Source organism: Ruegeria arenilitoris (genome assembly GCF_013030265.1).
Classification (GTDB): Bacteria; Pseudomonadota; Alphaproteobacteria; order Rhodobacterales; family Rhodobacteraceae; genus Ruegeria; species Ruegeria arenilitoris_E.
On the sequence record NZ_WPZQ01000004.1, the window covers coordinates 340,934 to 397,193 of the forward strand.

Annotated in this window: 52 protein-coding genes and 2 tRNA genes (1 of these 54 only partly in view); 25 read left to right on the forward strand and 29 right to left on the reverse strand. The window is 54.7% G+C overall.

Going from position 1 to position 56,260, the window contains the following annotated elements:
• Positions 1-188: 188 nt before the first annotated feature.
• The 3 genes from GOX61_RS09325 to GOX61_RS09335 all read right to left on the reverse strand — a co-directional run bounded on the left by GOX61_RS09325 (position 189) and on the right by GOX61_RS09335 (position 1,816).
• Positions 189-551 (reverse strand): SUF system Fe-S cluster assembly protein, encoded by a 363-nt coding sequence (locus tag GOX61_RS09325; protein WP_155141983.1) that lies wholly within the window; start codon positions 549-551, stop codon positions 189-191.
• A gap of 96 nt (positions 552-647) precedes the next feature.
• Entirely contained in the window at positions 648-926 is a 279-nt protein-coding gene (locus GOX61_RS09330) for an NfeD family protein (RefSeq protein ID WP_155141981.1), read from the reverse strand.
• Complete coding sequence (locus tag GOX61_RS09335; protein WP_155141979.1) at positions 926-1,816, reverse strand: SPFH domain-containing protein; 891 nt, start codon at positions 1,814-1,816, stop codon at positions 926-928. The genes GOX61_RS09330 and GOX61_RS09335 overlap by 1 nt, the downstream gene beginning before the upstream one ends.
• 175 nt (positions 1,817-1,991) lie before the next feature.
• On the opposite strand from GOX61_RS09335, the gene GOX61_RS09340 reads away from it, so the two are divergent.
• From GOX61_RS09340 to lon, 3 genes are all read left to right on the forward strand, one after another.
• Positions 1,992-2,903: a nucleoside hydrolase gene (locus GOX61_RS09340; RefSeq protein ID WP_170333097.1), complete on the forward strand. Its 912-nt coding sequence runs from the start codon at positions 1,992-1,994 to the stop codon at positions 2,901-2,903.
• Positions 2,904-2,966: 63 nt separating this feature from the next.
• Positions 2,967-4,097: a tRNA guanosine(34) transglycosylase Tgt gene (tgt, locus tag GOX61_RS09345; protein WP_170333099.1), complete on the forward strand. Its 1,131-nt coding sequence runs from the start codon at positions 2,967-2,969 to the stop codon at positions 4,095-4,097.
• Positions 4,098-4,310: 213 nt separating this feature from the next.
• Positions 4,311-6,719: an endopeptidase La gene (gene lon / locus GOX61_RS09350; RefSeq protein WP_170333100.1), complete on the forward strand. Its 2,409-nt coding sequence runs from the start codon at positions 4,311-4,313 to the stop codon at positions 6,717-6,719.
• Positions 6,720-6,774: 55 nt separating this feature from the next.
• On the opposite strand, the gene GOX61_RS09355 is transcribed toward lon, so the two are convergent.
• The 3 genes from GOX61_RS09355 to GOX61_RS09365 all read right to left on the reverse strand — a co-directional run bounded on the left by GOX61_RS09355 (position 6,775) and on the right by GOX61_RS09365 (position 9,119).
• Positions 6,775-8,361, reverse strand: coding sequence for an APC family permease (locus GOX61_RS09355; RefSeq protein WP_170333102.1), 1,587 nt, complete (start codon positions 8,359-8,361; stop codon positions 6,775-6,777).
• 124 nt (positions 8,362-8,485) lie between these two features.
• Positions 8,486-8,560, reverse strand: a tRNA-Val gene (locus tag GOX61_RS09360).
• Positions 8,561-8,615: 55 nt separating this feature from the next.
• Positions 8,616-9,119 carry a hypothetical protein gene (locus tag GOX61_RS09365; RefSeq protein WP_254436807.1) on the reverse strand — a complete coding sequence of 168 codons (504 nt, stop codon included), beginning with the start codon at positions 9,117-9,119 and terminating at the stop codon, positions 8,616-8,618.
• A gap of 40 nt (positions 9,120-9,159) precedes the next feature.
• Here GOX61_RS09365 and GOX61_RS09370 point away from each other — a divergent pair, with 40 nt between their 5' ends.
• The 4 genes from GOX61_RS09370 to GOX61_RS09385 all read left to right on the forward strand — a co-directional run bounded on the left by GOX61_RS09370 (position 9,160) and on the right by GOX61_RS09385 (position 14,973).
• Positions 9,160-9,342, forward strand: a complete 183-nt coding sequence (locus tag GOX61_RS09370; RefSeq protein WP_170333103.1) for a hypothetical protein — start codon at positions 9,160-9,162, stop codon at positions 9,340-9,342.
• A 253-nt stretch (positions 9,343-9,595) separates the two neighbouring features.
• Complete coding sequence (locus GOX61_RS09375; RefSeq protein ID WP_170333104.1) at positions 9,596-13,225, forward strand: vitamin B12-dependent ribonucleotide reductase; 3,630 nt, start codon at positions 9,596-9,598, stop codon at positions 13,223-13,225.
• Positions 13,226-13,248: 23 nt separating this feature from the next.
• Complete coding sequence (locus GOX61_RS09380; protein WP_170333106.1) at positions 13,249-14,175, forward strand: hypothetical protein; 927 nt, start codon at positions 13,249-13,251, stop codon at positions 14,173-14,175.
• A gap of 552 nt (positions 14,176-14,727) precedes the next feature.
• On the forward strand, positions 14,728-14,973 hold the full coding sequence (locus tag GOX61_RS09385) for a hypothetical protein (RefSeq protein WP_170333108.1): 246 nt from the start codon (positions 14,728-14,730) through the stop codon (positions 14,971-14,973).
• 54 nt (positions 14,974-15,027) lie between these two features.
• Here GOX61_RS09385 and GOX61_RS09390 read toward each other — a convergent pair whose 3' ends face one another.
• The gene (locus tag GOX61_RS09390; protein ID WP_170333109.1) at positions 15,028-16,572 is read right to left on the reverse strand and encodes a trimethylamine methyltransferase family protein; all 1,545 of its coding nucleotides are present in this window, start codon (positions 16,570-16,572) and stop codon (positions 15,028-15,030) included.
• 439 nt (positions 16,573-17,011) lie between these two features.
• Between GOX61_RS09390 and GOX61_RS09395 the strand changes: the two genes are divergently transcribed.
• Entirely contained in the window at positions 17,012-17,527 is a 516-nt protein-coding gene (locus GOX61_RS09395; protein ID WP_155141962.1) for an outer membrane protein, read from the forward strand.
• A gap of 6 nt (positions 17,528-17,533) precedes the next feature.
• On the opposite strand, the gene GOX61_RS09400 is transcribed toward GOX61_RS09395, so the two are convergent.
• Together GOX61_RS09400 and GOX61_RS09405 are read right to left on the reverse strand one after the other, a co-directional pair.
• Positions 17,534-18,721 carry a pyridoxal phosphate-dependent aminotransferase gene (locus GOX61_RS09400; RefSeq protein WP_170333111.1) on the reverse strand — a complete coding sequence of 396 codons (1,188 nt, stop codon included), beginning with the start codon at positions 18,719-18,721 and terminating at the stop codon, positions 17,534-17,536.
• A 59-nt stretch (positions 18,722-18,780) separates the two neighbouring features.
• Positions 18,781-19,125, reverse strand: coding sequence for an MmcQ/YjbR family DNA-binding protein (locus tag GOX61_RS09405; protein WP_170333114.1), 345 nt, complete (start codon positions 19,123-19,125; stop codon positions 18,781-18,783).
• 216 nt (positions 19,126-19,341) lie between these two features.
• Between GOX61_RS09405 and cysS the strand changes: the two genes are divergently transcribed.
• From cysS to GOX61_RS09420, 3 genes are all read left to right on the forward strand, one after another.
• Positions 19,342-20,745, forward strand: coding sequence for a cysteine--tRNA ligase (gene cysS, locus GOX61_RS09410; protein WP_170333115.1), 1,404 nt, complete (start codon positions 19,342-19,344; stop codon positions 20,743-20,745).
• Between the two features lie 71 nt (positions 20,746-20,816).
• On the forward strand, positions 20,817-22,451 hold the full coding sequence (gene cimA / locus GOX61_RS09415; RefSeq protein WP_170333117.1) for a citramalate synthase: 1,635 nt from the start codon (positions 20,817-20,819) through the stop codon (positions 22,449-22,451).
• A 2-nt stretch (positions 22,452-22,453) separates the two neighbouring features.
• The gene (locus GOX61_RS09420; protein ID WP_170333119.1) at positions 22,454-23,230 is read left to right on the forward strand and encodes a squalene/phytoene synthase family protein; all 777 of its coding nucleotides are present in this window, start codon (positions 22,454-22,456) and stop codon (positions 23,228-23,230) included.
• Here the strand turns inward: GOX61_RS09420 and GOX61_RS09425 are convergent, their stop codons facing one another.
• Entirely contained in the window at positions 23,231-23,821 is a 591-nt protein-coding gene (locus tag GOX61_RS09425) for a YceI family protein (protein ID WP_170333120.1), read from the reverse strand.
• A 93-nt stretch (positions 23,822-23,914) separates the two neighbouring features.
• On the opposite strand from GOX61_RS09425, the gene GOX61_RS09430 reads away from it, so the two are divergent.
• Entirely contained in the window at positions 23,915-24,331 is a 417-nt protein-coding gene (locus tag GOX61_RS09430; RefSeq protein ID WP_170333122.1) for a MarR family winged helix-turn-helix transcriptional regulator, read from the forward strand.
• On the opposite strand, the gene GOX61_RS09435 is transcribed toward GOX61_RS09430, so the two are convergent.
• The gene (locus GOX61_RS09435) at positions 24,328-25,548 is read right to left on the reverse strand and encodes an MFS transporter (protein WP_170333124.1); all 1,221 of its coding nucleotides are present in this window, start codon (positions 25,546-25,548) and stop codon (positions 24,328-24,330) included. The two genes, GOX61_RS09430 and GOX61_RS09435, sit on opposite strands and share 4 nt — an antisense overlap.
• Positions 25,549-25,644: 96 nt before the next feature.
• Between GOX61_RS09435 and GOX61_RS09440 the strand changes: the two genes are divergently transcribed.
• The 3 genes from GOX61_RS09440 to GOX61_RS09450 are packed head-to-tail and all read left to right on the forward strand — an operon-like array spanning position 25,645 to position 27,430.
• Complete coding sequence (locus tag GOX61_RS09440) at positions 25,645-26,277, forward strand: DNA-3-methyladenine glycosylase family protein (protein WP_170333126.1); 633 nt, start codon at positions 25,645-25,647, stop codon at positions 26,275-26,277.
• Positions 26,274-26,939, forward strand: coding sequence for an alpha/beta hydrolase (locus GOX61_RS09445; protein ID WP_170333127.1), 666 nt, complete (start codon positions 26,274-26,276; stop codon positions 26,937-26,939). Before GOX61_RS09440 ends, GOX61_RS09445 begins: the two co-directional genes overlap by 4 nt.
• Positions 26,940-26,941: 2 nt before the next feature.
• Positions 26,942-27,430: a GNAT family N-acetyltransferase gene (locus tag GOX61_RS09450; RefSeq protein ID WP_170333129.1), complete on the forward strand. Its 489-nt coding sequence runs from the start codon at positions 26,942-26,944 to the stop codon at positions 27,428-27,430.
• On the opposite strand, the gene GOX61_RS09455 is transcribed toward GOX61_RS09450, so the two are convergent.
• Both GOX61_RS09455 and GOX61_RS09460 read right to left on the reverse strand, forming a co-directional pair.
• Positions 27,427-27,852 (reverse strand): VOC family protein, encoded by a 426-nt coding sequence (locus GOX61_RS09455; protein ID WP_170333131.1) that lies wholly within the window; start codon positions 27,850-27,852, stop codon positions 27,427-27,429. The two genes, GOX61_RS09450 and GOX61_RS09455, sit on opposite strands and share 4 nt — an antisense overlap.
• Positions 27,853-27,883: 31 nt before the next feature.
• Positions 27,884-28,489 carry a pseudouridine synthase gene (locus GOX61_RS09460; protein ID WP_155141938.1) on the reverse strand — a complete coding sequence of 202 codons (606 nt, stop codon included), beginning with the start codon at positions 28,487-28,489 and terminating at the stop codon, positions 27,884-27,886.
• Between the two features lie 212 nt (positions 28,490-28,701).
• Between GOX61_RS09460 and GOX61_RS09465 the strand changes: the two genes are divergently transcribed.
• Complete coding sequence (locus GOX61_RS09465) at positions 28,702-29,289, forward strand: HNH endonuclease (RefSeq protein WP_155141950.1); 588 nt, start codon at positions 28,702-28,704, stop codon at positions 29,287-29,289.
• 3 nt (positions 29,290-29,292) lie between these two features.
• On the opposite strand, the gene GOX61_RS09470 is transcribed toward GOX61_RS09465, so the two are convergent.
• Both GOX61_RS09470 and GOX61_RS09475 read right to left on the reverse strand, forming a co-directional pair.
• On the reverse strand, positions 29,293-29,757 hold the full coding sequence (locus tag GOX61_RS09470) for a disulfide bond formation protein B (protein ID WP_170333133.1): 465 nt from the start codon (positions 29,755-29,757) through the stop codon (positions 29,293-29,295).
• The gene (locus GOX61_RS09475) at positions 29,754-30,332 is read right to left on the reverse strand and encodes a YqaA family protein (RefSeq protein WP_155141934.1); all 579 of its coding nucleotides are present in this window, start codon (positions 30,330-30,332) and stop codon (positions 29,754-29,756) included. The genes GOX61_RS09470 and GOX61_RS09475 overlap by 4 nt, the downstream gene beginning before the upstream one ends.
• Before the next feature lie 145 nt (positions 30,333-30,477).
• Here GOX61_RS09475 and GOX61_RS09480 point away from each other — a divergent pair.
• The 4 genes from GOX61_RS09480 to GOX61_RS09495 all read left to right on the forward strand — a co-directional run bounded on the left by GOX61_RS09480 (position 30,478) and on the right by GOX61_RS09495 (position 35,048).
• Positions 30,478-30,563, forward strand: a tRNA-Leu gene (locus tag GOX61_RS09480).
• 368 nt (positions 30,564-30,931) lie between these two features.
• On the forward strand, positions 30,932-31,900 hold the full coding sequence (locus tag GOX61_RS09485) for a TAXI family TRAP transporter solute-binding subunit (RefSeq protein ID WP_170333135.1): 969 nt from the start codon (positions 30,932-30,934) through the stop codon (positions 31,898-31,900).
• 110 nt (positions 31,901-32,010) lie between these two features.
• The gene (locus tag GOX61_RS09490) at positions 32,011-34,620 is read left to right on the forward strand and encodes a TRAP transporter permease (RefSeq protein WP_170333137.1); all 2,610 of its coding nucleotides are present in this window, start codon (positions 32,011-32,013) and stop codon (positions 34,618-34,620) included.
• Positions 34,617-35,048: a universal stress protein gene (locus GOX61_RS09495; protein ID WP_155141929.1), complete on the forward strand. Its 432-nt coding sequence runs from the start codon at positions 34,617-34,619 to the stop codon at positions 35,046-35,048. The genes GOX61_RS09490 and GOX61_RS09495 overlap by 4 nt, the downstream gene beginning before the upstream one ends.
• A gap of 17 nt (positions 35,049-35,065) precedes the next feature.
• Here GOX61_RS09495 and GOX61_RS09500 read toward each other — a convergent pair whose 3' ends face one another.
• From GOX61_RS09500 to GOX61_RS09515, 4 genes are all read right to left on the reverse strand, one after another.
• Positions 35,066-35,881 carry a sugar phosphate isomerase/epimerase family protein gene (locus GOX61_RS09500; RefSeq protein WP_170333140.1) on the reverse strand — a complete coding sequence of 272 codons (816 nt, stop codon included), beginning with the start codon at positions 35,879-35,881 and terminating at the stop codon, positions 35,066-35,068.
• A gap of 64 nt (positions 35,882-35,945) precedes the next feature.
• Positions 35,946-36,983, reverse strand: coding sequence for a lipocalin-like domain-containing protein (locus GOX61_RS09505; protein ID WP_170333142.1), 1,038 nt, complete (start codon positions 36,981-36,983; stop codon positions 35,946-35,948).
• Positions 36,973-39,387: an ABC transporter permease gene (locus GOX61_RS09510; protein ID WP_170333144.1), complete on the reverse strand. Its 2,415-nt coding sequence runs from the start codon at positions 39,385-39,387 to the stop codon at positions 36,973-36,975. The genes GOX61_RS09505 and GOX61_RS09510 overlap by 11 nt, the downstream gene beginning before the upstream one ends.
• The gene (locus GOX61_RS09515; RefSeq protein ID WP_170333145.1) at positions 39,384-40,031 is read right to left on the reverse strand and encodes an ABC transporter ATP-binding protein; all 648 of its coding nucleotides are present in this window, start codon (positions 40,029-40,031) and stop codon (positions 39,384-39,386) included. The genes GOX61_RS09510 and GOX61_RS09515 overlap by 4 nt, the downstream gene beginning before the upstream one ends.
• 175 nt (positions 40,032-40,206) lie before the next feature.
• Here GOX61_RS09515 and GOX61_RS09520 point away from each other — a divergent pair, with 175 nt between their 5' ends.
• Positions 40,207-40,641, forward strand: a complete 435-nt coding sequence (locus tag GOX61_RS09520) for a potassium channel family protein (protein WP_155141919.1) — start codon at positions 40,207-40,209, stop codon at positions 40,639-40,641.
• On the opposite strand, the gene cls is transcribed toward GOX61_RS09520, so the two are convergent.
• The 3 genes from cls to GOX61_RS09535 all read right to left on the reverse strand — a co-directional run bounded on the left by cls (position 40,642) and on the right by GOX61_RS09535 (position 44,731).
• A complete protein-coding gene (gene cls / locus GOX61_RS09525; protein WP_170333147.1) occupies positions 40,642-42,054 on the reverse strand; it encodes a cardiolipin synthase in 1,413 nt (470 codons plus the stop codon).
• Between the two features lie 22 nt (positions 42,055-42,076).
• A complete protein-coding gene (locus tag GOX61_RS09530; RefSeq protein WP_170333149.1) occupies positions 42,077-43,042 on the reverse strand; it encodes an HAD family hydrolase in 966 nt (321 codons plus the stop codon).
• 78 nt (positions 43,043-43,120) lie between these two features.
• Positions 43,121-44,731, reverse strand: coding sequence for an arylsulfatase (locus tag GOX61_RS09535; protein WP_217353808.1), 1,611 nt, complete (start codon positions 44,729-44,731; stop codon positions 43,121-43,123).
• Positions 44,732-44,927: 196 nt separating this feature from the next.
• On the opposite strand from GOX61_RS09535, the gene GOX61_RS09540 reads away from it, so the two are divergent.
• Positions 44,928-45,608 carry a Crp/Fnr family transcriptional regulator gene (locus GOX61_RS09540; RefSeq protein ID WP_170333151.1) on the forward strand — a complete coding sequence of 227 codons (681 nt, stop codon included), beginning with the start codon at positions 44,928-44,930 and terminating at the stop codon, positions 45,606-45,608.
• Positions 45,609-45,610: 2 nt separating this feature from the next.
• On the opposite strand, the gene GOX61_RS09545 is transcribed toward GOX61_RS09540, so the two are convergent.
• From GOX61_RS09545 to GOX61_RS09575, 7 genes are all read right to left on the reverse strand, one after another.
• Positions 45,611-46,852 carry a BatD family protein gene (locus GOX61_RS09545; protein ID WP_170333153.1) on the reverse strand — a complete coding sequence of 414 codons (1,242 nt, stop codon included), beginning with the start codon at positions 46,850-46,852 and terminating at the stop codon, positions 45,611-45,613.
• On the reverse strand, positions 46,849-48,354 hold the full coding sequence (locus GOX61_RS09550; protein WP_170333155.1) for a VWA domain-containing protein: 1,506 nt from the start codon (positions 48,352-48,354) through the stop codon (positions 46,849-46,851). The genes GOX61_RS09545 and GOX61_RS09550 overlap by 4 nt, the downstream gene beginning before the upstream one ends.
• A complete protein-coding gene (locus GOX61_RS09555; RefSeq protein WP_170333157.1) occupies positions 48,354-49,334 on the reverse strand; it encodes a vWA domain-containing protein in 981 nt (326 codons plus the stop codon). The genes GOX61_RS09550 and GOX61_RS09555 overlap by 1 nt, the downstream gene beginning before the upstream one ends.
• Positions 49,334-49,807 (reverse strand): DUF4381 domain-containing protein, encoded by a 474-nt coding sequence (locus GOX61_RS09560; RefSeq protein WP_170333159.1) that lies wholly within the window; start codon positions 49,805-49,807, stop codon positions 49,334-49,336. The genes GOX61_RS09555 and GOX61_RS09560 overlap by 1 nt, the downstream gene beginning before the upstream one ends.
• Positions 49,804-50,751, reverse strand: coding sequence for a DUF58 domain-containing protein (locus tag GOX61_RS09565; protein WP_170333161.1), 948 nt, complete (start codon positions 50,749-50,751; stop codon positions 49,804-49,806). The genes GOX61_RS09560 and GOX61_RS09565 overlap by 4 nt, the downstream gene beginning before the upstream one ends.
• 20 nt (positions 50,752-50,771) lie before the next feature.
• The gene (locus GOX61_RS09570) at positions 50,772-51,749 is read right to left on the reverse strand and encodes an AAA family ATPase (protein WP_170333163.1); all 978 of its coding nucleotides are present in this window, start codon (positions 51,747-51,749) and stop codon (positions 50,772-50,774) included.
• A gap of 174 nt (positions 51,750-51,923) precedes the next feature.
• The gene (locus GOX61_RS09575; protein ID WP_155141897.1) at positions 51,924-53,012 is read right to left on the reverse strand and encodes an AI-2E family transporter; all 1,089 of its coding nucleotides are present in this window, start codon (positions 53,010-53,012) and stop codon (positions 51,924-51,926) included.
• A gap of 193 nt (positions 53,013-53,205) precedes the next feature.
• Here GOX61_RS09575 and GOX61_RS09580 point away from each other — a divergent pair, with 193 nt between their 5' ends.
• The 3 genes from GOX61_RS09580 to GOX61_RS09590 form a co-directional block, all read left to right on the forward strand.
• Positions 53,206-54,063 carry a YihY/virulence factor BrkB family protein gene (locus GOX61_RS09580; protein WP_254436808.1) on the forward strand — a complete coding sequence of 286 codons (858 nt, stop codon included), beginning with the start codon at positions 53,206-53,208 and terminating at the stop codon, positions 54,061-54,063.
• Complete coding sequence (locus tag GOX61_RS09585) at positions 54,060-56,000, forward strand: multiheme c-type cytochrome (protein WP_170333167.1); 1,941 nt, start codon at positions 54,060-54,062, stop codon at positions 55,998-56,000. Before GOX61_RS09580 ends, GOX61_RS09585 begins: the two co-directional genes overlap by 4 nt.
• A 97-nt stretch (positions 56,001-56,097) precedes the next feature.
• A protein-coding gene (locus GOX61_RS09590; RefSeq protein WP_155141891.1) for a hypothetical protein crosses the window boundary here: on the forward strand, positions 56,098-56,260 show its 5' portion. It continues 41 nt past the right edge of the window; the window shows 163 of its 204 coding nt (coding positions 1-163); the start codon lies at positions 56,098-56,100; its stop codon lies off the right edge, out of view.

A 56,260-nucleotide genomic window follows, 5' to 3' on the forward strand; every position in this document is an offset into this window, starting at 1 on the left:
ACCAAATAAACTCTGCTTACGTATCAACGACATGTGCGTCAGGACCGATTGCCCGTCGCGGACGAGATACTTGCTCAGGCGGTGCAGTTAAGTTGTCCGATTTCTATGTGACAGAAATCCCAAGAAACGGTAACGCACAGATTACCGTTTTATGACAAGGGCCTGTTTTTTGTGGATAAATGCGTATCCTACATGAAGCCAAGCTCGAGGCGGGCTTCGTCCGACATCATTTCCATTCCCCAGGGTGGTTCCCAGGTCAGTTCAACGTCGACTTCCTTTACACCTGCTACTGGCTCGATCGCCTCGACGATCCAACCGGGCATGTCGCCCGCAACCGGACAACCCGGAGCGGTTAGCGTCATGATGACTTTGACGGCATTATCTTCGGCAATATCAATCGTATAGATCAAACCCAGATCATAGATGTTTACCGGAATTTCCGGGTCAAACACTGTTCTGCAAGCCTCGACCACTGGATCATACAGTGGGTGTTCCACGGATGAAGGCGCAATCAGCGGCGTACCTTCAAGATGTTCACTTGGGTGGGTCATTGAAGCCTCGGGTCTGTTACCTGAGAATTTATATAGGGAAAGCCTTAGGCAGCGTCCAGAGGGGCAATGGCGCCCGAAACCGGGCGCCAAAGCAATTTAGTCGTTAATGTCGTGGTTGAAGGTTTTCACCTGTCCATGCGGTAGGGCGAACATGCGGCGCAATACCAACCACGCGACCAGCGACAGCACTGCGAAGATCAACAGCAAAATCGGGAGCGATGGTGTAACCCCAGGGATGATCAGCAGTATCCCTGTGATGGCCGCCCCGATTGCAAAGCCCAAAAAGATGAACCCGGGCAGAATGACCTCAAGAATACCGACTGCGAGAGCTCCGGCCAACCAGAGCCACCAGGTTAGCCAGAAGGGATCAGCCATCATTTGCCTCCTTTCAGCATTTTGAAGGCGTCACCAAACGCTTCAAGTGCATTCGCAGGAACAACGATGGTTTGTTTGCCGGTGCCGTTACCCAATGCGTTCAGCGATTCAACCTGTTTCAATGCTACCTGATATTGCGCAGCCTCGATGCCATTATCCTGAATGGCCTTGGCCACAACACCGGTTGCATAAGCTTCGGCTTCGGCCTGAATACGGCGGGCCTTGGCGGTTTGTTCGGCCGCATAAAGCTCGGCATCGGCATGAAGCTCGACTGCGCGTTTCTGACCTTCTGCTTCGGTAACCTGCGCACGACGGGCACGTTCTGCATTCAGCTGCTGTAGCATTGCGTCACGAGTTGCCTGGTCCAGGTTCACGTCCAGAATCTCGGCACGGGTGACTTCGATCCCCCAGTCATCGACTGCGGTTTCCACGCTTTCTTGAATGCGGGTAATCAACTGCGCACGGTTCGACTGAACTTCGTCGAGGTCCATCTTACCAATTTCGGCACGTACAATACCTGCCACGGTGGTCGCGATAGCGCCGTCTACGTCACGAATGCGGTAAACTGTCTTTTCCGGCTCAAGAATGCGGTAGAAGACCGATGTATCGATCTGTACCAGAACGTTGTCCTTGGTGATTGCGTCCTGTGTAGCATTCGGCAACTGGCGTTCCAGAATGGATATCTTGTGACGCGCAACATCCAGAAATGGAACAATAAAGTTAATGCCCGGGCCAAGCACCGAATGCAGTCGCCCGAACCGTTCGACCACATATTTTTCGGATTGCGGAACGATTTTGATGCCTTTCAGGACGACAATGATGATCAGCACTGCCGCCAGAAGGTAAATTATGTTTGATGTGAGCAGTCCGATAATCTGGTCTTCTGTCATATCTGTCCTCGTTTATTGTGTACGACGGTATACATCTGGGGATTGAGTCGTGAATTTTCAACTCTGGTATGGATGGAATGCGACCGGAATCATATGCGTGAAATCGGTAAAGTAGTGGGGAATTTGTTGTTTGTGACCGCTTTGCATCCCGATCTGGTTGCGCTATCGGGGCGGGATGAAACTGATTATCGACACTGATCCCGGCATCGACGATGCGATGGCCATCGCATATGCTGCTGCAGCTCCAGAAATTGACCTGATTGGTCTGACCACTGTGTTCGGCAACACTCATGTCCATCAGTCCAGCAGAAACGCCCGTTTTCTGGCGGATAAACTGGGGCTGAGTATTCCCGTGGCCGAAGGGGCGTCCGTCGCTCGTCATGCTGAGAGTCATAGCCCGTCCGAGCATGTTCACGGACCCGAGGGCTTTGGCGATCTGACCGATATTCCGCAAGTAGGTGAGAACCACCACCTGAATGCCGCCGAATTCCTTGTTGAGATGGCGCAGCGGCACAAAGACGAGTTGGTTGTTTGCGCCGTTGGCCCCCTGACCAATATCGCTGATGCGATGCAGCTGGATCCGGGGTTTGCCGGAAACATCCGTCGACTGGTCATCATGGGTGGAGCTGTTTATTGTCCGGGTAATATCACGGCGCATGCCGAAGCGAACATCTATCATGATGCGAAAGCGGCTGATGAGGTCTTTTCCAACCCACCCGAAACGGTTCTGGTAGGCTTGGATGTAACGCTCAAAACCCTCTACGAGACCGCAGATTTTGAAGCGCTTGCTCAATCTTCGCCCGATATGGGTAGTTTTCTGCGAGATATATCGCGTTTTTATCTTCAGTTTTATAGGGATATCGGCGGTCTCGAAGGTTGTGGCCTGCATGATTCAACGGCTGTCATCGCCTGCTCACACGAGCCCATGTTCGATACAGTGGAAACAGGCCTGCAGGTCGTCCTTGATGGGGAAGAGTTTGGAGCGACGCAACCTCATCCATCGCGCCCGCCAGTACGAGTCTGTAAAGACGTGGATGGGGCAGGCGTCGTTCGTCTTTTCACCGAGAGAGTGGCCTCGCTGCCCTGACGGGTTGCAATGGCTGTATAGATCGGGCAAAGCCTGCCCGGTTCAGCGACCCGAGGCGTGCATATGACACAGCAGTTTTCATTCGAACTGAAGGCCACAGACGGAAAGGCCCGTACCGGCGTGATTCAAACGCCAAGAGGCGAAGTGCGCACTCCGGCCTTTATGCCAGTGGGGACCGCTGCCACGGTAAAGGCGATGATGCCTGAAAGCGTGCGAGCCACAGGGGCAGATATTCTGCTGGGCAACACCTATCATCTGATGTTGCGCCCAACGGCCGAACGGATCGACCGTCTTGGCGGGCTGCACAAATTCATGAATTGGGAACGCCCCATCCTGACGGACTCGGGCGGGTTTCAGGTCATGTCGCTGGCTGGCTTGCGAAAACTCACCGAAAAGGGCGTGACCTTCAAATCTCATATCGATGGGTCAAAGCATGAATTGACGCCCGAACGCTCAATGGAAATTCAGCGGCTTTTGGGCTCGGACATTGTAATGTGTTTTGACGAATGTCCGGCGCTGCCTGCAGATCGTGAACGCATCGCTGAATCCATGCGTTTGTCGATGCGGTGGGCTGAGCGGTCGCGCGAAGCATTTGGTGATCGACCGGGTCATGCACTGTTTGGAATCATGCAGGGCGGTCTTGAAAGCGATTTACGCGAAGAAAGCGCTGAAGCCCTGAAAAGCATCGGTTTTGAAGGATACGCGGTTGGGGGCTTGGCTGTGGGCGAAGGGCAGGAAGCCATGTTCTCGTGTCTCGATTATGCACCCGGTTTCCTGCCGGAAGATAAGCCACGATATCTGATGGGGGTCGGTAAACCCGACGATATCGTGGGCGCTGTTGCGCGCGGTATCGATATGATGGATTGTGTGCTGCCGTCCCGATCTGGCCGTACCGGACAGGTCTTTACCCGCCGCGGTGTGGTCAATATCAAGAATGCCCGTCACGCCGATGACCCGCGTCCCTTGGATGAGGCTTGTTCTTGCCCGGCCTGCTCAAATTACTCGCGCGCCTATCTGCATCACGTCTTTCGGGCGAATGAGATGATTTCGGGCATGCTGCTGACGTGGCACAACCTGCACTATTTCCAAGAGATAATGCAGGGAATGCGCGATGCGATCGCGGCGGGCACATTTGACAGCTGGCGGTCAGATTTCCACGCGCAGCGAGAGCAGGGCGATATCGAGCCGATTTAAGGCGCATATGGCGGGTACTTCATTAATTTCGGTGGATATATCCATTGCATGCCTTGCAGTCCCTGAGACCTCGGGTCATTCTGAATCACGACACACGGCGGTGAGGTTGAAATGGGCCACTAAGTGCCCCACCTTTATCGTCCAAGACAGGAGATGGCCAAAGGTTGCCTGAATCAGGGACCGGTGCCGTCTTGCCAATGATAAGGATTGAGCATGCAAGAGCCTCTGAATTCCTCTTACCCAGTACTGCCGCTGCGCGATATCGTGGTTTTCCCGCATATGATCGTGCCGCTTTTCGTCGGTCGCGATAAATCGGTCCGCGCGCTGGAAGAGGTCATGCAGGATGACAAGCAGATTCTGTTGTCCAGTCAGATTGACCCCGGTGTTGATGACCCTGAAATCGACGGCATCTATCGTTCGGGCGTACTGGCCAATGTACTGCAACTGCTGAAATTGCCCGATGGCACCGTAAAGGTGCTGGTCGAAGGGCAAGCACGTGTGCAGATCACCGAGTTTCTCGAAAATGACGACTTCTTTGAAGCGCGCGCCGAGTACCTGACAGAAATCCCCGGCGACGTGACCACGACGCAGGCGCTGTTGCGCACTGTCGCGGATGAGTTCGAGCGCTATGCCAAAGTGCGTAAGAACATCCCCGAAGAAGCGCTGACCGCTGTTGGTGAAACCACCGAACCTGCCAAGCTGGCAGACTTGGTGTCAGGTCACTTGGGCATTGAAGTCGAGCAAAAGCAGGAACTGCTGGAAACTCTCAGCGTCAGCGAGCGGCTTGAGAAAGTCTATGGCCTGATGCAGGGCGAAATGTCGGTTCTGCAAGTCGAGAAAAAGATCAAGACCCGCGTCAAATCCCAGATGGAGAAGACGCAGCGCGAATACTATCTGAATGAGCAAATGAAGGCCATTCAGAAGGAACTTGGCGATGGCGAGGATGGCAGCAATGAAGTTGCCGAGCTGGAAGCCAAGATCGCCGAGACCAAGCTGTCGAAAGAAGCGCGCGAAAAAGCGGAAGGCGAGCTGAAGAAGCTCAAGAACATGTCACCCATGTCGGCCGAAGCGACCGTTGTGCGCAACTATCTGGACTGGATACTGTCGCTGCCTTGGGGCACCAAATCCCGAGTCAAAAAGGATCTGGGTCGTGCGCAGGACATTCTGGACGCCGATCACTACGGTCTCGAGAAGGTCAAAGAGCGGATCGTTGAGTACCTCGCGGTACAGCAGCGTTCGAAAAAGCTGAAAGGCCCGATCCTGTGCCTTGTCGGCCCTCCGGGCGTAGGTAAGACCTCGCTGGGTAAATCCGTTGCCAAGGCCACGGGACGCGAGTTCATTCGCATCTCGCTGGGTGGTGTACGCGATGAATCCGAGATCCGCGGTCACCGTCGGACCTATATCGGTTCGATGCCAGGTAAGATCATCCAGGCGCTGAAAAAAGCGAAAACCACTAACCCGCTCATCCTGCTCGACGAGATCGACAAGATGGGGCAGGACTTCCGTGGTGACCCCGCTTCGGCGATGCTGGAAGTGTTGGACCCGGAACAGAACAGCACGTTCATGGATCACTACCTTGAGGTCGAATATGACCTGTCCAACGTGATGTTCCTGACCACGTCGAACAGCTACAACATGCCTGGGCCTCTGCTGGACCGGATGGAGATCATCCCGCTGGCTGGTTACACCGAAGAGGAAAAGAGCGAGATCGCCAAACAGCACCTGATCGACAAGCAGGTCAAAAACCATGGTCTGAAGGCCAAGGAATTTGAACTGACCGATGAAGCGCTGCAGAAGATCATCCGCACCTATACCCGCGAGGCGGGCGTGCGGAACCTCGAACGTGAAATCGCCAAAGTGGCGCGGAAATCGTTGACCAAGATCATCAAGAAAGAGGCGGAAGAGGTCACTGTGACGCCCGACAATCTGGGTGATTTCCTTGGCGTGCCGAAGTTCCGTTATGGTCTTGCCGAGCAGGACGATCAGGTTGGTGTTGTTACCGGTCTGGCGTGGACCTCCGTTGGTGGTGACCTGCTGCACATCGAGGCGCTGAAACTGCCGGGTAAGGGTCGGATGAAGACCACCGGTAAGCTGGGCGATGTGATGAAGGAATCCATCGATGCGGCATCGTCCTATGTGCGGTCAATCTCGCCTCAGATCGGGGTGAAGCCGCCAAAGTTCGACTCGCTGGATATCCACGTGCACGTGCCGGATGGGGCGACGCCCAAGGACGGGCCTTCGGCCGGTTTGGCAATGGTGACTTCGATCGTTTCGGTGCTGACCGGTATTCCGGTGCGCAAGGATATCGCCATGACGGGCGAGGTTTCGCTGCGTGGTAATGCAATGCCGATCGGTGGCTTGAAAGAGAAGCTGTTGGCGGCTCTGCGTGGTGGCATCAAGACTGTTCTGATCCCGGAAGAGAACGAGAAAGACCTCGCGGATATTCCGGACAACGTGAAGGAAGGGCTTGAGATTATTCCCGTCAAACACGTTTCAGAAGTTCTGGAGCGTGCGTTGATCCGCAAGCCTGAGCCGGTTGAATGGGACGAAGCGGCAGAGGAAGCAGCTGCGGCTGCAGCCAAAGCCACTGAAAGCGCCGGACCCTCTGCGACTGCGCACTAATAGCGAAAGCCAAATCAGAAAAGGCGGGGATAGACCCCGCCTTTTTTTGTTGTGATCAGAACCCAATGACAGGTTTGGTCGGATCCAGTACTTCTTCTTCTGCGATATATCTCTGGAACTTACGGGCAGACAACGCGGATCGAACTGCCAGCGTAAAGATAACGATCGAGAACATCACGCACAGCACGATGTCCCATCCAAATGGGATTTGTTGCAGCGAGCCTTCACCGAACTGACCTAAGTAGGAAATCAGGCCGATGCCTGCGAAGTAGGGCACCAGCCAGAGCGCTTCAGTTACATCCATTTCATCAAGGCGACCGTGAAACCTGATCAGCAGAAGCACCATTCCGATGATCAGCGCAATTCCCAGTCTCCAGACCGTGTCCCAACCGCTCCAGTAGACAATTAGTGTGGCGATTGCGAAAGCTGCCATACCGACCAGTTTCACCGCCGGCACCCGTACCGATCGTGGGTGATCGGGAAGCAGGTTGCGCAGGCAAACGACAGCGATTGGCCCGACTGCAAACGACAGAACGATTGCTGCACCGTTTAGGGCAATGACGGTGGTAAAGGGTACGGTGAGCAGAAAGAGGATGCCGATCAGAAAATTCAGCGCCAATGCCCAGAGTGGTACGCCGAAGGATGACAGCATCTGCAGCCTTTTTGGCAGGAAGCCATTCTGGGACAAAGCCAACGCAATGCGTGCGTTAGAACCCGTCGCAACCAATCCGTTGCCAAACGGTCCTATCACAGATCCAATGTTGAGAAGGCTGAGAAACCAGAGAATGCCGACGGACATTATAATTCCATCCAGGGGTCCCTGAGCACCAAAATCCAGCTTTGCCCAGCCATTGCTGAGCATCGAGGGGTCCAGCGCGCCGATGAACGCGATCTGAAGGCCCAGATAGATCGCGGCACATAGGATAATTGACAGAACGAGAGCGGCAGGGATGGCGAATTTGGGGTTCTTCACTTCACCAGCCATGTCCACTACGTGACGAAACCCGATGAATGAAAAGATCACGCCCCCGGTCGATACCGCGGCCATGATCCCTTTTACACCGTATGGGGCGAACCCTCCGGGTGTTGTAAAATTCTCAACGTTGAAACGGTTGGCGATTAGCAATGCTGAAAGAAGAATTGGAATGGCTACTTTCGCCCAGGTAAGCACTGCATTCACATGAGCAAAGAACTTAACTCCCAGAGCGTTGATTGCGACGAAGAAGAGCATGAAGAATAATGCAACGGCGATCCCTGCACCGGTCAGATCGCCCGAATCTGCGGCGTGCAACCAAGGAGCATAGGGGGCGAGATACTTGAGCATCGCCTCTACTTCGATTGGCGCAGTTGTGTTGTAGCCGATCCAGGCGGTCCAGCCCATTGCCATCGAAACGATGTTTCCGTGCGAAAACTGAGGCACTCGGGCTATGCCGCCGGGTATCGGTAACATGGCAGAGATTTCGGCAAAGGTGATGGCCAGTATAAACATGGCTACCGCGCCGATGATCCATGACAGGATTGCAGCAGGACCAGCGTGTTGAACCGCCAGCAGTGGCCCGAACAGCCAACCGGAACCGATGATACCGCCGACGGAAATAAAGGTCAGACCAACAAGGCCAATATCCCTTTTCAGTTTGGCCATGCGCTACCTTCTGCTGCTATCCGGGTTCGCTAACGTCTGTTAGAATCAGGATAATCAGCCGATTTGCTTTCTGACAAGCTTTTCCGGCATTGAGTGACAGATATCATAGAACTCAAAAGTTGGATGGTGGGTGATAAGAGATTTGAACTCCTGACATCTTCGATGTGAACGAAGCGCTCTACCACTGAGCTAATCACCCGCGCGCTTGGGTCTTGGTGCGGGTCATATGAAGTCGCAAGCGCGAACGTCACAATTCAGCCCTTCACCACAGGGGTTCCACCAAAGAATCGGAACAGCGAGGTCAGCTCCTGATCCAATGCCTCACTTTCCACCGGAACCTTTACCGTCGATCCGTTTTGCTGAGGGATCAGGAAGTACAAATCCGCGTCGACACGATACCCCTGAGAGTTCTTTTCTGAGGACATGCGTCGAACGCTCTGGGGCAATTTTTGTGGGAAGCCATCGTAATTGAGAATCAGAAAAGCTGTGGCGTCAGGTGGCAAAGTTTCCCGACATTCGAATACACCAGCACTGACTTGTGCGAAGTTTTCTCCCGGCCCATCGCAGCTGACTTTGAAGGTGTCGAACAATCGTTTTGGATATTCGCCGAACTGGGCGCTGCGCGACGAAAAGGGTTGTTCCTGTGGTGAGCAGGCCACGAAAATGGCTAGAATGGGAAGTAGACGCAACGACAACATGCTCAACACGAACTCCACTAAAATCTGCCTCTCATAACACCTTATGCCAGACTCATTCATTTCGCGACGATGATTCTCTGACAAGGTCGTTAACAGGGTGATGGATGATGATTTCCCGGTAACTGTGCCGAGAAAAACAGCAAATCAATCTGAGCCCTCCGGTGAGTGGCAGATTTTTGCCAGATGCCAGCCTGTGGAGGAATCGGTGGAAGACCCTTGGGTATGCGGCTGCCAGATTTGGTCAACTAAAAAGATTTCAAAAATGACCAAAAAATGGCGTTGACCTACTATGGGTGTATACGTCAAATTGTGGAGGCCGAATAGATTGCCACTAAATCTGGTATAAAATCAGAGATGGCAGCGGGCGAGGGTCGGAAAGCACACCACACTAACGTGCAACCGTTTGGTCGGTTCCGCGCTGTGAGCAGCAGCGACCGGTCACCTATGCCCAGAATTTTGGCGGCAGGCGGCACCCTGCCTGAAGTGATTTGGTGCCAGTAACCGAAATTGGGTTGATTGAAGCTAGGGCGGCGGACATGAAGATTGAAAGAAAATTTACCAAACCGGGGCGGGATGCATATGCAGAGCTCGATTTTGTGTCAGCCACCTCGGAAATCCGCAATCCCGACGGGACAATCGTATTTCGGCTGGACAACATTGAGGTGCCTTCCAGCTGGAGTCAGGTAGCCAGCGACGTCATCGCCCAGAAATACTTCCGCAAAGCGGGCGTTCCATCCAAGCTGAAAAAAGTAAAAGAGAAAGACGTCCCCGAATTCCTGTGGCGCTCGGTTCCGGCTGATGGCGCGGACTTCGATGGTGAGACCTCTTCCAAGCAAGTGTTCGACCGTTTGGCGGGCGCTTGGGCTTACTGGGGCTGGAAAGGCGGCTATTTCTCGACCGAGGAAGACGCGCGCGCCTATTTTGACGAGATGCGCTATATGCTGGCAACCCAGCGCGCTGCGCCGAACAGCCCGCAGTGGTTCAACACCGGTCTGCACTGGGCCTATGGAATCGACGGCCCCGCACAGGGGCACCACTATGTCGACTACAAGACCGGCAAGCTGACCAAATCGAAATCAGCTTACGAGCATCCGCAGCCGCACGCCTGCTTCATCCAGTCCGTCGATGATGATCTGGTGAACGAAGGCGGTATTATGGATCTGTGGGTGCGCGAGGCGCGCCTGTTCAAATATGGCTCGGGTACCGGGACCAACTTCAGCCATCTGCGCGCAGAAGGCGAAGCGCTGTCGGGTGGCGGCAAGTCTTCGGGCCTCATGGGCTTTCTCAAGATCGGCGACCGCGCCGCTGGCGCGATCAAATCAGGCGGAACAACCCGTCGAGCAGCAAAGATGGTGATCGTCGATGCAGATCACCCGGACATCGAGCAATTCATCGAATGGAAGGTGATCGAAGAGCAGAAGGTGGCCTCGATCGTTGCCGGATCAAAGATGCACGAGAAGATGCTGAACGGCATTTTCGAGGCCATCCGCAGCTGGGACGGCGCGCAGGATGATGCGTATGAACCCAATAAGAACGACAGCCTGAAGAAGGCAGTTCGCGAAGCCAAAAAGGTCGCGATCCCAGAGACTTACATCAAGCGTGTTCTCGATTACGCCAGGCAGGGTCACGACAGTATCGAGTTCCCGACCTACGACACGGACTGGGACTCGGAAGCCTACAGCTCGGTCTCGGGCCAGAACTCGAACAACTCGATTCGCGTAACCAACGCATTCCTGACCGCAGTTGAAAAAGACGCGGATTGGGAACTGATCAACCGGACAGATGGCAAGGTTGCTCGCACCGTCAAGGCGCGGGATCTTTGGGAAAAGGTCGGCCACGCCGCATGGGCCTGTGCCGATCCGGGCATCCAGTTCCACGACACTGTGAACGAATGGCACACTTGCCCCGCAGATGGTGAGATTCGCGGCTCGAACCCGTGCTCGGAATATATGTTCCTCGATGACACTGCCTGTAACCTTGCTTCGATGAACCTGCTGACCTTCCTCAAGGATGGTGAATTCCAGGCGGCGGATTACATGCACGCTTCGCGTCTGTGGACCCTGACACTGGAAATCTCGGTGACGATGGCGCAGTTCCCGTCGAAGGAAATCGCGCAACTGTCTTATGACTTCCGCACACTGGGTCTGGGCTATGCCAATATCGGCGGTCTGCTGATGAACATGGGCTACAGCTATGACTCGGATGAGGGGCGTTCGATCTGCGGCGCACTGACCGCGATCATGACCGGTGTGGCCTATGCGACCTCGGCGGAGATTGCAGGCGAGCTTGGCCCGTTCAAAGGCTATGAGCGCAACGCGGACCACATGCTGCGCGTCATCCGCAACCACCGCCGCGCGTCACAAGGTGTGACCGAGGGCTATGAGAAACTGGCCGTGAAGCCGGTGCCTCTGGACCACGGCAACTGCCCGGACAAGCGTCTGATCGATCTGGCCATGTCCGCTTGGGACGAGGCGCTGAGCCTCGGCGAGAAAAACGGTTACCGCAATGCGCAGGCGACCGTGATCGCGCCGACCGGCACCATCGGTCTGGTGATGGATTGCGACACGACCGGGATCGAGCCGGACTTCGCTCTGGTAAAGTTCAAGAAACTGGCTGGTGGCGGTTACTTCAAGATCATCAACCGCTCGGTGCCTTCGGCGCTGGAAAAGCTGGGGTATTCCTCGTCTCAGATTGAAGAGATCGTCGGCTACGCGGTTGGTCACGGTACTATCGGCAACGCGCCGGGGATCAACCACACCTCGTTGACCGGTCACGGCTTTGGCCCCAATGAACTGGCCAAAGTGGACGCCGCGCTGGAAAGCGCCTTTGATATCCGGTTCGTGTTCAACCAATGGACGCTGGGTGAGGACTTCTGCACCGGCGTTCTGGGCATCCCGGCGACCAAGCTGAATGACCCGACCTTCGACCTGCTGCGCCATCTTGGCTTTACCAAGGCGGATATCGACGCGGCGAACGATCATGTCTGCGGGACCATGACGCTGGAAGGCGCGCCGCACCTGAAGGAAGAGCACTATTCGATCTTCGACTGCGCCAACCCATGCGGCAAAAAAGGCAAGCGTTTCCTTGGGGTTGATAGCCACATCACCATGATGGCAGCGGCGCAAAGCTTCATCTCGGGTGCGATCTCGAAAACGATCAACATGCCGAATGACGCGACCATCGAGGATTGCCAGAAAGCATACGAACTCAGCTGGTCGCTGGGTGTGAAGGCCAACGCGCTGTACCGTGACGGCTCGAAACTGTCGCAGCCGCTGGCCGCGGCGCTGGTCGAGGATGACGACGAAGCGGCGGAAGTGCTGGAAAGCGGTTCGACGCAGGAAAAGGCTGTCGTTCTGGCCGAGAAGGTAATCGAAAAGGTTGTGGTCAAGGAAATGATCCGCAGCCATCGCGAAAAACTGCCCCATCGCCGCAAGGGTTACACTCAGAAGGCGATTGTGGGTGGCCATAAGGTCTATCTGCGCACCGGCGAGTTCGAAGACGGCAAGTTGGGCGAGATCTTCATCGATATGCACAAGGAAGGTGCTGGCTTTCGTGCGATGATGAACAACTTTGCCATCGCTGTATCGGTCGGTCTGCAATACGGCGTGCCGCTGGAAGAGTTCGTCGACGCGTTCACCTTCACCAAGTTCGAACCGGCCGGGATGGTGCAGGGCAACGACTCGATCAAGAATGCGACGTCGATCCTGGACTACATCTTCCGTGAACTCGCCGTGTCTTATCTGGACCGCACCGATCTGGCCCATGTGAAACCCGAAGGCGCAACCTTCGATGATCTGGGCCGAGGCGAGGAAGAGGGCGTTTCGAACGTCTCGGAGATCAGCGATAGTGCTGCGACCAAGTCTTTGGAAGTTCTGAAACAAATCAGCTCAACTGGGTATCTGCGCAAGCGCTTGCCTCAGGATTTGGTGGTCTTCAACGGCGGTCAGGCCGAAGTGAATGGCATGGCTGAAACTGCAGCGCAGTTTGAAGTTCAAAGCGAAACTGCCGTCGTATCCGAGGTGGCAACCGGAATGGATGCCCGCACCAAAGCCAAGATGCAGGGTTACGAGGGCGATCCATGTGGTGAATGCGGAAACTACACATTGGTGCGCAACGGTACCTGCATGAAATGCAACACCTGCGGCGCAACAAGCGGGTGTAGCTGAGGTGTGGATGTGAGGGTTTCATGATGAGCAAATCAGTTGCACGAATGCCCAAAAGGGCACAGGTATCGAACCCAGATCAGGGTGTCTTAGACCTCGCCGTTGAGTGCCAAATCGAAAGTGATGGAGTAGGAATGGGGGTCCTCAAGGACGGCACCCCTTTCTTAAATCAGCGTGGGCTTGCAAGACTGTGCGGGGTTCAAAACAAGTATATTGGCCTTATATCCTCGGGATGGGATAGCTCCGAACCCAGCGCTGCGGTTAAGCGAATTAAGGAAATCCTGTTTGAACAGGGTGTCGATTTCAGCACCGCAGCTCACGAGACTTTCTTCGGAAATGTTCGAGTTCTGGCATACCCAGATGAAATCTGCATGGCGACCTTGGAGTACTACGCCTTTGAGGCGAACTTACAGGGACAATCCATAGCTCTCGACAGCTATCGTCGCCTAAGCCGCTTTGGCCTAAAGCAGTACATCTACACCCGGACTGGGTATTCCAATCGTCAAGAAGAAGACATGTGGCGTATCTTCAAAGATCGCGTCAGTCTTACTTACGACGCTGTCCCTGAGGGTTTCTTTGGTGTGTTTAAAGAACTAGCAGACCTTATCGTCACATTGGGAATGAAAGGACTGCACATCGACGAGAAGTTTGTGCCGGACATTAGCGTTGGGCAAGCATGGTCGAAACACTGGAAAGAACGTGGTTTGGAAATGCGTTTCGGTGCACGTCGGAAATATGCCCATAACTACCCCGATTACTTTCCACAGGCAGTTTCTAATCCGCAACTTGCGTCTTGCTACCCAGAAGATGCGCTCGGTGAATTCCGCCGTTGGTTCAGGCATGACTACATCGGTGATGGGCGCTTCAAAAGATACCTTAGCAAAAAGGTTAAAGAGCGTGGCCTTCCAGAAGGCTACATCGAACGTGCGATGGTTGCGCTGAACAAGGAGTAGCTGAGTTTAGCGCCCCGGCAACCCGGGGTGCAGGGGTCGGATAGCTGCCACAGGTACCGACCCCGACGAATACGGAGCAAGGCAAAGCCTGAGACTTACCAAAGGCGCCTTGTTCCACTCGGCCGACATGCCCGTGTTGGCCGGGAACAGGGTGGGGCGGAATATCAGTCCTTCCCACTCTCTCACGGGACGGGTGCGCTCGTCCCAGGCGACGTCCAGGCCGCAGGCAAAAAAACACCGGGCGGTCAACGAAATGAGCCTGGATGGCGAAACTGACAGGGGGCTTCGGCCCCCTTTCTTTTTGCCAAGGTGAGTCGCCTGATTGAGCGGTGGCCCGCCAGATCGCGCTTTGGTCGTAGGGGGAGATTTGCCGAATCGTGATTCTGCGATTTGGGCCAGCAAGAGGCCGCACTGCAGTCAGCAGTAAACGGGCGGGCTTTGGCGCGAATCACAGGATATACTCACCTAGCGATGACAGCGGTCTCTTAAAGGGTGTTTCTGGTGCCTGTCCGGATGGACTACCACTCAAAACCCCTACGAGGAGATATCACGATGAAACCGCAGAAAATGGCCGTACTCGCCGCAGTTGCAGTTGGATTTCCGGCCCTTGCCCTGGCACAGTCGAGTGCAGACGCCAACGGAGACGGCGTTCTGACCATCGAAGAAGTGCAAGCTGTTCTGCCAGATATGGATGCTGATGGCTTCTCGACATTGGATACCAATGGCGACGGTGCGCTTGATCAGGCTGAGATAGCGGCCGCTCAGGAGGCAGGCCTGCTGCCAGCAACAAACGGCTAAATACAGGCTTAGGCAAGGCGGCCCGATTCTTTCGGGCCGCCTGTTTTCAATGGGTTATTGCGGCAAGTGAATGTTGAACTTGCTCCGAAGCTCTGCATCCAGCAGCGGGTCAAATCGCGCCTGCGACGGCGTCGCAAGGATCTCTTCCTTGCGAGCAATTGCTTTTTCAATAAGATCCGGCTTGCCCAGTTCAGACCACTCTTTCGGCGATGTCCGGTCGCCGAGTGTCGGATACACATAATCCACCTGCATACGGCCAAGAGTGGCATCAGTGCCCAGATAATGACCGGGTCCGCCAAGGCACACTTCGGCGATTTGATCCAGCGCCAGAGTGTCGTCGTTTACTTCGATTCCCCGAACACAACGAAGTGCCTGACCAATCAGATCGTCGCTGAGAATGAGGCTTTCGAAACAGAATCCCAGCAGGGATGAATGCATACCGGCCGCTTCATAGACCATGTTCAGACCTGACAGACCGGCCATGACGTTCGAACACATCTGTTCCCAGCCAGCCTGCATATCGGGGAGTTTTGCATCGGATGCGCCTGCAGCTGCACCGCCTGGCAGTCCGTAGAACTTATGCATCTGAGCGCACCCTGCACTCAAAAGCGCTTGTTCACCGGAACCTACCGACATCGCTCCGGTACGCAAATCCAGACCAAAGGGCCAAGTGCCAAAAATCGCGGGGGCACCGGGTTTTACGGCATTTACATAAACCAAACCAGCCAGGCATTCCGCGGTTGCCTGAGTGATTGCTCCGGCGATTGTAGACGGCGCGGTTGCACCCGCCATACCTGCGGAAAGCAGCAGAACAGGCATACCGGCCTTGATGCATTCCTCCATAACTTCGCAGCTTTCAGTTGCGAATTTCATTGGTGGAACGACAAAGCAGTTGGAGTTCGACACAAATGGACGTTCGCGCCACTTGTCTTCACCGCCAGCGATCATGTGCAGCATTTCCACCGCCGGAGCGACATAGCTGGGATCGGTGAACGATGTACCAATATGTTTGAATGTACCCGAACAGCAAGCATAGATGGTGTTCAGATCCATCTCGCGGTTGTCCAGAATGTCACGGCAAACCATCGGACGCTGAACGAAATGGATATTGTCCAGACTATCGCAGATACGGGATGCGTCATGCAGGTCCTGAACCGTTGAATCACGGTACTCGCGACCATGCACATCGACCATGTGTACTGCAGCGCCGGCGGTTCCATAGTGGACGCGGTTGCCCGAAAGCTCGAGGTCAGTTTTGCCATCACGGCTATAAAGCGTGACCGAACGGTTTGCTTTGGCCAGCATGTCCTCGACCAATGCGCGCGGGAAGCGGATACGTCCGTCATCCCCGAGAATACAGCCTGCGCCGACCAGATAGTCGATGCCGCTTTGCGGTGCATCGGCAAGGCCGATCGTCTCAAGTGCTGTCAGGGCGGCGTTGTGTATACGCTCCATATCCTGCTGGCTGAGAGGTTTGTATGTGCCACCTTCCATGCCTGGGCGTACAGGGCGCAGGTGGTCGGGCAGGGCGGCGGCACGCGCTGCACGACGGGCAGAGCGTCCGCCGCTACGAGAAGAGCTACGGGATTGATCGTTCATGTGAGTGTTCCGAATGTTATTGAGCTAGTTTGGGATTGGCTATCTCAATAGGATTACGGCCGACCACGTGCCGCACGCCCGCGATCTGCGCCGATTGTACGGCTTACCAGACGGATTTTCCAATATTCGCCGCGCATTCCGGCCCTCGGTTATTCACAGGTTGTGTATGGCACCGCATACCGACGCGATCTATCCTGTTTACGACCTGTTTTTGAGAAACCTGATTTAAGATCGGATCAGCGAAAGCGACCAAGCTAGCGTAACTAAAATGAATACCTGAAGTTTTTTTCCCGTTTTGAGAGAAATCTGTTAAACTATCTTCACTTAGTGAAAGTGAATTGTGAATTGAATTGAGGGTTTAAGCCCCCATATCCGTGCCAAAGCGGTAGTCGCACTTAGGGCCTCAGACGGTTCTGATGCGAAGTACTTGGAGAGGCGTATGAAACGATTGACGGCCATGATTGCTGCGTTGCTGCTTGTCGGCACCGCACCCGCTTTTGCCGAAGATTGGACGGGCGCCTATGCGGGATTCAGCTTTGGCTACACAGATGCCGATGGCCCGAACGGATCCAGCGGAAACGACACCACCTTTGGCCCTCACATCGGGTACGATTACGATTTTGGTGATTTCGTTCTGGGTGGCGAACTTGAATATGATCCATTGAACCTGAGCTTGGGTTCTGAGGGCAGCTTGGACGGCGTCACGCGCCTGAAGCTGCGTGGCGGGTATGATTTCGGTCCTGCGCTTGGTTATGTCGTGGTTGGTGCCGCTCGTGCGGATACATCGAATGACAGTGATACCGCAGCAGTCTATGGTATCGGCGTCGCATATCCCATTGGCGAGAACTTTGTGATCAGCGGTGAAGCTCTGAGACAGAACTTCAGCGATGTGACCCGCTCAAATGGTGATCTCGACGCAAACACCTTTAACTTGCGCACGACATTCCGGTTCTGACCACGTCTATTCGGCGGCGTGCTGACCTGCGAGCTCGGATGCAAAATCACACACAGTCTGTAGCGCAGCAGCAAACCTGTCATCGTCAATTGTCATCGCAACGCGAATATGTCCCGCTGCGGCGGTGCCAAAGCTCTCGCCTGGCATGACCGCGATGGCGTGGGTATCGAGCAGAGCATTTGCGAACGCCTCGCCGCTCATTCCGGTCGCTCTTATATCCAGCATCAGGTACATCGCACCCTGCGCAGGAACGAGGCCTACTGTGTTTTGTCCACCCAGAACCTGCATGGCCAAAGAGCGTCTGCGGCGGAACGGCGCTGCGACCTCTTCCTCCAGACCGTCACCCGTTGTCAAAGCATAGCTCGCGGCATCCTGGATAAAGCCCGGAACCCCATAAGTGGTGTGTGTGGCCAAGTTGATCAGATGCTGAACAACTTCTTCCGGACCCACAATCCAGCCGCAACGAGAGCCGGTCATCGCATGAGATTTGGACATGGATCCGACAACCAGCGTACGCTCGGCCATGCCGGGCAGGGCGCGTGGTGACAGGTGCTCACCTTCCCAGACCTGCGTATCGTAGACCTCGTCCGAGATCAGCCAGAGATCGCGTCGCTGGCAGAGATCAGCAATTTCGTTCAGCGTTTCGCGGGAATACACAACACCTGTTGGGTTGTTCGGTGTGTTGATCAGAAGCGAAACAGCGCCCTCAACGTGTGGCTCAATCAAATCGGCACGTGGCTGAAATGCATCTTCAGCGCGGGTTTGCACCGCTTTTGCAATCGCGCCCGCTCCACGAATGGTGCCGGGGTAGGTCGCATAATAGGGGTCAAGATAAAGGCCCACATCACCCGGATCACAAACTGCTGTATGAGCCGCGAACAGTGCAGACTGGCCACCCGGCGTGATCAGCACGTTGTGTCGCGTCGTGGGTACCCCGGTACGGTTTTGTATCCGAGCGGCGACTGTGTCGCGCAGCAGATCTGTGCCGGGAACCATGGCATATCCAGTATGCCCGTCGCGGGCAGAGCGATCCATTTCAGCCAGAATCGTCGCATCGGTGCGAATGTCATGTTCACCAATCGTCAGCTCAGTCACGGCATGACCTTCTGCGATCATCCGGCGCGCACGATAAAACACATCCCAGCCGTCAGATCCGCCGCCGGTCAAATGCGTGATACGATGCGACAGTTTCATTGCGCGCCTCCCTTGCAGCAATTCAGGCCGAATGGGACAGAGCGCCGGTGATTTGTCAATCAACTTCGCGCCGGTAGTGTCGCCTGCAATTTTTTCGTGAGCGAGGCGCGTACGATATCATAAGACGCGGTCAGCCGGTGGCGCATCTCCTCGGCTTCGGTATCCCATGGCAGCCGAATCCAGCTGCGATGAAAATAGGGGGCTTTGGTGCCGACGCCCGCGTCGATCAGCATTTGAGCCGTTTCGATATCCGGCGTCTTTACAGAAACCCCATCCCCCACTGATCCGACGCAGGCAAACATCTTGCCGCCCACTTTCCACGCATCATGCCCGCCACCCCAGGGGTCGGACAGTTCGGCCCCAGGCAGGTCTTCGCAAATGGAATTCACGTACTCTCGGCTCATGAAAGACAGGTTGCCGGTGCAATCAACGAAACTCAAGGCTTGGCTCAGGCAAAATCACGTGATATCCGCACACCATGAACCCGATGACCTGCATCATTATCTGCTGCATTACCTGCTGATTAATCAAGCGGGCCGGTTTCTTTCGTTTTCATCCCTGAGACAAGTTGCTAAGCCCGCGCCAACGCGAGAAGCTATGCTGTTCTTAGGAGCCGACCGATGACGACGATCAAACTGCACAACACACGGACGCGGACGAAAGAGGATTTCGTGCCGGTCGATCCAGCAAATGTGCGGATGTATGTCTGTGGGCCTACCGTCTATGACCGGGCACATCTGGGAAACGCCCGACCAGTCGTTGTATTCGACGTGCTCTATCGGTTGCTGCGTCACGTATATGGCACAGATCACGTGACCTATGTGCGCAATTTCACGGACGTGGACGACAAGATCAACGCCACGGCGCTGTCGCGTAAACAGGCCGGTGCGGAAGGGTCGCTGGAGCAGCTGGTGCAGGAGCGTTCAGACGAAACCATCGGCTGGTATCTGCATGATATGGGTGCATTGGGCGCGATGGAGCCCAATGAGATGCCACGCGCGACCGAATACATCGCGCAGATGATTGCAATGATCGAAGATCTGATCGCGAAAGGTCATGCTTACGCTGCGGATGGCCATGTCCTGTTTGCCGTAGACACATGGAAAAAAGACTATGGCAAGCTGTCAGGCCGTTCTGTTGATGACATGATCGCAGGCGCTCGGGTCGAGGTAGCGCCTTACAAGAAGAATCCGATGGACTTCGTACTGTGGAAGCCCTCGACTGACGATCTGCCGGGTTGGGACAGCCCGTGGGGTCGTGGACGTCCGGGTTGGCATATCGAATGCTCGGCCATGAGTTATGAGCTGCTGGGAGCGAGCTTTGACATCCATGGCGGTGGCAACGACCTGATGTTCCCACATCATGAGAACGAGATCGCCCAGAGCTGCTGCGCACACCCCGAGGGGGAGTTCGCTCGGTACTGGCTACACAACGAGATGCTGCAGGTAGAAGGCAAGAAGATGTCCAAATCACTGGGCAACTTCTTCACCGTGCATGATTTGCTGGAACAAGGTGTGTCCGGCGAAGTTATCCGGTTTGTGTTCCTTCAAACTCATTATCGCAAGCCAATGGATTGGACAGAGAAGAAACGAAACGATGCCCAAAAGGAGCTTGGGAAATGGCATCGCATGAAGGGAGACAACGAGCCCGGAGAAGTGCCACCTCAGATATTGGAGGCCCTCGGTGACGATCTAAATACGCCTAAAGCAATATCTGAACTTCGGAAACTGGCCGACAATGGTGATATTCCGGGTTTGCTCGCGGGGATGGAAATCATGGGGCTGAAAACCGTCAGCAGCGAAATGCTTGACCTCATCCGGGATAGCGAGCGTGAGCTACTTGATGAATTGCGCCTGAACTTTGCCAATGCACGGGAAGTTGCAAAGCAGACTAAGGACTTCTCAGAAGTAGACAGGCTCAAAAATGCGCTCATCGCGGCTGGTGTGGAAGTGCGGATGAGCAAAGAGGGCGTCGAGTTGGTGCCCGGATCGGGCTTTGATGCGGCAAAGTTGGAGAATGTCTGATGGCTGATCCAAATCATTCCTGTTGCGACAAGCAGGCGTAATTGATGACTGAGGGCCAGCGGGAGCAAGCAATGACTAAAGAACGCCTCTACCTCTACGACACCACCTTGCGTGACGGACAACAGACGCAGGGTGTGCAGTTCTCGACTGTGGAAAAGGTCCAGATTACGCAGGCTCTGGATGAATTGGGGGTTGATTACATCGAAGGCGGCTGGCCCGGCGCAAACCCCACGGACAGTGCGTTTTTCGATGCGGCCCCTAAAACCTCAGCCACGCTGACCGCATTTGGTATGACCAAACGATCAGGCCGGTCAGCAGACAATGATGATGTTCTGGCAGCTGTGATGAATGCCGGAACGCAGGCGGTGTGTCTGGTGGGCAAATCGCACGACTACCACGTGACCCAAGCGCTTGGCATTACGCTTGAGGAAAACACGGAAAACGTTCGGGCATCGGTCGCACATATTGTGGCGCAAGGGCGCGAGGCGCTGTTTGATGCCGAACATTTCTTTGATGGCTACAAGGACAACCCGGCCTATGCGACCGAAGTATGTCAGGCTGCGTTGGAGGCTGGCGCAAGGTGGGTGGTGCTGTGCGATACCAATGGCGGTGCGCTACCTGCAGAAGTGGGCAAGATTGTCTCTGAACTGATCGCTGCAGGTTTGCCAGGAGATCGGTTGGGCATTCACACCCACAACGATACCGAAAATGCGGTCGCCTGCTCTTTGGCTGCCGTTGATGCAGGGGCGCGTCAGATTCAGGGAACATTGAATGGGTTAGGCGAGCGTTGCGGTAATGCCAATCTGACCGCTTTGATCCCGACATTGTTGCTCAAAGAACCGTACGCATCACAGTTTGACATCGGGGTCAGCCGTGAAGCGCTGGTTGGTCTGACTCGGACCAGCCGGATGCTGGATGATATTCTGAACCGGGTGCCCAGTAAGCAATCTGCTTATGTAGGAGCATCGGCCTTTGCCCACAAAGCGGGCCTGCATGCCAGTGCAATCCTCAAGGATCCGACGACGTATGAGCATGTTGATCCGGCCACTGTCGGCAATTCGCGCATCATCCCGATGTCCAATCAGGCAGGGCAGTCAAACCTGCGCCGTCGTCTGAGCGAAGCGGGCCTGACTGTCGAAGCGGGTGATCCTGCGCTGGGACGTATTCTGGAACGGATCAAGCAGCGCGAAGCCGAAGGCTATTCCTACGATACCGCTCAGGCCAGTTTCGAGCTGCTGGCGCGAGATGAACTGGGGCAGTTGCCACAGTTCTTCGAGGTCAAACGCTACAAAGTCACTGTCGAACGGCGCAAGAACAAGTACAACAAGATGGTCAGCCTGTCCGAGGCCGTTGTTGTGGTCAAAGTTGACGGAGAAAAGAAACTGTCCGTCAGCGAGTCTCTTGACGATTCCGGCGGTGACCGTGGTCCGGTAAACGCGCTGTCCAAGGCGCTGGCCAAAGATCTGGGGCAGTACTCTCCGATATTGGATGATATGCATCTGGTCGACTTCAAAGTGCGCATAACTCAGGGTGGTACCGAGGCGGTCACGCGGGTCATAATCGACAGCGAAGACGGGCAGGGCCGGCGTTGGTCGACTGTCGGCGTCAGTGCGAACATAGTGGATGCCTCGTTTGAGGCACTGCTTGAGGCGATCCAGTGGAAGTTGGTGCGCGACTGCAAAACACAGTCGGCGGCTGCGGAGTGACTGTGAAGTTCGATGATGATGTAAAGGCCTGCGCGGGGCTTGTTCATCGCGCTGATCCCGACCGTTTTATGGCTGCGATGGCTGCCCCGGTTGCTGCGCGATCGGTTTTGTTTCCTTTGTATGCGATGAATGTCGAAGTTGCGCGCGCTCCCTGGGTCACTCAGGAGCCCATGATCGCAGAAATGCGGCTGCAATGGTGGCGCGATGCACTGCAGGAAGTTGCCGAGGGGCCGACCGTGCGCAGGCACGAAGTAGTCACACCATTGTCGCGTGTGCTGTCCCCCCACTTGGCGGCGCAGTTGGATGAATATGTGGCCGTAAGGCGTTGGGATATTTATCGAGATCCGTTCGAAGACGAGGAGCATTTCGACAGCTATATCGATCACAGTGCCGGAACGTTGATGGTTGTCTCGGCACAAGCCCTTGGTGCTGCCGATGAAACGGTTCTGCGTGACTTTGGATACGGTGTTGGTGTCGCCAACTGGTTTCGGGCGATCCCTGATCTCGAGGCGCGAGGTCGGATACCTTTGCTCGATGGCACCCCGGATGGGGTTCGCATGTTGGCGCAAAAAGCATTGCAACGATTGATGAACGCTCAATCCAACCGAGCGGCAGTTTCAAAGGATGCTTGCCCGGCACTTTACGCGGGCTGGCAGGCCGAATGGGTGTTGAAGAAAGTGATCGCACAGCCTGAGCGGGTTGGCCAAGGTGCGCTTGGTCAGGGAGAAATTCGCCGCCGCTTGTCTCTGATGACAAAGGCGGCGACGGGACGCTGGTAGTTATTCCCAGCCACCTTCACGAAGTTCGGCCGAGATTTTGAGTTTTACCGAGTCAGATGTGCCGGGGGCGAACATACCAACACCATAATCGCTGCGCAGCAACAGCCCTGTTGCTTCAACACCGACCCAATCACCTTGATAATAATCGAAAAAGCCGCCTAGCGGATGGGTGCCCATGAACTTGAGTTCGATATCCAAAGCTGCAGGTTTGGTCTGATCCTTGATCGTCAGGTCACCGATCATGCGCAATGTGTCTGCACCCGTCTGCACGGCTGAGGTCGAGACAAATCGGATCTCCGGAAAATCCTCGATCGCGAAGAAGTCGTTGCTTTTGAGGTGATCGTTGAGCGGCCCCCAGCCAGTTTCGAGGCTTGAGGCATCAATGGTGATGTCGGCGCTGGTTGCAGCAACGTTTTCTGGATCAAATTCTACAGTACCAGAAAGGGCGGTCCATTCGCCGGATTGCTCGGTCAGCCCGGCGTGATTGTAGTAGAAGCGGACTTCGGTATGGCTTTGGTCGAAGTGGTAGGTTTCTGCAACGGCGGGTGAGGCCATCGCGAGTGTTAGAGTGGTTGCGCGCAAAAAGTTCATGGTGTTTCTCAGATTTGCTGTGGTTGATAAATAAAGATGTAAATGCATCTATAATGATGCGCAAAGCAAAAATACAAAGCTCGCGGAGGCGTGATGAGCGGATTTGAGAAGAGAGAAGCAGCCTGGATCGCACTGAACCGGACGCGCACGCGGATATTTGCAAGGGCAGAACAGGCACTGGTGGCGGCGGGATATCCGCGCCTGCATTGGTATGACGTCTTGTGGGAGCTCGAGCGAAAGCCGGAAGGTTTGAGACCCAAACAGCTGGAAGAGCAGTTGCTATTTGATCAATCCAGTTTTTCCAGACAGGTCGCGCGTATGGCGGAAGAGGGCTTGCTGACACGACACGCTGTCTCAGGTGACGGTCGTGGCCGCATTTTGCGGATAACCGGGAAAGGCCGGAAGTTGCGTCAGCAGATGTGGGAAATCTACCGGATACACATCGACGAAGGCATTGCTGAAGCTCAGCAAAGCAAAGCGTTCAAAGCAATAACCGAGCTTGGTGATTAAACTGTTCGCGGGCGCATTGTCAGCCACAATAGCGCGCCACCTGCCAGTGTGAGCAACGGAATCATCGCCAGATTCACAGCTGTCCAGCCTTCGATCGGCGAACCGCCAGAGCAGTTCATCAATCCGCCCGAGGCGAGTGAGGCCAGTGTCACGCCGCCAAACACCAGAAGGTCATTTAGGCCTTGCATCCGACCACGTTCATGAACTTCGTGCGATGCCGCCAGCATGCTGGTTGCGCCGATAAAACCGAAGTTCCAACCAACTCCCAATAAGATCAGCGCGACGAAGAAGTTTCCGAGATCCACACCCTGCAAGGCCACAACACCTGCACCTGCCAGAATGGCGAGGCCAAGCGCTACAATCTTTTCAACACCAAAACGCGCGATTAGGTGCCCGGTGAAGAAGCTTGGTACATACATTGCCAGAACATGACTTGTGACAACATCGGCGGCGTCATTCGCTGTATAGCCACACCCGACCACAGCCAGCGGCGTCGAAGTCATGACAAGGTTCATCAAAGCGTAAGAGACCATTGCGCAGATGATAGCGACAGCGATGCGTGGTGTTTTCAACAGTTCCAACCGTGTTCGCCCTTTGGGCGTATCCGCTGTTGGGCGGGGTGGCGTTGGAATATCCAGGAAAAAGAATAGCGCCGATCCAATAACGTTAACGGCGATTACGGCGATATAGGTGCCGAGAAACGGGATTACATAGGACTCAGCGGTCAGTTTGACGATCTGCGGACCGATGATTGCCGCTGCCAATCCACCCGCCATGACATACGAAATCGCTTTGGGCCGGAACTCATCCGAAGCGGTGTCGGCGGCTGCAAAACGATAGAACCCATGGGCACTCATGTAGATGCCGGTCAGCAGGCTTCCCAACAGGAATATCGGAAATGACCCAAGGTACAGGCCATAAGCACCTACGACACCACCACAGGCACCAGCGGTCGCACCAACTAGGAATCCGACGCGACGCCCCCATCGTTGCATGATCGCCGAAATCGGTGTCGCTGCCAGCATCGACCCCAGGACGATGAGCGAGATTGGCAGGGTTGCAAGGCAGGGATTTGACGCCAGAGACTGCCCTGCCAGTCCACCCACGATAAAGATCATCGGCATCTGAGCGCCGAGGATAGATTGCGCAGCTACCAAAACGGCGACGTTGCGTTTGGCCTGTCTGTTGTTGGGCGGAGTGGTGGCGGTCATTGTCATGGGCATATGCGTATCGGCGAAAGCCGTTACTTACAAGCGGGTTGCATATGCGGCAAAGCCGCCTAACGTGCGGCGTGTATCTAAGGTGGAGAACTCATGGCCGTCGGTCGCATTATAGAAACGCCAGAATGCGTGGAAGAAGGGGCTGAGTGGCTGGCAACGGCCTGTCCGCGTATGGCTTATGCGATGCAAAAAACGGGGCCGTTGCCTCTGCGGCGTCGGCCAGACGGATTCTCTCAGTTACTGAGTGCGATAGTAAGTCAGCAGGTCAGTGTTGCCTCGGCCAATGCCATCTGGAAACGCCTTAAGGACGCAAAGCTGACGGGTCCGCGCAAGATCATGTGGTCAACCGATGATGATTTGCGGGCTGTGGGTTTGAGCAGGCAGAAAATCCGGTATGCCCGTGCGTTGGCCGAAGCCCGTATTGACTACACAGCGTTGAGGGATGCGTCCGATGAGGAAGTCGTTGCAGTCCTGACCGAAGTGCCCGGCATCGGTGTTTGGACCGCCGAGATTTACGCCATGTTCTCTCTGGGGCGTGCGGACGTGATCGCGCCGGGTGATTTGGCCCTGCAGGAGGCCGCACGTATCCTCTATGACCTGCCGAAACGTCCGACGGACAAGGAATTGCGGTTGATGGCCGAAGCCTGGTCACCCTGGCGTTCGGTTGCGGCGCGGGTTTTGTGGGCCTATTACCGGGTGGCCAAAGAACGAGAAGGGATCAGATGACACGGGTTTTGAATGCGCTCCGAAAAGAGCCGGTTTCGGGCGACACGCGCTCGGTCGTGGTGTTCGTGCACGGATATGGTGCCAACGGGGCCGACTTGCTGGGTCTTGCCGATCCGCTGGGCGAGCATCTGCCGGACACATTATTCGTGGCACCTGATGCCCCGGAACAAATCCCCGGTATGCCCAATGGGTACCAGTGGTTTCCGATCCCCTGGATCGATGGTTCGTCCGAGGAAGAAGCGCGCCGTGGCATGGAAATGGCGGTTGAGGATTTCAACGCTTTCCTCGATGCCTTGATGGTGGACGAGGATGTGTTGCCAGAGCAGGTGGTTCTGTTCGGATTCTCACAAGGCACAATGATGAGCCTGCATGTTGCTCCTCGCCGGGAAGATCCGGTGGCTGGTATCGTCGCTTTCTCGGGCCGATTGCTGGAGCCCGACTTGCTGCCTGACGAGACTGTCAGCCGGATGCCAGTTCTTCTGGTGCATGGTGACGCAGATGATGTTGTGCCGCCCCAGTCTTTGCCTGAAGCCGCTGAGGCATTACAAAGCGCTGGGTTTCAGGAAGTTTACGCTCACGTAATGAAAGGCACAGGCCATGGGATTGCACCGGACGGTCTGAGCGTGGCGTTGGCCTTCATGCGCGATAAATTGAGCCTTTAGCAATGATCGCCGTTCGCCCGATGATGCGAGAGGATGTGGCAGACGCCTGCCGCATTCTCAATCAGATCATCGCGATCGGCGGTACGACCGCGTTTGAAATCCCATTTTCTGAGCCACTGTTCACGCAGAGCTATCTTGATGGAACAGATAAGATCTGTTGTCATGTTGCCCTTGATGATCAGGGTGAAGTTGCTGGTTTTCAATGGCTTGGGGCGCATGATGCGCTGCCTGATGACTGCGCGGATATAGCAACCTTCACGCGACGCGATCCGGTTCTGAAAGGCGCGGGTCGTGCATTGTTTTCCGAGACCTCAAAAGTGGCTTCAGCGCTAGGATTTTCCGCGATCAATGCCACTATCCGGGCCGATAATGTATCGGGCTTAAGCTACTACGATAAGATCGGATTTCAGGACTACTCGGTTGCATATGGTGTGCCGCTGCGCGACGGAAAGCCAGTGAACCGGATATCCAAGCGTTTCACCTTGCGTTAGTCCCAGAGATGACCCTCGGCAAACTCGACTGAATTCCCTGCCGGGTCACGAATATACAGTGATTTCGCCCCGCCGGGCCACTCGAACTCTGCATCGACCGGGATGTTCCAGTTGAGCAGATGCTTACGCATTGCATCAATTTCATCCCTAGTCAGAACCAGACAAACATGTCCGGCTCCACGCGCACCATGTGGAGGAACAGGCAGTTCTGGGTTGTTTGGCGGTTGCTCGGTTTGTTCCGGGTTGAACAATAACAAGACAGCGCCGCCGACGCGGTAAAAGACGTGACGATCCTCAACACGCTGAATGCGTGTCAGCCCCAGTATCTCACCATAAAACCGTTCAGCTGCATCCAGATCATCGACATACAACGCAGCCTCCAGAATGGCGGAGGGGGTAGGTATCTCCGGCGTCACTTTCATAAAATTAGTTTAGCGGAAATAAGGGCTTCTGTCACCGGCGAGGGCGGCGATCCCTTTTGCGCTGCGGTGCCGAGTTCAATGTGGGCATGGGCAGGCTGTCCCATTGGCCGGGTTCCAACCCCTCCAAAGTCCAATCGCCGATGCGTGCACGGATCAAACGAAGGGTAGGGTGTCCAACCGCTGCCGTCATTCGACGAACCTGACGGTTTCGACCTTCGCGCAAGGTCAGTTCAATCCAGCTGTCCGCAACAGTCTTTCGCTCACGAATTGGCGGGGTGCGTGGCCACAGATCTTCAGGTTCATCTATCGCACGTGCCCGGGCAGGGCGTGTTGGACCTTCCTTGAGTTCAACACCGTCTCGCAACGCCTTGAGGGCGGCAGCATCTGGAACACCTTCGACCTGAACCCAATAGGTCTTGGCCATCTTGTGTTTTGGGTCTGATATCTGGGCCTGCAGACGGCCATGGTCTGTCAGCAGCATCAGACCTTCGCTATCCCGATCCAATCGACCAGCCGGATAGACGCCGGGCAGGTCGATAAAATCCGATAATGTGCTACGCGGCGATTCCGAGTTCGCACGGTCCGTGAACTGCGGCAGCACATCAAAGGGTTTGTTGAATCGGATGAACCAGGACATGCCCCGCCATAGCCTGAGCGACACACAGTGCGCAACCTGTGGATAACTGTCATGTCACTGTTACGGATTCGGCTTACCCAATCTTCGACATATTGTGGAAACTCAGGGCTTGTCAGAGTTTTAACACGATATATAGTCATAGTAAGACCGGGGCGGGTGCTCCCCGCTCTGGTGTCACAAACGGGCAGCTGAGAGCGAGGAGCGATTCTGTGATGGACGGAGACTTCAGGACCGAATTTGTCAGGGAACCCGGTGCACTAAAGCATCATCCGGCATTGGTTTTGAACGCCGATTACCGCCCCTTGTCATACTATCCGCTTTCGTTGTGGCCGTGGCAGGAGGCGATCAAAGCGGCATGGTTGGATAGGGTCGATATCGTCGCCGAATATGACGAAGTTGTCCGCAGTCCCAGTACCGAAATACGAATACCTTCGGTCGTTGTCCTTAAAGATTACGTAAAACCCAGAAAGCGCGTGGCCTTCACGCGCTTTAATTTATTTTTGAGGGATGAATTCCGTTGCCAGTACTGTGGCAGCCGTGGGGATCTGACCTTTGATCACGTCGTACCGCGTGCCGCAGGCGGGGTAACGAGCTGGCAGAATGTTGTGGCTGCGTGCAGCCCCTGCAACCTGAGAAAAGGCTCAAAATCGCTCCGGCAGGCGGGTATGACATTGCGCAAGCCGCCTCGGCAGCCGGATGCCGAGGCTTTACGCAATATCGGCCGTAAGTTTCCGCCAAACCACCTGCACGACAGTTGGATCGACTTCCTGTATTGGGATGCGGAACTGGACGAAATCTAAGACTTACCGGCTACGCCACGCAGCAATCCAGACCAGCACCAGACACGCAGATAGTACTGCGTTCCATCCGGCCATCGACAGGCCAAATAACTCCCATGGGATGTCGTCACAGCGAACCAGCGGTGCCGACATGATCTGCTCCATCAGCTCTTCCGCAGACAACCCTCCGATGTCGCCGGAAGTACAGCTTGTCGGACCTTCCCACAATCCTCGCTCGACACCTGCATGATATACTCCAATCCCGGCTGTGACCGATGCAGCGAGCGCACCCAGCAGGGGCAGGAAGCGTTGTCCGGGAAGGGCCAGCGCCACAACGCCAATCAGAACAGCTGCGCCATGCGGATAGCGTTGCCAGATGCACATTTTGCATGGCGCCATGCCACCAAGATGTTGAAATCCCCACGCTGCAAGCAACAGAGCGGCTGATCCGCCGGCTGCGAGGAATATGAGTGCGCGTTGTTTCGTCATATGTATTTCACCAACAGGAATCCTCCGATCAGGAGGAAGATGAAGAGTGTAAAGACCAGCCCCAGACGTTTCTCAATGAAATCCCGGATAGGTTCGCCGAACCCCCACAGCAGACCGGCGACGATATAGAATCGCAACGCACGTGCCAGAATCGAGGTTGCGATGAAAGTCCCAAGCGGCATTCCGGTCCAGCCGGACATGATAGTGATGACCTTGTAGGGGAACGGGGTGATCCCGGCGGTCAGCACTGCCCAGAACCCGAAATCATTGAATCGCTGGTTGAACTCTTCCATGGCATGACCTTTGCCCATCGCCTCAAGGATCGGCTGGCCAAGACTCTCATAGAAGAATGCCCCGATCGCATATCCAAGCATGCCACCAAGTACTGAAGCCACCAATGCAACGGTGGCGATCAACCAGGCACGCGATGGGCGCGCAAGAATCATGGGAATCATCAGAACGTCAGGTGGAATCGGAAAGAACGAACTTTCGACAAATGCTACGATTGCCAGCGCCCAGAGGGCATGAGGGTGATCCGCCAGACGAATTGTCCAGTCATAAAGCGATCGCAACATTATATACTATGGTCCCAAGATCAGTTGGGGTTAGGCAAATCACGCACCTGCCAACGCGTCAACCGCTCTTGGTTGAACGAACGGGAAATTGGATGGTTTTTGCCTCTGGACCTTCCCGTTTTGTGACGCTAATTCATTGCGCGTGGCCCAAGTGGCGGAATGGTAGACGCAGGGGATTCAAAATCCCCCGCCTTCACGGGCGTGAGAGTTCGAGTCTCTCCTTGGGCACCACAACCCCTACATCGAAGTAGAACTAATTGTTTAAGCGTTGCAGCAGGTCGCTCCTTTGCGCTGCTTGCGACTACATACATGCGCTTGGATATGAACAACCTATAGGTGTCACGAGATTTGCGGATGTGTTCGTCAGGCGGGGAAACTCTCGCAAATATCGTCATATCTGAGGCTTTGCGCCCTTGATCCGGGCGCTGGCCTTGACAATCGATGTGTCTGAATGAAACGTCGAATATGTTGGGAGAGTTTGGAAAATTCAGTGAGTTGTACCCGTTGCAAGACGGGCAAGTTTGACTTATCGGCACGGTCCCCGGACGGGGGCAATGCGCCTTTTCCGTCTGCCAAACATAAAAATTGGGAGTTCATAAATGAAAAACAGCAGCAAGCTCAGCCTCGGCGCGGTCATCACCGCTGCCTTCATGGCTCCGGCCGCTTATGCCGAAGAGTTCATCACCATTGGTACTGGTGGTGTAACGGGCGTTTACTACCCGACCGGTGGCGCTATCTGCCGTCTGGTGAACAAAGGACGTAAAGAGCATGGCGTGCGCTGCTCGGTCGAATCGACCGGTGGTTCCGTCTACAACATCAACACCATCCGCGAAGGCGAGCTGGAGTTTGGTGTTGCTCAGTCCGATTGGCAGTACCATGCGTATAACGGCAGCTCGAAATTCGAAGAGGCTGGCCCCTTCGAAAACCTGCGCGCCGTATTCTCGGTACACCCTGAGCCGTTCACAGTTGTTGCTCGTGCCGATTCCGGCATCACCAACTTCGAAGACCTGAAGGGCAAGCGCGTCAACATCGGTAACCCCGGTTCCGGTCAGCGCGGCACCATGGAAGTCCTGTTGGGCGAAATGGGCTGGACCACTGACGACTTCGAACTGGCGACGGAACTGAAGGCGGCTGAACAGTCGGCGGCTCTGTGCGACAACCAGATCGACGCAATGGTTTACACCGTTGGTCACCCATCGGGTTCGATCCAGGAAGCCACTACCGCGTGTGACTCGGTTCTGGTGAACGTAAGCGGCGGCGCTGTCGACAAGCTGGTCAACGACAACTCGTTCTACCGTACCGCAACCATCCCCGGTGGCATGTATCGTGGTTCGGACGGCGACACCTCGACCTTTGGTGTTGGCGCGACTTTCGTAACCTCGGCTGACGTGTCGGATGACGCGGTTTACGCAGTTGTAAGCTCGGTCTTCGAAAACTTCGATGACTTCAAAAAGCTGCACCCCGCGTTTGCGAACCTGAAGCCCGAAGAAATGATCGCAGACGGCCTGTCGGCTCCGCTGCATCCGGGTGCTGAGAAGTACTACAAAGAAAAAGGCTGGATTCAGTAATCCACCAGTGACTTTGGAACGAGGCGCAGTTTTGCGCCTCGTTTTTACCGGCAGAACACCGGAACAAAAAAACCGCGCCGGAAACCGGCCGCAGGACGGGGAGAGATTTGATGAGCGCTGATCAACAGGGCAATCGTCCGTTATCCGAAGAAGAACTGCAGGAACTGGTCGCATCCTCGGATGCGGGCGCACGTGATCCTGCTGGAAACGTAGGGCTGTTTTTGGCAATTGTCGCCGCAATCTGGTCTATTTTTCAGGTGGTTCTGGCGTCACCTTTATCCAATTACTTGTTGCCCGGAAGCGTCGTCAACAATGCCCGTCAGTTTCACCTTGCTTTTGCATTGTTCCTGGCTTTCGCGGCCTATCCTGCGCTGAAATCCAGTCCACGCAACTATATCCCGATTCAGGATTGGATCATGGGGATCATGGGCGCGGCAATCGCGCTGTATGGATATTTCTTCTACGATAAGATCGTGAATGCGGGCGGTCTTGCGGATGATACCGACAAATGGGTTGCTCTGGCTGGATTGCTATTGCTGTTCGAGGCCGCGCGTCGCGCGCTTGGCCCGGCAATGGCGATCATCGCGACGATCTTCCTGGCTTACGTATTCTTTGGGTCTTCTGAATGGGTCCCCGAGGTTATCCGATGGAAAGGTGCGAGCCTTAAAAAGGCTATGAGCCACATGTGGATCACGTCCGAGGGCGTGTTTGGCATCGCCTTGGGTGTTTCCACCAAGTTCGTCTTCCTGTTCGTCCTGTTCGGCGCTTTGCTGGATAAAGCAGGGGCAGGGAACTACTTCATCAAGATGGCGTTTGGGGCGCTAGGCCACCTGCGCGGTGGACCGGCCAAAGCGGCCGTTGTTGGTTCTGCTGCGACTGGCCTGATCTCGGGCTCTTCGATCGCCAACGTTGTGACCACTGGTACGTTTACCATTCCGCTGATGAAGCGCGTTGGCTTCTCGAGCGAACAGGCGGGATCGGTCGAGGTTGCCTCGTCGGTCAACGGTCAGATCATGCCGCCGGTTATGGGGGCTGCAGCCTTCCTGATGGTTGAATATGTCGGCATCTCTTATGTCGAGGTAATTACGCATGCCTTCTTGCCTGCGGCGATTTCGTACATCGCTCTGGTCTATATCGTTCACCTCGAGGCGGTTAAGCGGAACATGCCGACACTTGGTGATCGCGATGTGCATCTGGCGCGGACGGTCGTTGGCATGTTGTCGTTCTTCCTGATCTTTGCAGGCCTTTGCTATGGCTCGCAATTCCCGGTCGATGCGGTAACGGCATGGGTGCCAACCATGGCCGGCTTGGTGCTTAGCCTTATTGTCTGCGCCGTCTATGTGGTTCTTCTGTACTTCGCGGCTCAGGTTCCGGATCTGGAGCCTGATGATCCGAACGCCAAAGAAGTCACACTTCCGGTGATTAGTGAAATCTACAAAGCGGGTCTGCACTATCTGCTGCCAATCATCGTGCTGGTGTACTTTCTGATGATCGAGCAGAAGTCACCTGGCCTGTCAGCCTTCTGGGCAACGGCATTGCTGTTCGTGATCCTGCTGACGCAAAAGCCGCTTAAGGCGATCTTCCGTGGTGAAAGCAACCTGCCGACGTTCTTTGTCGATGGTGTTGCCGATCTGTGGCAGGGCCTGATCGACGGTGCGCGCAACATGATCGGTATCGCGCTGGCAACGGCCACAGCGGGTGTTATCGTGGGTACCGTGACACTGACAGGTGTCGGACAGGTGATGGCTGATCTGGTGGAGTTCCTGTCGGGCGGTAACCTGATCCTGATGCTTGTGATGGTCGGTCTTCTCAGCCTGATCCTTGGCATGGGTCTGCCCACCACTGCGAACTACATTGTGGTTAGCTCACTCATGGCTGGCGTGGTTGTGGAACTGGGAGCGCAGAGCGGACTGATTGTCCCGTTGATCGCGGTACACCTGTTCGTCTTCTACTTTGGCATCATGGCGGACGTCACACCCCCGGTAGGTCTTGCAAGCTTTGCTGCTGCAGCCGTTTCGGGTGGTGATGCGATCAAGACAGGCTTTACTGCTTTCTTCTATTCGCTTCGTACCGTTGCACTGCCATTTGTGTTCATCTTCAACACGGACCTGCTGCTGATCGATGTGACATGGGTTGAAGGGATTATCGTGGCGATATTCGCGACGATAGCGATCCTTGTCTTCACAGCGGGCACCATGGGTTACTTCCTGACCCATAGCCGTATCTATGAAAGCATCGCGCTGATCTTCGTGGCGTTTGCCCTGTTCAGACCAGATTTCTTCATGGATCGCATTGCGCCTCCATTCACTTCGGTGGAGCCTGCTGCATTTGTTGAGACGATGGGTCAGACACCACCCGGAACAGATGTTCGGATGGTTATCAGTGGGCCCGATTTTGACACCGGCAAGATGGTGGACACCACGGTTGTCGTGCCCGTTGGGTCTGAAGAGGGCGGTGAAGCGCGCGTCGACGCGATGGGGCTGCTGCTGTTCGAAGAAGATGGCCTTGTCAAACTTGAGGAACCGATGTTTGGATCACCGGTTGCCGATGATTTGGCGAACTTTGACTACTACGGCGACGAGGCCGTACGCCTGAGCTCGGTCAGTCTGCCGTCCAGCCAGCCTCCGAAGCAGCTGATCTATATCCCTGCGATGATCCTTCTGGGTCTGATCGCTTTCCTTCAACGCGGTCGCGCCGCAAGACAAGAGGTGCCAGCATGACAAACTCTGTTTTGTGTGCCGTCGATATCAGTAACGGCGATCTTGACGCTCAGGTTCTGAAACAAGCAGCCGAGTTGGCGGGGCATGAAGGGGCGCAGCTTGATGTCGTGACTGTGCTGCCGGACTATGGCGAGTCCTTCGTGAGCAGCTTTTTCGAGCCGCATCATCACGAGCAAGCGCTTGCGGATGCCCATGAAAAACTGACCCATCTCTGTGTTTCGGCCTTGGGGGAAGAGCGCAATGCTTCTATCCGCCATGTGGTCGCCACAGGGACAGCCTATCAGGAGATCCTGAAGACGGCTGAGAGTGCGGGCTCGGATCTGATTGTGATCGGGGCACACAAGCCTGATTTCAAAGACTATCTGCTTGGGCCGAATGCCGCGCGCGTGGTGCGGCACTCGACCGTTTCTGTCTACGTGGTCAGATAGGTCAGTTCTGGGCCTTGCTATTCAGCCAGGCCCAGAGCAACCAAATGTTCAAACCCCGACATAACGTCGTTGCTGTCTCGCAGTTCCAGCACCAGCCGGGCCTGTGATGCGGCTTCGGCGATTGCCTTAAAGACAGCCTGCCAGTTTATGCTTCCTTGACCCGGCGCCCAATGTCGGTCTGCATAACCGTCGGCATCTTGCAGGTGGATATGCGCCAGCCGGTCTCCTGCAGCATGGACATAGTAGTCAACCGGCGGTGCGCCCGTAGCGCCATGTGCGTAGTGCGCATGTCCAGTATCGAGTGAAACGCGTACGAAGTCGGAATTGAAACTATTGGCCAGGATCACCCGATCAAGAGGGTTCTTATCCTCGATGTTCTCGATCACCAGTACGACACCGTAGTCCTCAGCCCTTGCAACAACCGGTGAAAGGGTTTCGTGAACGCGCGAAATCTGCGCTTCTCGGGAAGTCAGGTCGCTGTCTAGATTGTAGTAGTCCCACGTTGAATAAGGCGAGTGCAGGACCATTTGCGTTGCACCAAGATTAGCTGCGACATCCAGCGCCTGGTGCATACGTTTCTGAACAATGATGCGCACTTCGGGATCATGGCAATCCAGCGGCAGATCATAGAACGGGCCATGAATTCCCAATCGCCCCGAATACCCTTGCAAAATGTTCTTAGCGGCAGTGATCAAGTCTCCAGCAGCATCGCCCAAATTGTTTGGAGAATAGAAATCCTGAATTTCCAGATCACGCTGCCCATCTACAAGCCAATCACGATGGGTTTTTAGATCGGCCACCATCAACGCGGCACCCACTTTGAGTTTTGTCATTTCCAGTCCCTTTATGTTTGGGACCGTCATAAAAAGCGGCTGTGACAGTCTGGCGACAATTGGGTCAGTACCCGGTCATTTCCAGATAGCCCTGACCACTGTGACTTCCTGAAACGAAAACCGGGCCTTCCCAATAGGCAAAGCGCGTTCCCATCCATGATTTGGGTGTAAGGGCAGACACTTCCACATCCAACTCGCGATCCGGCAGGACCACGCGCCAGTGTACCGGGACATTTCTGTCGGCAACGATTTGGGTTTCCAGAGGTGTGAACGAGACAGCGCCATCCGGCAAAGCAGTTCCAACACCGTTTGCATCAATCCATGTGGCCGAGGTGTAGTCACCGCGATCGCCACGTAGGCGAAAGGCCATGAGTTTTTGACCGTCATCAAAGCTCAGCGAAAACCAGTCCCAACCACTTTGATCTGCCGCCAATGGTTGAGAGGACCATTCCCGATCCAGCCAGCCCTGACCTGCGACTGCGACATCCCCCTGAGGCAGGTGTAGGACACCTTCGACCTGGTAGCCGGGTTGCGAGTAGTAGTAGCTTGCCTGACCGTCGGCAGACTTGACCGAATACCCATCTTCGCCGTGAAATACCAATGGTCCAACAGCATCCAGAGACAGGTCATAGCTGAACTCAGCCCCATTGGCCGTCAGGCGTAGCGCATTGATGTCGGGATCAGCTTTCATCTGCCACTCGTCGATCCATGCTTCGAAAGGTTGCGCAGTCACGCCTGCCTGACCAATTCCTCCGCGCGACAGCCTCTCGGCAAAGTAGTGAGCATCAGGCATAGTGACTGCTGCATGACCCAGCCATAGTTGTGGGCTTTGCCAGCCATCCTCTTCTGATGGTCTCAAGGCCGAGCGAAACAATGTCCATTGGATGCCGTAGTCTCGTCCATCCTCACCTTTGAGATTTGCAGTTAGGTACCACCATTCAATCCGATAGTCGGGATGCGGGCCGTGGTCCTGCGGAAACTGAAACTGATATCCAGGCGTTGGAGCAGTGAAGCCATCAGCGTTGCCCCCCAAACCGGCGTAACCTTGTGCCAGTGCGGCCAAAGGGAACAGCAGGAACATCAAAAACGCTCTAACGTTCATTGGCAAATACCCTGAGAAGATCGGCGGGTGGGATGCGCCGAAGGCGCCATGCGGGCAGGACGGCTGCTACTGCCGCAGCCAGCAGGGTCAGCAGAAACAGCCGAATCCAATCTGCTGGAAACAGATGCATCGGCAATTGCCATCCAAAGGCCTGAACATTGATCACTGACAAGAGTATCCACGCCAGGATTAACCCCAATGGCAAGGCCAAACAGGCAGTGAGTGCCGCCAGCAGTATACTCCGCAGCAGCTCCAACTGAGCCAATCGCGATCTGGTCATGCCGAGAGACCATACTGGCGCAATCTGGGGCAGTCGCTGGGTCCAGAGGGTCAGCAGACTGGTGAGAATGGCAAAGCCCGCGACACCAAGCGTCAGCACATTTAGAGCAGAGGTGATGACGAAAGTCTTCTCAAAGATCGCCAGAGACTGCTTTTTCATGGCAGCCTGATGCACCACGCTGGAATTTGGAAGATCAAAACGATCCCGTAAGGTCTGAGCCATTTCAGTTGCACGATCAGGGGATAGGCGAATGCCAAAGCGACGCGAAGCAGCGCCGGGCGCAACGAGATCCAGCATTGCCATGGAAACAATCGCCTGACCGGTCGGATTCCCATAATCAGAATAGACGCCAGCGATTTCGAGGGTGTGACGCGGAGCAAGCATAAGACTGTCACCCGGCCACAGGTTTTCCCGACGTGCCAACTGTTCGTTAATGAGGACAGCACCGCCCTTCAGAACACTATCCCAAACATTCGGATTTGAAGCGATAAGGGGCCAGTTCTGGCGATAGGTATCGTCATCAATTATACCATACAGGAACAGCGGGCCTGTTTCATGAGCAAGCTCAATACTTCGAATTGGCAACACGGCGTCAACTTGGGGCGCAAGCCAGTCGATGATCTGATCCGCCTGTTCGTTATCTGAGGCGGTGACATACAATTCGGATGTCAGGCGTTGATCAAGCCAGCCGATGAACGTCAGCCTGAAGCTGGAAACCATCGTTCCAACACCGATATTGGCCGCAAGAGCCAATAGCAGGGCCATCAGTGCAAGTGACAGTCCGGGAAGCTGCGCGCGCATATCGGCCCAAACCCACTGCGTAACTGGCCCTTTTGCACGCCGCACAAACTTCGCCAATAGCACGGATAGAATGGCAGGCAGCAACAAGGCGGTTCCGGTTAGAATGCCCGCCAGCATCACAAAACCAGCGATCAGCCCTTTGGCACTGAAGAATACAATCAAGCCGCCTATGATAAGTGCCAGACCCGACAGCGCGCTAAGTCTTCGAGCGTTTGTTTGGCCGCCCCATGCCTGCAGACCGGGGCTCGCGAGCAAGGGCATCCGGGACAGCCGCCAAAGCGCATGGCCGCTGGCGAGCAACGTGCCGCCGAGTGCCATTGCTAGACCCGATACGATCCAAAGTGGTCTGAGAGCGAGTTGCCCGTCGACAGGGGCGCCGTACAACCCTCTCAAGGTTACGGCGACATCAGGAAGCAAAGCCGCCGCAATCAGATGGCCAATCACCAAGCCCAGAATACCTCCGATCAGGGCGAACATGATCAGCTCGGCCAACGTGATCCATACGAGCCGCCGCATCGAAACACCCAACGCTCGCAAGGTGCGGATCATTCCTCGTCGCTGGGCAAATGCCAGTCCGACCGTCCCGTGCACGATGAAAAGGCCCACTGCAAAAGACAAAAGGCCGAATGCTGACAGGTTCAGATGAAAGCTGTCGGTCAGTTGTGCCGTATCGATTTGTGAGGTCGGGCTTTGTCTTTCCAGTTCGGGGGCGATTTCTGACAGCGGTGGCAATGACCCGGGTTGGTCAGGTAACACGACCAGTCTTGAAATTTGACCGGACCGATTCAGGAGCCTTTCGGCGACACCGATATCAGTCAGAATAAACTCGGGGGGTAGGGCGCTGCTGACAAGGATAGGTGGCAGATCATCGCGCCCATCGAACAGATCAATGAGATCGGGTGAAATCAACAACCGTCCCGGAGCGGTCAGTATTTCGGAGGGCTCTGGCGGCGTATCGCTTTGTTCCAACTGTGTCATGGCGGGCAGAGCGGGGTAGGCAACCATATCCACCCCCATCAAGCGAAGCGTGCGATCACCGATGCGGACCGGCCCCTCGAGCACTGCCGCTACCTGCCAGCCCGAGCGGCGCAGATCGACGTAGCGCGATAAAGATATATAGCCCGTTGGATCGCGTATCTCATCCAACTGTCCAACTGAAAGCTGGGCATTGGCCCGGGCATAGCTGGAACGCGCCTCGGAATTGATGGCCTGAACCGCTGACCAAAGACCGGTCGCCAGTGCAATGCCGATCAGCAGTGTGGCCAATTGCAGCCAGTGCCTGCGCCAGTGGGACAGCAATGCCTGAACCACAGGACCTGTCATGTGATACGACCGTTTGCCAGATGCGCGCGGCGATCCAGTCTGGCAGCGATATCCTGAGAATGTGTGACCAATAGCAACGCGGCGCCCGTATCGGCGACCAGAGAAAACATCAGGTCCAGTACCACCGAACTGGCGGTTTCATCCAAGTTCCCAGTGGGTTCGTCCGCCAATAACAACTTTGGCTTTGCTGCCATCGCTCGACCAATCGCAACCCTTTGCTGCTGACCGCCTGACAGGCTCTCCGGATAACGCTCCAACAGGTCCCCAAGACCCAACCTTTGCGCCAGATGTGAAATCCAGTCAGAGTCGCAATTGCCTGCCAACCGCGCATGGAATGAGAGGTTCTGGTCTACGGTTAGGGATGGGATCAGGTTAAATTGCTGAAAAACCAAGGATACTTTCTGGCGCCGCAGTTCGGCGCGTCCGGGATCATTCAGTGATGATAAGGCTACACCATCAAGCACAATTTCACCACCATCGAACCCATCCAGCGCAGCTGCCAAATTCAGGAGTGTGCTTTTGCCGCTGCCACTTTCTCCGGTTAGTGCAAGCGTTTCACCCATGTCGAGCGACAGAGAAACGTCCTGAAGCACAGGGCGTCCACCGGGATAGGCTTTTTGAACGCGATCTATAGTCAGCAGCATGTCATCTCACTTTCTGTAAGCCACAATGTGCAACCGTATCCCCGACTGTCCATAGCGTAGACTGTTCGGGTTCCATTCGCCGCACCTACGGACAAAGGATGGCGGGGTTGCTCATACCCGAATGAGAGGTCATTCTGAGGTCGCATTCGCGATCACAAAAAAGCAGGACCATTTCATGACGTTGTCGCAACAGATCCTTTGGGGCAGCATGTATCTTGGTCTTTGCTTCCTGGTCGAAATCGTGCTGCTGACATGGTGCACCCTGGTTATTCGCCGGATTGTCGAAAAATGGGAAAGCCAGGGCAAGATATTGGCAACCGCTGGTCCAATCACGATCGCGTTGGCGTTTATTATTGCCACCCATACAATTCAGGTTTGGATATGGGCCATCATCTGGGTATTGGGTGATGTTCTGCCTGATTGGAACTCTGCGCTTTATTTTTCGCTGGTTACATTTACCACGCTAGGCTACGGCGACATTGTGCTTGGAGAAGGCCTTAGAATTTTTGGTGCTTTCGCATCTGTCACCGGCCTGTTGGCCTTTGGATTGTCGACCGCATACATGGTGGCTCTCATGAACCAGGTTTTTCAGGAACGTTTCCCCGACTGATTAAAGAATAGGGGCAAATAGCCTCGCGATCGGTGCGCCAAAACGGATATGAGTGGGCTGTTGCGACAAAGTGCGGGTCAGCTCATAGCTGGTTTCAAAGTCCTTGCGCAGCATGTTGTCTACTGCCTCGGCTGCACGGCTGTCGAAAAACAGTGCCATTGCTTCAAAATTCAAACGGAATGATCGGTTGTCGAGATTGGTGGTGCCCACGGCAGCGAGAGTATCATCCACTACGAATGCCTTTTGATGCATGAAGCCATCGGTGTAGCGGAATACACGCACCCCGCATTTTCGGATTTCATCAAAGAACGCGAATGCAGCAAGCCACGGAAGGCGGTGATCAATGACATCGGGAAGAAGGATGCGAACATCAACGCCGCGCAAAGCGGCATGCTGCAATGCGGTCATAATATCGATGTCAGGCACAAAATAGGGTGATGCAATCCAAAGCCGTTCTTTTGCCTCTGCGATCGCAGAAAAGAACATCATCGCGCCTGTTTCGGTTTCATCTCCGGGACCCGTCGCGACGAGCAAGGCGTTCATATCCTGATCGGATTCGTTGCCGGCCCAGTCGAGTGCGTCAATCAAATCTTCGTTCCGGGCCCAATGCCAGTCTTCCGTAAAGATCAGTTGTAACTGCCTGACGATATGTCCCTGCATTTTGATATGGGTGTCACGCCAGTGACCGAATTTCGGATCCTGTCCCAGATACTCGACACCAACATTGTGACCGCCAATAAACCCGACCTCACCATCGATAATTACTGTTTTCCGATGATTGCGGTAGTTGAGTTGGAAGCGAAAGTTAGGTCCGCGTTGCTCGCGCGGGTCCGCCACGTCGACCCCGGCTTTGCGCAACGTCTCAAGGTAATCCGACGCTAACCCGTAACTGCCAACGGCGTCGGTCATGAAACGGACGTGTACTCCCCTTTGAACCGCTGAGATGAGTTTGTCCTGAAGCTCCATACCCAGTTCATCGTGGCGCACGATGTAGAATTGTACGAGGACGTAATTCTTTGCAGAATCAATTGCTTCAAAGATGGATTTGAAGGTGCTGTCGCCATCAATTAATAGCTGAGCGCCATTGCCACGCGAGACGGGCAGATGCGCCAGAGCCTCGAATGGTCTTGGGTTGATCTTCATTTTTTCCGGATCGGGTTTGGAATAGTCCGCAAAGGTCTTGATGCCCTCAACGACTCTTTCGCTTTCCCGGCGTGCCACGCGATATCCACGAAAACGATGGTGCCCAAGAAACAGATAAAGAGGAACCGCCAGCATCGGAGCAGAAAGCAAGAATACCACCCAACCCACTGCGCCCTGTGGGGTACGCGCGGTTTGGGCCGCGCGCACCGAGAAAACCACGGCTACGCAAAAGAGGGCAAATAGAAACAGGGAAACGAGCACTGTCCACATGAATTTTTGGCGTCCTGACTATTCAGTTTTTGCCAGTGTAGATGCGTGACCAATCATTCGCCATATCAACAATCACCCATCCCAAATCCGGGCCTTTGTCCAACCCATCAACCAAACGGCCGATATGACTGTCTCTGTCATACGCCCATTCCCGTTCACCATCTGTATGATGGATTAACAGACCCATCCGCGGACCAGTTCCGGCAGTCGTCCATTCCAGCATCGCAAAGTCGCCATCTGAGTTGCCAGCTGCGAAGATCGGGCGCTTTCCGATCGTGCGATCAATATTGATGGGTTTGCCTTCCTTGTCGTCGATAAAGGCTAAGCCGGGTGCTTTTACGATGGTCGGTGTGCCATCGACGATTTCGTAGGTGCTGTCGTTGTAGGTTCCAAGGATTTGCTCGGGCGGAATCCCATAAGCTTTTTCAGCGAAAACGCGCATGAAATGAATGCCGCCGCCTGAGACGATATATGTCGTGAACCCCTCATCGCGAAGATATCTGAGAAGCTCGACCATCGGCTGGTAAGTCATTTGATCATATGGCAAATTCGTCTTTGGATGCCGCGCCGTATCCAGCCATTCAGCGACCGATGTCTGAAAGTCAGCGACACTGAGGCCGGAATGTGAGGCGTTCACGACCTCGATCAGGGCTTCTTTGCCGCCTGCGGCAATTCCTTCGACATCCCCTTTGGCTGCGGCTTCCAGTGTGGGGCTGGACAGAATGGATGGATCGCTTTCAGCCAGTTTGTCCATGGCGAAGATCAGTTGAAAATAGACCGGTTGCTCGGCCCAGAGCGTGCCGTCATTGTCGAACACTGCAATACGATCTGCGGGCGTGACGTAATCATCGCTGTCAGGATCCGTGACTCCATCAACGAAAGCGACGATCCGGTTTCTGGCCTCGGTATCGGTCCAACTTGGTAGCGGGTCGGCAGACAGTGTGAAAGGAATGAGAGTGGCAACAACGATAGGAATGAGACGCCGCATGAGAATACCCTTTTGATTCAATCGGGAAGGGCCGCCTGTTTATCGGCAGCCCTTCGACCATTCTTAATGAACTTCGACTTAGTTGTTCGTCGGAGTGGTCAGCTTGTCCATCACCTGATCCAGATTGAAGCTGGCAGCTTTCTGACGCGGTGGGAATTCCTGGAAGGTCGCGAGGAAATTACCAACGTACTGCTGTGCGGGAACAAGGAAGTACGCCCGATCCAGCAGCCAGTCGTAGTAGGTGTTGGATGTACGATAAGCCCGCTCATACGGGTCGCGCCGCAGGTTGATGATCAATGGAATCCGCAACTCGGTCCAGGGTTCGATCCACGCGCGCAGCGTTGCCCATGCCTTCTGCTCAAGGAAGATCAGCTTCCAGTCGTCAAAGCGAAGGGCGGTCAGGTCGCCATCGTCCGAGAAATAGAAGATCTCCCTGCGTGGGCTTTCCGCAGTTTCACCTGTCAGCAGTGGCAGAATGTTGTAGCCATCCAGATGCACTTTGTAATCGCGGCCCATGCCTGATGACGAGTATCCTTCCTTCAGCTTTTCTTTGATCTCGGGATCACCCGCAACTGCCAGATATGTCGGCAGCCAGTCCATATGGTGCACGATCTCGTTCGTGACAGAACCCGCTTCGATTTGACCCGGCCAGCGAACCATTGAAGGTACACGCCATCCGCCTTCCCAATTGGTGTTTTTCTCACCCCAGAAAGGAGTAGCGGCAGCATCAGGCCAGGTGTTGTAGTGCGGACCGTTGTCGGTCGAATAATGCACGATGGTGTTGTCAGCGATGCCAAGTTCATCCAGCAGGTCAAGCAGTTGGCCAACGTGCATGTCGTGTTCGATCATGCCTGCAGTGTACTCATCAGCCACGCCACCAACGATTTCGTTAGCTTGTGCACGCATGTCGTCTTTGACGTGCGTCCGGAAGTGCATGCGCGTACCGTTCCACCAGACGTAGAAGGGCTGACCTTGCTCGTGCGCGCGCTTGATGAAGTCGATTGCCGCCGCAACGGTTTCCTCATCAACGGTTTCCATACGCTTTTTGGTCAGCGGGCCGGTATCTTCTATTGTGCCATCCGCTTTCGACTTGATCACACCGCGTGGACCATAGGCCTCGCGGAATGTGCGACCATCTGCTAGCACCACGTCACCGGGATAGTCTTCGTTTTCCGGCTCTTCCTCAGCATTCAGGTGATAGAGGTTTCCGAAAAACTCATCAAATCCGTGGTTTGTAGGCAAATGCTCATCTTTGTCACCAAGGTGGTTTTTGCCAAATTGACCCGTCACATAACCGTGGTCTTTCAACAGGCCCGCAATGGTGGGGTCTTCGACCTGCATGCCGAGATCAGCGCCGGGCAGCCCCACTTTCGACAAACCGGTACGGAAAACCGATTGGCCCATGATGTAGGATGATCGGCCAGCAGTGCACGATTGCTCACCATAGTAGTCAGTGAAAATCATACCTTCATTCGCAACTCGGTCGATGTTTGGCGTTCGGTATCCCATCAAACCCATCGTATAAGCGGATATGTTTGACTGTCCGATGTCATCGCCCCAGATAACCAAGATGTTGGGCTTTTGATCCTGTGCCCAGGCTGGAACGGCCAGTGCGACAGCGATAGATGCCACAGCGAACCGGCGCAGCCTGCTGCGCCAAATATCTGCAAAAGAACGGGGTGGTGACATGATTTACTCCTGCAATGGGGGGCCAAATCGACCCGGAAGTTATAGAGTATTGGCGACGACACGTTGTGGTCTAAGGGTCATCTGCTACATCGAATTCCCTGCCTAACTAATTGAATGGGCTTTGGAATCGGACACGCTTATTCTAATCGAGCAAACGCTCTTGAAATCTATCATATGATGAGATTGAAACATACTAATGTTTGATAAATTCAGTTACATGCATCTGTTACAGAAAGACGGCTGGTTCGCAGAACGCAGCACGTCTTTTCAGAGCGATCTGCTTGGGTGTGCAATATCGAAGACTTTCGGCGTCGGAGAAACACTTTACCATCATGGTGATCCCGCCAACGGTATCTACGCTGTTTTGAAAGGGGGCATTCAGATTACCGCGCCGTCTGATGATGGGCGGGATTTTGTGGTGCATCGTGAAGGCGCAGGTTACTGGATCGGTGATCTAGCCTTGTTTTCCGGCTCGCTCAGATTGGTGAGCGTGGTGACGACGCAGGAAACGCAAACCTTGTTCTTTCCCAGTTCACGTGTTGAAAGATTGGTTTACCGCAACCCTGAGTACATCCGTGATTTCTATGCCCTGACGCATGAAAACATGCAGACTGCCCTGCGTATCATGGCAAATTTAGCCGTGACCGGAACAGAAAAGAGACTGGTGCTCAGGTTGCTGCATCTCGACGAAGGTGCATCTGAGCCCGACGGCTGGATCATCGTTTCTCAGGAAGATCTGGCTGAGATGGTTGCCGTGTCGCAACCAACGTTGCATCGTAACCTGCACCGACTGGCTGATTTGGATCTGATCGAACTTGGTTACGGTCGTGTGCGGCTTAAGGACAGACGCGCCCTGATCGAGAGCTGCGTGAGTTAACGTCAGGGGTTGAGCGGAGGTAACATTGCTAGAGTTCCTGGCCTTCGCGTCTTGATCGCCTTGAATGCGAGCAGAGCTTTTGTCCAATCCGCATGAGTTTTGTGATTGTCAGGCGCATATCGGCTCGCCCCGATCTGCGTCAGCGTAGCCTCCAGATTAACCAAGTCTTTTGGCTTCTGGCCTCGCGTCTTACACATCTCAAGAGCTGTGTAAGATCCTGACAGATCCTGATTTTTTAGCGATGCATGTAGCTGGTTCAATGCAAATTCATATGATGTAAGATATCTTGTCCGGCGATCGTTTCTCCAAGCCTGATAGCGAGGCCGCGTCAGATGAACCGCCCCCCAGGACAGGACTGAAAATGCACCAAGCAAAAAGACCGCGTATATAAGTGTTTCGGGTGTCGGTGGTTTCCACTTCGGCGCTGCAAGTGTCAGCTGCACAGCATCCAGCTCGGCGGTCTCTATCTCACCCGACTTCAGGCTATACCAGTTGATCGAGATCGCGGGCAGCTGAGTTTGTCCACCTTCACGCGCCACATAAACAGTTTCGTCCACACGCTGGCCTGACAGAATGCCCCGGTCCTCGGTTTCCGTGAAGCGAGGTTCTTTCGGATAGGGTTGGAGGAGTGGATCCGACGCCTCAGGCAACAATGCGGGGATCATGATGGGTGACGTTCCTGTTATCTTTGCAGTCAAACGGCGCGTGATCGCATCACCTGCATTCATATCGGTCTCACCCTCGATTTCTTGCGCCAGTTCAAACCCATTCGCAATGATCAGAGGATCAAGACTTCGCGCTGCGTCCGGAACCGTCGCAGTCAGCGTCGTAGCAGGAAGAGGGACTGATACCTGCTTGGGTTCATTCGTTTCGGGGTCTGCATATGTGACCAGCACTTCCTGAGGTCCAAAGTCAAATACACCCGACGCCAACGGGTACAGTCGATAACTGCGCTGGACGCCTGACCACGTTTCGCCATTCACAGATTCACTGATCGGACCAGAGGCACGTTCAGGCAGACGAACCAGCAGGTTTTCCTGCTCTAGTGAAGGAAAAACAGGTGGTGAAGGCATAAAGGTTGGGACCAGTACCTTGATCCTGACAATCGCGGCTTGCCCCACAGTGGTATCATCTTCGGGGGCTTCGATTGTGACCTGCGGGGCCATCGAGTTTTCAACTTGTGCTTCTTGAGCCCAAGACCAGTCAGGCAGCATGATGAAGATAAGAAGCGAGAGGTACCTCATTGGTTTCGCTCCTGATTTTCCAGAACAAACCGGCTGCGCAGGAAATCCTGCATATCGGTATCTATCGCGCTTATCCATTGATCTGCGGATAGTGGCGTCGCCTCACCGGTTTGGTCCTGAACGGTTGTATTCTCACCTCGGCCAGACTCGTTATCGAAAACCACGTCATCAGCCCCGATCCCCGCTTCTTCACCCGTGTCAGATTGTTCTCGTGTCGATTCAACTTCTTCTAAGATGGCACGCGATACTTCCAGATTGTGCTGAGCTTCGGGCCAGTCAGGCCTACGTTCCAACGCCGTTTCAAAGGCGGTAATTGCCGGGCGGTATTCCCGATTGCGAATTCGGGCCATACCTTCGGCAAAAGCAGCCTCGGGTGTGTCCAGAGCGGTGAAGATTTCTGCAGCTTCCGGGTATTGGCCTGCCTTCAGCATTGCATAACCCTTGTGATACGGATCTTCGAACAGTGTTCCAGCCTCGGCAAAGTTCTTTTGGTTCATGGCAATCTGACCTTGCTGATCCGGCGTCAGGAACCAATCCTTCCAACCTTCGGCCTGTGCTGGCCCTGCAGCGGGAAAGAGGAGGAACGCCAGAACTGCCCAGCGTATAACCCAACCCTGCCGGAACCACAGAAGGCACAGCAACGCGGCAGGCCAGGCCAGCAACCAGCCTCGATCCTGCCAGTCCAGTCGGTCATCATCGTCAAGCGCTTCGCTATATGCAGATTGGATCTGGCGTTCCAAACGTAACACGTCCTGATCGCTGCCCGTGAAAGGAACGATCATGGCGCTTCTTAATCCATCCAGCTGCGGAATACTCTGACCCTCTGGCAACATAGTCAGAAAGAACATGGGCGATGTTGTATCTTCAAACGCGGGCAGCTGCGACGGATTGATATCATCCAGAACAAAGAGGATCGCTCCGGCTATTTCCGACCCATCCAGAATGCTCTCAGCCAGCTGCAATGCATCACCTGCCGCATCACCTTGTTCCGGCATGACTGCCGGCGTCAGACCTTCAAGCAAGGGTCGGAGAATATTAGCATCTTCGGTGAGCGGAGCGACGCGATGTGGCGTGCCCGCATAAGCAACCAAGGCTGTTGGAGCGCCTGCGCGCGCATTGATCAGGTCTGTAATCTTGAACTTCGCCCGATCAAGGCGTGAGGGGGCAAGGTCCGTCTCCTCCATACTGTCAGTGACCTTCAAAGCGATCACAAGTGGCGCTGTATCCGAAATCAGTGGATTGGGTGCCCTTGACCACGTTGGCCCGGCAACCGCGAAAGTCACAAGCATCGCTGCGATCATCAGGATGTCTATGGGGTAGAACCGGCGTTTATTCTCGTCACCCAATTGCAAGGCTTTGGCGAGATGCGGCGCTATGCCCGAGGGGAGGTTTCCATCAACCTTCGGCTTTGGTCGGATTACCCACCAGAGTGCGGCGATTGGAATGAGAAGAGCCAGCCAAGCCACTCGAATAAAATGAAATTCCGACAGAGCATCAAGCATCAGGCAAGCCTCCGCCGTTGGTGAATGTGAAAACCTGCAGAGCTCAAGAGGATCAGTATGAGTGCGGCAGCAAGCGGGTAATGAGCTAGGCTTTCGCGGGGTCGGTAGCTTTGTGTCTCAACTACGCGGGGGTTTTGTTCATCGATGCTTTGATAGACATCGGTCAATGCCGTTTCGTCATCTGCAAAGAAGTATTCTCCACCAGTTCGGTCTGCGATGTCACGGAGCGCCTCCAGGTCAACCCGATCTTCGCCAGACGCATTGGGATCGCCAACACCGATGGTGTAGATGACAACGCCTTTGTCGGCCGCAATGGCCGATGCATTGACGGGTGTCATTCGGCTGGAGGTATCGGCACCGTCGCTGAGAACGATCATCAAACGCTGTTCGACCTGGCTGGATTCAAAGGTGCGAATACCCAGTCCGATGGCGTCCCCCAAAGCCGTGTTTGGTCCAGCCATGCCCACCGCAGTCTGATCGAGGAAACCATTGAGACTCTGCAGGTCTTCAGTAAAAGGGGCCTGCACGAAAGCGCGCGTTCCGAAAATGATCAATGCCATTCGGTCTCCATCGCGCTCGGCAATGAAACTGCGCAAGACGTCCTTCACGGCTTCAAGCCTCTGCTTTGGTGCGCCGTCGGCAGTCTTGAAATCGCGCTGATCCATGGAACCTGATATATCCAATGCCAACACCACATCTCGCGCTGATTTCTCTGTCACAATGGGTTCACCCAGCCGTTCGGGCCGGGCCATGGCGAATACCAACAGTATCCAGACGATGATGACGATGAATGTTTGTAGACGTGCACGCGCTGGAATTACCGATCCCGAACTTGGTTCTGCACCAACCGCTTTTGCAACGTGCCGAAAAAAGGGAATGCGGATTGAGCTGACATTTTCGCGATGGGGCGGCGCGAAAAAGTAGACCAGCAAGGGCAGCGGCAAAATCAGAAAGACCCAAGGCGCGGCAAAGGAGAACATCAGCGATCCTTTCCGACTTTGTGTGTCAGGATCCAGTTTCTGGCCAGTTCCGTGACACTTGGGTTCGAGATACTTGTGCGATAGGGAGCTTGAATAAGCGCGTGGCCAGTTTCGACTGGAATTGGTTTATTATCAGATGTTTGTTGTAAGAAATTCAGCCAATCCTTGCCACACAGCCAGGCAACTTCTGAACGCGGGAATGCCACCAGAGCGGTGCGTTTAAGGATCTCCGCCACTTTGGCACAATCATCGTCGCATTGCCGAAGCTCGGCCAGGGCCAGACGACGGTATGCGTTCGCCTTCCGATGTCGCCAAAACAGGTAAAGGCTGATCGCGATTAAAACTGCGACCAACATGGCAATGGCGAGCCAACCCCATGTTTGGGGCATCATTGAAATCGGAACTGGTTCCGGTGCGGGCTCTAGCATGTCCAGCAGTTCGACCAGAGATTTGCCTTCGGTATCCACGCTCATCGATGGCCACCGCGATGGCCGAATAACCGAAGCAACTGGTCAAGCGCAGGTTTTTCGGTGGTCATCGGGACGACTGGAAAACCATATCGACGAGACCAGATCTGTAGCTGCTCAAGCCGCCGGTCCAGGGCATCTTTGATACGATCAGATAGATTAGGGCTCGTACTGTCGATCTCGATTTGCTTCTCGCCATCCGAAACTGCAAGCTTGATTTTAGGTAGCATGCCATGTGAACTTGGATCGGATATATTGAATAAAATCAGATCATTGGAACGTGAAAGTCGTCGCAGAATGGTTTCTGAGTCTTCATCCAACCCATCAAAATCTGAAAAGACGCAGACCAATGCGTTGGTATGAGCTATTTGCGCTGCCTGTTTCAGGATCTGGTTCATGGCAACGGTGGGTTCTGGCCTCAATTCCGCGTGAAGGCTGCAGTTCAAGGCGCCGACGGATGACAAAAACCGGGTAAGAGCTGCAGCGCGACGCTGAGGGCGATGTTCGGCGACATCAGTATCACCGAACACAATTCCACCAACCCTGTCGCCTTGTGCAAGAACGCGATGGGCAGCAATTGCTGCTGCTTCGGCGGCAATGACCGATTTCATGTAGACCTTGGTGCCAAAAAACATCGAAACGCGCTGATCAACCAGCAATAGTGCAGGGCGGTCACGCTCTTCGGTATAGACCCGGACATGGGGTTCACCGGTACGCGCCGTAACTTTCCAGTCGATGCTCCGGATATCGTCGCCCGGCAGGTAATCGCGCAGTTCTTCGAAATTCAGTCCTCGTCCACGCAGACGCGATGCGTGGCGGCCGTTCAGGATCGATCGGGCGGGCTGCCGCGGCAACAGGCTGAGCGCACGGGATTGTCTACCGAGGCCAAGCAGGTGTTTCGCGTCGGTGTGTATGCGTGGGTCGCTGGGATATGCGGCGGTCTTTGACACGCGGCTTTCCTTCGTTGCGATCAGGGCAGGGCGACGAGTTTCAGGATTTCAGTTACCACGTCGTCTGCTGTTTTTGCATTTCCTTCTGCCTCAAAGCTCAGCGTGATGCGGTGACGGAACACGTCGTGAGCGATGGCCCGAACGTCAGCCGGATCAACATAGTCACGACCATTCATCCAGGCATGTGCGCGTCCGCATTTGTCCAGTGCGAGCGAGGCACGTGGGCTTGCACCGATTTCTACCCAACTGGCCAGTTCTTCGCTTAGCGCTTTGGGTGTGCGGGTCGCTTGCACCAGGTCTGCCATGTATCGGTCCATGGCGTCTGAAACGTGTATCTGCCCGATTTCAGATCGTGCTGTGAATATCGCATCCTGTGGGATGGGTTCTGGTCTTTCCTTGGCTGTGTTTTCACCTGATGCAATCTCTTCCGCTCTCACCAAACGGATCACTTCAACTTCGTCTTCGACAGGCGGGTAGGTGATCTGGACATGCATCAGAAACCTGTCCATCTGAGCTTCGGGCAAAGGATAGGTGCCTTCCTGCTCGATCGGGTTCTGCGTCGCCATCACTATGAACAACGGCTCCATCTTATGAGTTGTACCCGAGATCGTTACCTGCCGTTCTTCCATGGCCTCCAATAGTGCGGCCTGGACCTTCGCTGGTGCTCGGTTTATTTCGTCGGCCAGAACGATGTTGGCAAAGATTGGTCCAGGTTCAAAGCGGAACTCACCCCCCTTTGCGGTTTGCTGATACACCTCAGTTCCTGTCACGTCAGAAGGTAACAGATCAGGCGTGAACTGGATGCGGCTAAAGTTCGCATCAAGGTTGCGCGCCATTGCCTTGATGGCTCTTGTCTTTGCAAGTCCGGGCAGGCCTTCGATTAGCAGATTGCCATTGGCCAACAGGCCGATAAGCAAGCGATCAATGACCTGGGTCTGTCCGATAATGGCTTGTCCCATACGTTTTTTCAGGTCGTTTATCTGGTCTATAGCCGCCATCTATTCGGTCCAATCGAGGTCAATGGTTCAAATTTTCCGGTCGGGCCTCGGTATGAGTGCAACCGGGTTTTTCCAGTAATGATGGAAGGTTAGCAGCGTTGTTGTATTTGATCCACCATCAAAACACGATCTTGGAATGCTTGGGTGCTGCTGGTTGCTAAGCCATTTATCGATTTAGGTTGTTTTTGTGCTGCGACTGTCGTCTTCGCCCAATCGGCCATCAAGAGACATCAGGATGGCAACTGGCCGCAGTGCCGGAATGTGGCTGAAAATGATCAGGATACAGACGGTGAGCGGGACGCTAAGAAATGCTCCGATTAGCCCCCAGACCGTAGTCCAGAATGTCAGCGCCAGAATGACCAGAAATGTCGACATGTTCAGCGAACGACCCAGCATTGCGGGATCCAGAAAGTTCCCGATCAGGAACTGTATCGTGCCGCATCCGAATACGATGATCAGAAAGGGGCCAACGCTGTCGAACTGAACCAAAGCGATCATGGCAGGAAAGACAACCGCGATAATGGAGCCGATCGAGGGGATAAAGTTTAGGGCAAAAGTTAGTACGGCCCAGGTCTCGGCATATTCCAGACCGAGAGCCCGAAACACAGAATAGCTGATCCCGGCAGTAATCAGGCTGATGAACGTTTTGACGCCGACATAACGCTGCAGACTGTATGAGATCGCATCCAAAACCGTAGCCAGCTCAGCACCGGTAAGTGGGTTTCCAGCTGCCAGTTGGATTTTCTTTCGAAATGCTAGGCGTTCGGCCATTAGAAAGGCGACGTACAGGCTGATCAGAAAGAACTGGTTCAAAAGCGAGGTTGCACTGCCCAGCAAGATCCGCGCGACATAAGACATGTCGATACTGACCAGATTGTCCCGAATGAAACTGGTCACGTCGTTACCGACCAAACCTGTTATGCGGTTTACGGCACCATCGAACTGATTTTCATAGGTTCCGATTGAACGGGCGAACTGTGTTGCCTGGCTTCCCAGCACGTACATAATCATGAACAAGCCGGCTAAAACCACTGTGACAGCAGCAATATTTGCCAACCATACAGGTGCATGGGTCAGGGAAATTACCCGGTCGCTCAGGGCGATAATCAGGACATTGACCAGCAAAGCCATTGTTAGCGGGATCAGAAAGCTGGCCCCGGCATACAGACCCAGAACCACCAACGTAGCAACAATTGAGATATCCCGAACGACCGTCAGTTTCAGACGTGGGCGGGGATTTGTTTCTGGTGCGTCAGAGGTCATTCGCTGGCCCTAGGCATCGGAGCCGTGACTGGTAAATATCTAAGCTCAGTTGATGTTGCGCAGTGATCCTGCACTGGTAGGTTGGTTTATGCAATCCAGTCAGGCAGTTATGAGCGAAAATTCGACCAGACGAAGACTTTGCCGGGTTATACGATCAGGCAAGTCAGGCTAGGCTCCGGTTATGACTCGTCCAATGATTCCTATTTTAGGCCGCTTTGTTCAAGCGCTTTGGCTGGCGATTTGCCGGTTCAACGACAAGAATGGGTTTGTCATGAGCAGCCATGTGGCGATGTCACTGATGATGGCCCTGTTTCCGTTTGTTTTGTTCACCGTGGCGTTGGCCGGTGCTCTGTCGCAAGGGTATGTGACCGAAGAACTGATAGAATTGATCTTTGGCGCTTGGCCAAAGGACGTCGCAGATCCGATCATTTCCGAATTGCGGGCTGTCTTGGAAGGTGCCGGGTCGGGGGTGATTACGTTAGGGGGCTTACTGGCGATCTACTTTTCGTCAAACGGAGTGGCGGCTGTGCGTTTCGCCATGAACCAAGCCTATCACGACAAGGATAGTTGGCCGTTCTGGAAAACCCGTTTGCTGTGTTTTGTCTTAGTCATCTTGGGCGGGGCAGCGATTTTAGCAATCGCCGCGATCGAAGTTGTTCTACCAGTTTACACGCGTTTGGTGTCGGAAAAGACAACCGTCGATGTGTCAGATTGGTTTTCCGTTGATCGGTTGCGTTGGACCTTTACCGTGGCTGTCCCGGCAGGAACCGTGTTGCTGGCGCATTTGATCCTTCCTACGCGACGGCACAGCCTTTTGCAGATTTTGCCCGGGGTAATCTTAACGCTCGCTCTCTGGACTGCTGGGGGCTGGGGTTTTTCAATCTATATCGCTCAATTCGCAACCTACAGTGCAACCTACGCCGGACTTGCAGGCGCCATGGCAGCTTTGATCTTTCTCTATCTTTGCTCGGCCATGCTCATTTTGGGGGCCGAATACAATGGCGCCCTGATGGACCTGCAAAATGGTGGCAATGATGGTGCCATTGAATGAGGTCTTTTTTGAACAAGGTCGCATGTCCCCGTTTGGGTGACATCTTCGGCTCAGCAGTATTCTTAATCGCCGCGTGCACATTTCCGGTCGCAGCGCAGGAATATGTCGGCTCGGACACTTGCATCGAATGTCATGATGAACAGGTCCAATCCTGGTCAGGGTCACACCATGCGAAGGCGTGGACCGAAACATCAGAGAATTCTGTTCGTGCCGACTTTGACGGAACTTCATTTACCCATGATGGGATGACGGTTACATTCACAAGGCCTGAGGGTGCGTATGTGGCCAACGTCACCGAAAAAGACGGCAATACAACAAATTACAATGTGCATTCAGTGGTCGGGATTGAGCCGCTACAGCAATACTTGTTTGAAACCGAGCCGGGACGCCTTCAGAGCTTTGACGTGGTTTGGGATACTGAAGAAAAGAGGTGGTTGCATCTCTATCCCGATCAGGATCTTCCTCCTGACGATGGGCTGCACTGGACTGGTCCCTATAAGAACTGGAACGCCCGCTGTGCGGAATGCCATGCGACTGGTTTTGAAAAGAACTATGATCCTGTTGAACGCCAATATGCATCACGCCAGTCCGAGATTGGGGTGGGGTGCGAGGCCTGTCATGGCCCGGCGTCTCAGCATCTGAACTGGGTTACAGGAAAAGCACCGGCAGATGGGTTGGATGAGTTCGGCTTCGCGATGAGTTGGGGCAAGGGCAATGTCGAAGCTGAGATACAGCAATGTGCCGGCTGTCACTCACGGCGAGAAGCGTTGCAGGATGGTAATCCACTGCCAGGAACGCCTTACCATGATGCCTACAATTTAGCTCTGATGAGACCGGGTTTGTATCATCCTGACGGACAGATACTGGACGAAGTCTATGTCTACGGCTCATTCCTGCAGTCCAAGATGTATGATCGCGGCGTCAGTTGCATGAATTGTCACAATCCCCACAGTGGTGAGCTGATTGCCGAAGGGAACGGGATTTGCACCCAATGTCATTCTTTGGCCGGAAACTCGGAGTTTCCAACCTTGAAAAAGGCCGAATATGACAGCGTTGAGCATCACCATCACCCGGTTGGTAGCGATGGGGCTCAGTGTAAGAGCTGTCATATGATTGAGCGGGTCTACATGGGCGTCGATGGTCGGCGGGATCATAGCTTCCGTGTGCCGCGACCAGATTTGGGGCTTGGCGTTGATGCCTGCACGGATTGTCATGAGGACCGGGATCAGGATTGGGCTGCATTGCAAATCGAAGAGTGGTTTCCTGACTCGACGCATCGCAGTGCGCACTACGGAACAAGCTTTAGTGCTGCATTGAACGGTCAGCCTGACAGCGCGCCAGACTTGCTTGAGATCGCCCTGAATAAGTCGCAGGCAGGTATCGTTCGTGCCACAGCCCTGTATTTGTTGCAGCCTTTTGCCAATCCTACGATTGCTGATGAAACCGCGCTACTTTTGTCTGATGCCGATCCTCTGGTCCGGGCCAACGCAGCCGCGTTGCAGCGAACCGCAACACTTCCTGACAGGATCATCCGGCTTGAGCCGCTACTGTCTGATCCGCTGCGGAATGTCCGCATCTCAGCCGCCAAGGAGTTCCTGACCATTCCGGGACAAGCTTTGACGGAAGATCAGCGTGCGCTTGCGGGGCAGGGTATGGCCGAGTGGCAGCAGACCATGTCAAACCGCCTCGATTTCCCTGAAACGCATCTGGTTCTAGGTGGAATGGCGCTGAACTTGCGCAATGCCCCTGCTGCAGAGCGGGCTTTTCGCGAGGTGGTGACGCTTGATCCGCAACGGGCAGAAGCTTGGCCTATGCTGGTTCAGTTGGCGCAGATCAATCGTGGCCCGCAAGAGGCGCGGCGTGTGCTGCAGGAAGGATTGAGTATCCTGCCGGATGATCCGGCATTGCAGCAGCTCGCTCTACAGCTTAGCCCCTGAAACGGCACCGAACTGGCCGGATTGCGCCACTTTACCGGCCAAGTTCAGAGTTATGGATCAGATCACGGGGAGAACCCCGCGGTGCCAGAGGTGATCCATGTCAGATATATCGGATACGAAGGTAAAGCAGCCCTTACACGCGAAACCGGTTGGAAAACCACCGCTTGACCGGCGGATTGCAGAGCTTCGAGACCGTGCTCCGGTCTACATCAGCCATGGCGATGCCTTGTTGCTGATCGGAAATGCATCTGCGTCGCTGC

What these genes read in the sequence shown, in the direction of transcription:
- GOX61_RS09325 (WP_155141983.1), bottom strand. Translation starts at nt 551, where the DNA reads ATGACCCACCCAAGTGAACATCTTGAAGGTACGCCGCTGATTGCGCCT.
- GOX61_RS09330 (WP_155141981.1), bottom strand. Translation starts at nt 926, where the DNA reads ATGGCTGATCCCTTCTGGCTAACCTGGTGGCTCTGGTTGGCCGGAGCT.
- GOX61_RS09335 (WP_155141979.1), bottom strand. Translation starts at nt 1,816, where the DNA reads ATGACAGAAGACCAGATTATCGGACTGCTCACATCAAACATAATTTAC.
- GOX61_RS09340 (WP_170333097.1), top strand. Translation starts at nt 1,992, where the DNA reads ATGAAACTGATTATCGACACTGATCCCGGCATCGACGATGCGATGGCC.
- tgt (WP_170333099.1), top strand. Translation starts at nt 2,967, where the DNA reads ATGACACAGCAGTTTTCATTCGAACTGAAGGCCACAGACGGAAAGGCC.
- lon (WP_170333100.1), top strand. Translation starts at nt 4,311, where the DNA reads ATGCAAGAGCCTCTGAATTCCTCTTACCCAGTACTGCCGCTGCGCGAT.
- GOX61_RS09355 (WP_170333102.1), bottom strand. Translation starts at nt 8,361, where the DNA reads ATGGCCAAACTGAAAAGGGATATTGGCCTTGTTGGTCTGACCTTTATT.
- GOX61_RS09365 (WP_254436807.1), bottom strand. Translation starts at nt 9,119, where the DNA reads ATGAATGAGTCTGGCATAAGGTGTTATGAGAGGCAGATTTTAGTGGAG.
- GOX61_RS09370 (WP_170333103.1), top strand. Translation starts at nt 9,160, where the DNA reads ATGGATGATGATTTCCCGGTAACTGTGCCGAGAAAAACAGCAAATCAA.
- GOX61_RS09375 (WP_170333104.1), top strand. Translation starts at nt 9,596, where the DNA reads ATGAAGATTGAAAGAAAATTTACCAAACCGGGGCGGGATGCATATGCA.
- GOX61_RS09380 (WP_170333106.1), top strand. Translation starts at nt 13,249, where the DNA reads ATGAGCAAATCAGTTGCACGAATGCCCAAAAGGGCACAGGTATCGAAC.
- GOX61_RS09385 (WP_170333108.1), top strand. Translation starts at nt 14,728, where the DNA reads ATGAAACCGCAGAAAATGGCCGTACTCGCCGCAGTTGCAGTTGGATTT.
- GOX61_RS09390 (WP_170333109.1), bottom strand. Translation starts at nt 16,572, where the DNA reads ATGAACGATCAATCCCGTAGCTCTTCTCGTAGCGGCGGACGCTCTGCC.
- GOX61_RS09395 (WP_155141962.1), top strand. Translation starts at nt 17,012, where the DNA reads ATGAAACGATTGACGGCCATGATTGCTGCGTTGCTGCTTGTCGGCACC.
- GOX61_RS09400 (WP_170333111.1), bottom strand. Translation starts at nt 18,721, where the DNA reads ATGAAACTGTCGCATCGTATCACGCATTTGACCGGCGGCGGATCTGAC.
- GOX61_RS09405 (WP_170333114.1), bottom strand. Translation starts at nt 19,125, where the DNA reads ATGAGCCGAGAGTACGTGAATTCCATTTGCGAAGACCTGCCTGGGGCC.
- cysS (WP_170333115.1), top strand. Translation starts at nt 19,342, where the DNA reads ATGACGACGATCAAACTGCACAACACACGGACGCGGACGAAAGAGGAT.
- cimA (WP_170333117.1), top strand. Translation starts at nt 20,817, where the DNA reads ATGACTAAAGAACGCCTCTACCTCTACGACACCACCTTGCGTGACGGA.
- GOX61_RS09425 (WP_170333120.1), bottom strand. Translation starts at nt 23,821, where the DNA reads ATGAACTTTTTGCGCGCAACCACTCTAACACTCGCGATGGCCTCACCC.
- GOX61_RS09430 (WP_170333122.1), top strand. Translation starts at nt 23,915, where the DNA reads ATGAGCGGATTTGAGAAGAGAGAAGCAGCCTGGATCGCACTGAACCGG.
- GOX61_RS09435 (WP_170333124.1), bottom strand. Translation starts at nt 25,548, where the DNA reads ATGACAATGACCGCCACCACTCCGCCCAACAACAGACAGGCCAAACGC.
- GOX61_RS09440 (WP_170333126.1), top strand. Translation starts at nt 25,645, where the DNA reads ATGGCCGTCGGTCGCATTATAGAAACGCCAGAATGCGTGGAAGAAGGG.
- GOX61_RS09445 (WP_170333127.1), top strand. Translation starts at nt 26,274, where the DNA reads ATGACACGGGTTTTGAATGCGCTCCGAAAAGAGCCGGTTTCGGGCGAC.
- GOX61_RS09450 (WP_170333129.1), top strand. Translation starts at nt 26,942, where the DNA reads ATGATCGCCGTTCGCCCGATGATGCGAGAGGATGTGGCAGACGCCTGC.
- GOX61_RS09455 (WP_170333131.1), bottom strand. Translation starts at nt 27,852, where the DNA reads ATGAAAGTGACGCCGGAGATACCTACCCCCTCCGCCATTCTGGAGGCT.
- GOX61_RS09460 (WP_155141938.1), bottom strand. Translation starts at nt 28,489, where the DNA reads ATGTCCTGGTTCATCCGATTCAACAAACCCTTTGATGTGCTGCCGCAG.
- GOX61_RS09465 (WP_155141950.1), top strand. Translation starts at nt 28,702, where the DNA reads ATGGACGGAGACTTCAGGACCGAATTTGTCAGGGAACCCGGTGCACTA.
- GOX61_RS09470 (WP_170333133.1), bottom strand. Translation starts at nt 29,757, where the DNA reads ATGACGAAACAACGCGCACTCATATTCCTCGCAGCCGGCGGATCAGCC.
- GOX61_RS09475 (WP_155141934.1), bottom strand. Translation starts at nt 30,332, where the DNA reads ATGTTGCGATCGCTTTATGACTGGACAATTCGTCTGGCGGATCACCCT.
- GOX61_RS09485 (WP_170333135.1), top strand. Translation starts at nt 30,932, where the DNA reads ATGAAAAACAGCAGCAAGCTCAGCCTCGGCGCGGTCATCACCGCTGCC.
- GOX61_RS09490 (WP_170333137.1), top strand. Translation starts at nt 32,011, where the DNA reads ATGAGCGCTGATCAACAGGGCAATCGTCCGTTATCCGAAGAAGAACTG.
- GOX61_RS09495 (WP_155141929.1), top strand. Translation starts at nt 34,617, where the DNA reads ATGACAAACTCTGTTTTGTGTGCCGTCGATATCAGTAACGGCGATCTT.
- GOX61_RS09500 (WP_170333140.1), bottom strand. Translation starts at nt 35,881, where the DNA reads ATGACAAAACTCAAAGTGGGTGCCGCGTTGATGGTGGCCGATCTAAAA.
- GOX61_RS09505 (WP_170333142.1), bottom strand. Translation starts at nt 36,983, where the DNA reads ATGAACGTTAGAGCGTTTTTGATGTTCCTGCTGTTCCCTTTGGCCGCA.
- GOX61_RS09510 (WP_170333144.1), bottom strand. Translation starts at nt 39,387, where the DNA reads ATGACAGGTCCTGTGGTTCAGGCATTGCTGTCCCACTGGCGCAGGCAC.
- GOX61_RS09515 (WP_170333145.1), bottom strand. Translation starts at nt 40,031, where the DNA reads ATGCTGCTGACTATAGATCGCGTTCAAAAAGCCTATCCCGGTGGACGC.
- GOX61_RS09520 (WP_155141919.1), top strand. Translation starts at nt 40,207, where the DNA reads ATGACGTTGTCGCAACAGATCCTTTGGGGCAGCATGTATCTTGGTCTT.
- cls (WP_170333147.1), bottom strand. Translation starts at nt 42,054, where the DNA reads ATGTGGACAGTGCTCGTTTCCCTGTTTCTATTTGCCCTCTTTTGCGTA.
- GOX61_RS09530 (WP_170333149.1), bottom strand. Translation starts at nt 43,042, where the DNA reads ATGCGGCGTCTCATTCCTATCGTTGTTGCCACTCTCATTCCTTTCACA.
- GOX61_RS09535 (WP_217353808.1), bottom strand. Translation starts at nt 44,731, where the DNA reads ATGTCACCACCCCGTTCTTTTGCAGATATTTGGCGCAGCAGGCTGCGC.
- GOX61_RS09540 (WP_170333151.1), top strand. Translation starts at nt 44,928, where the DNA reads ATGTTTGATAAATTCAGTTACATGCATCTGTTACAGAAAGACGGCTGG.
- GOX61_RS09545 (WP_170333153.1), bottom strand. Translation starts at nt 46,852, where the DNA reads ATGAGGTACCTCTCGCTTCTTATCTTCATCATGCTGCCTGACTGGTCT.
- GOX61_RS09550 (WP_170333155.1), bottom strand. Translation starts at nt 48,354, where the DNA reads ATGCTTGATGCTCTGTCGGAATTTCATTTTATTCGAGTGGCTTGGCTG.
- GOX61_RS09555 (WP_170333157.1), bottom strand. Translation starts at nt 49,334, where the DNA reads ATGTTCTCCTTTGCCGCGCCTTGGGTCTTTCTGATTTTGCCGCTGCCC.
- GOX61_RS09560 (WP_170333159.1), bottom strand. Translation starts at nt 49,807, where the DNA reads ATGAGCGTGGATACCGAAGGCAAATCTCTGGTCGAACTGCTGGACATG.
- GOX61_RS09570 (WP_170333163.1), bottom strand. Translation starts at nt 51,749, where the DNA reads ATGGCGGCTATAGACCAGATAAACGACCTGAAAAAACGTATGGGACAA.
- GOX61_RS09575 (WP_155141897.1), bottom strand. Translation starts at nt 53,012, where the DNA reads ATGACCTCTGACGCACCAGAAACAAATCCCCGCCCACGTCTGAAACTG.
- GOX61_RS09580 (WP_254436808.1), top strand. Translation starts at nt 53,206, where the DNA reads ATGATTCCTATTTTAGGCCGCTTTGTTCAAGCGCTTTGGCTGGCGATT.
- GOX61_RS09585 (WP_170333167.1), top strand. Translation starts at nt 54,060, where the DNA reads ATGAGGTCTTTTTTGAACAAGGTCGCATGTCCCCGTTTGGGTGACATC.